This window comes from Streptomyces sp. NPDC020747 (genome assembly GCF_044334695.1).
Taxonomy (GTDB): domain Bacteria; phylum Actinomycetota; class Actinomycetes; order Streptomycetales; family Streptomycetaceae; genus Streptomyces.
In genome coordinates this window covers 56,189-103,583 of sequence record NZ_JBIRTJ010000022.1, presented here as the reverse complement: position 1 = coordinate 103,583, position 47,395 = coordinate 56,189, and the positions used below count along the sequence as shown (strand labels likewise).

Below are 47,395 nucleotides of genomic sequence, written 5' to 3'. Positions count from 1 at the left end.
CCCGCCAGCCCGCCAGCCCGCCAGCCCGCCAGCCCGCCAGCCCGCCAGCCCGCCAGCCCGCCAGCCCGCCAGCCCGCCAGCCCGCCAGCCCGCCAGCCCGCCACGGCAGTGAATGCGAGCCGCCGTGTAGATCATTCCCTATATTTCCTATCGATTTACTAGGGAAGTATTGACGGCGCCCGGCTGGGGTGCGCAGGATGATGCACATGTGCCCCACGCAGCAACGACTCGTTCGTCGTCGGCATGTCGACTTTGGTCACGTCGTCAGCGCCGCCTGCTGTCGCGTCTAGGGCACGCGACTCGCAGCATCCCGCGTGCCGCTCCTCCTTCAGGTGAACTCACCCACCGCTCCCGACATCCCAACACCCTTCTGAAGGACGACTGCCATGACCACGGCACTTCCGGCTCAGCCCGCTCCCCTGGATTCGCCGCTCTCCGACGTGCGCCATCTTCGCCTGGTGGGCGACACCCCACAGATCGGCAGCGGGGAACACGACGCGGCGCCGCTCGTCGGCTACCTCCTGCTCGTCCCCGAGGGCACCGACCCCGCCGAACTCTTCGCCAAGGACGGGGTACGGCCGGACCTCCGACCGGTCACCTACGACGACTCGCCTCCCGCGCCGCGGACGGGCGATGACGTCATCCGCGTCGACACCGCGCGGCATGTCGCGGAGGCGGACGGACAGGAACTCGACCTCACCTACCTGGAGTTCGAGCTGCTGGCCCATCTCGTTCTGCGCCCCCACCAGGTGCACTCGCGTGAGCAGTTGGTGGCCGGCGTATGGGGCTACGACCATGTCGGCGACGGCCGCACCGTGGACGTCCACATCGCGCGCCTGCGCCGCAAGCTGGGCAAGGCTCACCAGCACCGGATCGTCACCGTCCGACGCGTGGGCTACAAGTACGTGCCCGACAAGCAGACGAGCCCCGACGCCGCTCTCCGCGGCCGGCCTTGAGGAGACCAGTCCCATGGGCTTTGCCCCCGCGCCGTCCGGTCCCGCCCCGGAGTCCGACCGGACCGCGACGGGCCGTGCGCACTGGCTGCGCGTGGCCCGCGAGACGGCGGACGACCTGGCCACGGACGCGGTGGTCCGGGAGCAGGCGGGCAAGGTCCCGTTCGACGAGGTGTCCCGGCTGCGCGAGGCGGGACTGCTCGCCTTGCTGATACCGGCCGAGCTCGGGGGCGCAGGCGAGGACTGGCCCACGGCCTACGCCGTCGTCCGGGAGATCGCCGCAGCGGACGGCGCCATCGGCCAGCTCCTCGGCTGTCACTACTTCATGTCCTGGAGCGCCCGGTTCTTCACCGAGCCCGCCCTCGCAGCCCAGGTCGGGCGGCAGTCCGCGGCGGAGCAGTGGTGCTGGGGCGGTGGTTTCACCCGCCAGGAACCGCCCCTCGCGCTGAACAGGACAGCCGGTGGCTACCTGCTGGACGGTCGGCAGAGTTACGTCACCGGAGTCCTGGTCGCCGACCGGCTCGTCGTACGGGCCGTGCGGACCGACAGCGGGGAACCGCTCGCCGTGGTCGTCGATCCCGCCCGGTACGGCGTGGTGATCGACGGTGACGCCGACCCCTTCGGCCAACGGCTCGCGGCCGGTGGCAGCGTGGAGTTCGACGGCGTGCCGGTCAGCACCGACGACGTACTCGGCTTGTCCGCGGACGAGGACGCCCTGTCGCCCGCAGCCTCCCTGGCGTCGCCGGTCGGGCGGCTCGTGTCCGTCCAGATCCGTCTCGGCATCGCCGAGGGGGTGCTCGCCGAAGCCCGTGAGTACAGCCGGACCGGCCACTCCCCCTGGGACCCGGCGTGGCCGGCCGGCACGCCGCAGGACCCGCAGGTGCTGACCACCTACGGGGAACTCACCGTCCTCACCCGCTCCGCGTCCGCGCTCACCGGTCAAGCGCTGGAAGCCTTGCAATGCGGGCTGACGCGCGGCGAAGAGCTCACGTACGACGAGTACGCGGAGGTATCGGTCCTCGTGGCGATGGCCGAAGCCGCCGCCTCCAGGGCCGTGCAGGAATGTACCGCCCGCGCACTGGACGTCATCGGCGCCCGCTCCACGTCCTCACGGCTGGGCTTCGACCGCTTCTGGCGCAATGCCAGGACCCACACCTTGTACGAGCCCGTGGCCGACCGACTCCGCGATGTCGGGGACTACTTCCTCAACGGGGCGCACCCCCCGTTCGTCCTGCCCGCCTGACCTCGCAAGGCCCTGCCTTGGTCTCGGCCTTGGTCTCCGGCGGCCTCAACCCTTTGGCCGCCGGGCGGGAAAGGTGCCCGGCATCCCGCTCGCGGCGGACGCCGACCGAATTCGTACGGGATAATGAACGTATGCGGATCTCAGCCAGGGCGGACTACGCGGTACGTGCCGCACTGCAGCTCGCCGCGTCACGAGACGACGGGCCACTGAAGGCCGAGGCCATCGCCGACGCCCAGGACATCCCGCACAAATTCCTCGAAGGCATCCTGAACGACATGCGCCGGGGTGGGCTCGTCCTCAGCCAGCGCGGCGGGAACGGCGGCTATCGGCTGGCCAAGCCTCCCGAGTCGATCAGCATCGCCGATGTCATTCGTGTCGTGGACGGCCCGCTGGTCTCGGTCCGCGGGGTCCGCCCTCCCGACCTGTCGTACACCGGACCCGCTCAGTCGCTGCTTCCCCTGTGGATCGCGCTGCGCTCCAACGTGCGCGAGATCCTCGAGGGCGTGTCCCTCGCCGACGTCGCGTCGGCCGAGCTGCCCTCCGACGTCTCCGCGCTGACCGACGCTCCAGGCGCCTGGACAAACCCCTGACCGCAGGCCCACTCCCAGCCTGATCTCGCATCATGAGATCAGGCTGTCCACCATATGAACACCCTCTTGGGGTGAACGCCACCTTCTGTCACGATCCCCATCAACCAGGTGGGAAAACTAGGGAACTGCGGGGTGGCCATGAGAACGCTCAACCGCACAGACCGGTTGCTGCCCCTTCTGACCTCGCGTCGCCACATCGACCTCGGCCGCACGTCCAGCGCCATCTGTCGACCCGTCTGACGCCGTCCACGGAACCTGGTGGCTCACGCAGAACACCACTGGGTTCCCTGCCACCCCGCCCCTGAGGGCGGACCGGACGCTCTTCGACACTCCTGCTGACTGCGTCACCCGCACATCCCCATGACCGCATCCCTTCGGGCACGGCGTGGCTGTGACGGCGACGCGCCATTCGCTCCGGCACCACACGCCACGTTCCGCTCCTCAGCCCTCGTCGGCGTTCCTGCCGCCGAGGGCCGGCAGTGGAGTGCCGGCGCGTGCCAAGAGGCTCTACGCCTCGCATTTCCGAACCTCCTTTCAACCCATCCTCTGAGAGGACACCTCAGTGTCTGCCGCACGACCGCTCACCACCCTGCGCACCATCGCCGTCATAGCCACGCTTCCCCTGCTCACTCTCGCTGCGTGCGGGTACGGGTCCGAGTCGAAGGACGACGACACGTCGAAGGTGGCGGCCGAGGGCAAGAAGCTCTCCGCGGACACCGTACGGATCGGCTACTTCCCGAACCTGACGCACGCCACCGCCCTGGTCGGCGATCAGGAAGGCCTGCTGCAGAAGGAACTCGGTGGCACGAAGGCCACCTACTCGCAGTTCAACGCGGGGCCTGCGGAGATCGAGGCGTTGAACTCGGGTTCGATCGACATCGGCTGGATCGGTCCCTCGCCCGCGATCAACGGCTACAGCACCACCGACGGCAAGGGCCTGCGGATCATCGGCGGCTCCGCCTCCGGCGGCGTGAAGCTCGTCGTCAACCCGGACAAGGTCACGTCCCTCAAGGACGTCAAGGGCAAGAAGATCGCCACCCCGCAGCTGGGCAACACCCAGGACGTGGCGTTCCTCAACTGGATCGCCGAGCAGGGCTGGAAGGTCGACGCGCAGAGCGGCAAGGGCGACGTCTCCGTGGTCCGCACCGACAACAAGATCACCCCGGATGCCTACAAGTCCGGCTCCATCGACGGCGCCTGGGTGCCCGAGCCGACCGCCTCCAAGCTGGTCGCCGAGGGCGGCAAGGTCCTCCTGGACGAGGCCGACCTGTGGCCCGACAAGAAGTTCGTGATCACCAACATCATCGTCTCCCAGAAGTTCCTCGCCGAGCACCCCGACGTCGTCCAGGCGGTGCTGCGCGGCTCGGTGAAGACCAACACCTGGATCAACGCCAACCCCGACAAGGCCAAGGCCGCCGCGAACGAGAAGCTGCAGGAGCTGTCCGGCAAGCCGCTGCCCGCCGACGTGCTGGACCCGGCCTGGAAGTCGATCCAGTTCACCGACGACCCGCTGGCCTCCACCCTCAACACCGAAGCCGCGCACGCGGTCAAGGCCGGCCTCCTCAAGAAGCCGAAGCTGGACGGCATCTACGACCTCAAGCCGTTGAACAAGGTCCTCACCGCCGAGGGCAAGAGCACGGTCGACGACGCCGGACTCGGCATCAAGTAAGTCACGTAACCACCGGACCGCCCCCCCTTTATCGCCCGCATGAGTTCCCAGGAGGTGACGACCATGGCAACCGCCCTCGCCAAGGCCGCCGACGCCACTACGTCGGTGGAGTACGCCGCGCGGATCGAGCACGTCTCGAAGTCCTTCACCACCCCGGCCGGCCGCCAGCTCGTCCTGGACGACATCACCCTCGATGTCGCACCCGGCGAGTTCGTCACCCTCCTGGGAGCCTCCGGCTGCGGCAAATCCACCCTGCTCAACCTGGTCGCCGGACTCGACAAGCCGTCCGCGGGCACGATCGGCACCGACGGCCGCCCCGCTCTGATGTTCCAGGAACACGCCCTGTTCCCCTGGCTGACCGCCGGCAAGAACATCGAACTCGCCCTCAAACTGCGCGGCGTGCCGAAGGCCGAACGCCGCGACAAGGCGGAGGAACTGCTCGCCCTCGTCCGCCTGACCGGTGCGTACGGCAAGCGGGTGCACGAGCTGTCCGGCGGGATGCGCCAGCGGGTCGCACTGGCCCGCGCACTCGCCCAGGACAGCAAACTGCTCCTGATGGACGAGCCGTTCGCCGCCCTCGACGCCATCACCCGCGACGTGCTGCACGACGAACTCACCCGCATCTGGCGCGAGACCAGCGTCTCGGTGCTGTTCGTCACCCACAACGTCCGCGAGGCGGTCCGCCTCGCCGAACGCGTGGTGCTGCTGTCCTCGCGTCCGGGGCGTGTCGCCCACGAGTGGACGGTCGACATCCCGCAGCCACGCCGCATCGAGGACTCCGCCGTCGCGGAACTGTCCGTCGAGATCACCGAACAACTGCGTGGGGAGATCCGCCGCCATGGCCAGCACTGACACCGGGGTCGACGTCAACAAGGACGGTTCCCCAGCCGCCGGGGAGCCCCAGGACCCGCACGATCTGGCGGGACTGGAGGCCGGCCTCGACGCGCTGGATTCGGTGCGGGTCGACCGTACGCCTCTACGCGAGACCCTGATCGGCAAAGTGCTGCCGCCCGTCGTCGCCGTGGCGCTGGTGCTGGTGGTCTGGCAGGTCCTGGTCTGGGCGAAGGTCACCGACAGCTACAAACTGCCCGCACCGTCCGCGGTGTGGAACGAGCTGACCGACGCCTGGCGGCAGGGCACACTGCTGGAGTACATCTGGACCAGCGTCTCGCGCGGCCTGCTCGGCTTCCTCATGGCCCTGGCGATCGGCACGCCGCTGGGTCTGCTGGTCGCCCGCGTGAAGTTCGTCCGCGCGGCCATCGGCCCCATCCTGTCCGGACTCCAGTCACTGCCGTCCGTGGCCTGGGTGCCTCCCGCCGTGCTCTGGCTGGGCCTCAACAACTCGATGATGTACGCGGTGATCCTGCTCGGCGCGGTCCCCTCGATCGCCAACGGACTCGTCTCCGGCGTCGACCAGGTACCCCCGCTCTACCTGCGAGCCGGCCGCACACTCGGCGCCACCGGGCTCCGCGGCACCTGGCACATCATCATCCCCGCCGCACTGCCCGGCTACCTCGCCGGCCTCAAACAGGGCTGGGCCTTCTCCTGGCGCTCCCTGATGGCCGCCGAGATCATCGCCTCCTCACCCGACCTGGGCATCGGCCTCGGCCAACTCCTGGAGAACGGCCGCACCGCCAACAGCATGTCCATGGTCTTCCTCGCCATCCTCCTCATCCTGATCGTCGGCATCGCCATCGACCTGCTCATCTTCAGCCCACTGGAGCGGCGGGTACTGCGCAGCCGGGGCCTCCTGGTCGCTCACTGAGCGAACGGATGGCGACCGGTGTGCGTGTGCTCAGCCGGTCCAGGGCCGCCACCGGTCTTCCAGCGCGGAGTCGATCCTGCTGCCCCAGACCAGCGCCCCGCCGACCAGGCCGGGCTTGTCCCGCGTGGCCAGGGCCGGGGCTTCGAGCATGTCGGCAGCCTCTTCCAGGTAGCTGACCAGTGTGTCGAGCTCGTCGCCAGGGCCTTCGTTGTAGCGGGACCAGCGGCCCAGGTAACCGGTCGCTGCGTCCAGGTACAGGCCCGAGGTGCCGTCCGCGGCGCCGTGCGAAATCACCGGAATCCAGGTTGGCTTCCACACAGTGATCCGCTCCTCCTCGGGTCGGTCGGCGTTGAAGGTGTCCTCGTGGGCCTGGGCGTCCAATCGCTGTCGGTAGGCGGCTGCCACCGCGTCCAGGGCCATCAGAGCCTCACCACCGGGGAGGCACCCGCAGCCCCAGTCGTTGACCCCGTCGTCGCCCGCTGTCAGCAGCCACAGGACGTGCAGTTCGACGGGTATCCGGATGCCGAGGTCGCCCTCCAGGGCAGCGATGGCTGTAGGGCCGGCGCCGGCACGGAGCCCAGCGTAGGAATCGGGGGCGTTCTGCCGGAGCCAGCCGGTGATGCGCTGCCAGGCATCGGCGACTTCCCGTACGGTGACCGCGTCGGTGGCTGGGTCGGCAGGCCGCTCCTTCTGCTGCTCCTGGCCCTGGGCGTCTTCAACAGGCTCGGCGGGATCGACGGGCTCGGCGGGCTCGGCGAAGGAGATCGGGTTCACGTACCGGATCTCGATCCGGTCGGGCTCGCGGATGTAGCCGACGGCCAGGGCGGGGCAGTCCTCGAACAGGTCGCCGTCCACCGTCACGGTGAGGATGCCTGGCAGATTCGAGGGCCGGCCCATGTCCGGGTCGTCTGCCAACTGACCGGCCACGACCTTCAGCGCGTAGGGGACACCGGCCCCGAACTGGGTGGCGGTGTCGCGTACGAACGGGGGTATCTCGACGTCCACGGCCTGGTGTTCCTCGCTGGTCGGGTGGAGGGCGGGGTCCCTCGTCGTAGGACTCGGCAGTCCATCGTGAGCTGTACGAACGGTGCGCTGCCTTCATGCGCAGTCGGGTGATTTCCTTGGAGCCAGGCTCCATCTTTCCGTGTCCACCCATGCGACCTTGGCCGAATCAGGTTTCCGTTCCGAACGGGAGACGGCACCCCCGCCGGTCCGAATCCAACTCCTGCCGTCGGGGTCCTCGAACTCCAGGCGAAGGCCGCCGAGATCGGCCTCGGTCAACCGGGGCAGCTCAGGGACCTGCGAGGCCATGCTCCGGAACAGTGCGGTGCTGGGAATGGTGATCTGCGTGCACGGTCTGATGGAGTTGAGGTCCCACCAGACACCAACGCGTCCCCTGAGGACGAGGCGCATGCTCATCACACGGGCGCTGTTGCTCACCACGACCACGTTCGAGCCGGAGCGATACAAGTCCACACGCTCTGCGTACGCTCTTGCCTGGTCCTCTTCCTCTCGCTGCTCCGCATTGATTTCACGCTGTTCCGCTCGGGCGTCGCGCTGTTCGGCTCTACAGCCCAGGACCAGTCCCCCGAATGCGGCGGCGACCGTCACGAGGGCGGCCACGGTCCGGCCGATTCGCACGATCGGCCGCTCCGGCGCCCCGGAGTCCGCCGGGCCGCGGTCGTCGAGGCGAGAGTTCGGTTCGGCCTGGGCCGCGGGTCGCTGCGGAGACGAGGGTTCGGGCGAACTCGGCCCGTTCTCGGTGTGATTCGACAGAGCTTGGTCTTCCGGTGCGGCCATCACGAGGACGTATCCAGCCGACAGGGACTTCACGCCTGCTGACGTGGATCGCCTGAAAAGCTTCAGTGCTGCTCGTATCAGCGATTGATTCTGCCGCGGCTCTGGAGAGCCAGGACCGTCGGCCCGGCGTCGTTCCTCGCGCCGTCTCCCCTCGCCCTGGCAGTGCTCCCCCGCCCGGAGATTCTTCTTACCCAGTTTTCATAGGGTGCCTATGTAAATGCGTGATACTTGGTGAGTGTGGACGAGACGCATTCGGAGGACCGCCTCCAGGAAACCGCGCGGGCGCTGGCCGACCTGGCTTCTGTCGTGGTCAGGGCTGTGACCGACCGGCGGGGGATGAGCTTCACGGCTGCCTCCGCCCTGGCCCGGCTGGAGCGGGAGGGCCCGGCCCGGCTGACCGTGCTGGCGGCGGCGGAGGGCGTCACGCAGCCGTCGATGACCCAGTTGGTGCAGCGCTTGGAGCGGCAGGCGCTGGCTCTGCGGATCGACGACCCGGAGGACGGCAGGGTCACTTTGGTCGCCATCACGGACACCGGGCGGGCGGTTCTCGCCGAGCGCCGGCAAGAGCGCGACACCCGCCTGGCCGCCCAGCTGTCCTCCCTGCCCGACGAGGAGCAGCAAGCCCTGGCGACAGCGATGAGGACCGCGCTGCCGCTCGTGCAGCGGATGCTGCTCCAGGACGGCACACAGCAGCGTCCCCTCCTCGAACAGAACGACACCGGGAGCGAACGATGAGCGCCGAGCAGCCCCACATACCCCCAACCGCCGACGCGGGGCACGGCAAGCACAGAACGTGGATCGGCGCGGATCACCCCCGCTACAAGTGGATCGCGCTGACCAACACCACCGTGGGCATGCTGCTGGCCACGATCAACAGCTCGATCGTGCTGATCTCTCTGCCCGGGATCTTCACCGGAATCCGGCTCGATCCGCTGGAGCCAGCGAATGTGAGCTACCTGCTGTGGATGCTGATGGGCTACATGCTCGTCACCGCGGTGCTGGTGGTCGCTCTCGGCCGACTCGGCGACATGATGGGCCGGGTCCGCATCTACAACGCCGGCTTCCTGATCTTCACGCTCACCTCGGTGGTGCTGTCCCTCGACCCCTTCCACGGCGGGAGCGGGGCGCTGTGGCTGATCGGCTGGCGCATCGTGCAGGCTGTCGGCGGCTCGATGCTGATGGCCAACTCCGCGGCCATCCTCACCGACGCGTTTCCCGCCCGTCAGCGCGGCATGGCCCTGGGCGTCAACATGGTGGCGGGCATCGCCGGGTCGTTCCTCGGCCTGGTGCTGGGCGGGGCCCTGGTGACCTGGAACTGGCGCTCGGTCTTCTGGGTCAACGTGCCCATCGGCCTGATCGGCACGGTGTGGGCGTACAAGTCGTTGCGCGAGACCGGCGTGCGCAGGCCGGGGCGGATGGACTGGTGGGGCAACATCACCTTCGCCGTCGGGCTGAGCGCCCTCCTCGCCGGGATCACCTACGGCATCCAGCCCTACGGCGGCCACACCATGGGCTGGACCAACCCGTGGGTACTGGCCGGGCTGATCGGCGGTGTCGCCATGCTCGCGGCATTCTGCGTGGTCGAGACAAAGGTCGCCGAGCCGATGTTCCCGCTGCACCTGTTCCGAAACGCGGCGTTCGCGGGCGGCAACGCGGCCACCTTGCTGGGGTCGATCGCGCGCGGTGGCCTGCAGTTCATGCTCATCATCTGGCTGCAGGGCATCTGGCTCCCCCTGCACGGCTACGACTACGCCGACACCCCACTGTGGGCAGGCATCTACATGCTGCCGCTGACCGCCGGATTCCTGATAGCCGGGCCGATCTCCGGAGCGCTGTCCGACCGGTTCGGGGCGCGATTGTTCGCCGCATCCGGATTCGCGGTGATGGCGGCGTCGTTCGCGGGACTGCTCATGCTGCCCAGCGACTTCTCGTACGGGGTCTTCGCGGTACTGATCTTCCTCAACGGGGTCGGTGGTGGCCTCTTCGCGGCACCGAACACGTCGATCGTCATGTCGAACGTCCCGGCCGATGCCCGCGGTGCCGCTTCCGGCATGCGTGCCACGTTCCAGAACGCCGGCATGGTGCTGTCCATGGGCGTGTTCTTCTCGCTCATGGTGGCCGGCCTTTCCAGCACGCTGCCACACACCCTGAGTTCGGGTCTCGTCTCCCAGGGTGTCCCTGCGCACGCCGCCCACACCGTCGCCGAACTGCCCCCGGTGGGCGTCCTGTTCGCGGCCTTCCTCGGCTACAACCCGATCCAGCACCTGCTCGGCCCGGACGTCCTGGCCCATCTCTCGCCGACTGCCTCGGCACACCTCACGGGGCGTGAGTTCTTCCCGCACCTGATCTCGCAGCCGTTCCACGACGGTCTGGTCATCGTCTTCTCCCTCGCCATCGCCATGTCCCTGGCCGCCGCGGCCGCTTCACTGATCCGTGGCCGCGCCGAGGCGTTGCCCATCACGCCGACGCCCGCGCCGCCGGCTGCCGCGACGCCCGCACGGGCACCCGGTCAGGGCGGTTCGGCCACGCCACCCGCCCTGGAACTGCGCGGCAGAGTACGGGACAGCGCCGGCGAACCGCTGGTCCACGCCACCCTCACCCTCGTCGACCGCCACGGCCGCCAGAAGGCCATCGCCAGATCAGGCCAGGACGGGGCGTACGAGCTGGCATCGGCGGAACCCGGTTCGCACATGCTGGTCGTGTCGGCCAAAGGGCACGAGCCCCGCGCCGTGCAGGTCACCACTGGAGCGGAACCGGCCCTCTCGGACCTCGCCCTGACAGCGGTCTGCGGTGTGCACGGCACCGTGCGCCACGCACACACCGGCCGTCCCGTCCCCCACGCCCAGATCACCCTGCTCAACACCCATGGCAATGTCGTGACCACGTCCACAACCGGCGAGAACGGCACCTACACCCTGAGGGGCCTGCCCCCGGGCCCCTACACCGTCATCGCCTCCGGCCGCCCTCCCATCACCGCGGACATCACGCTCGGCAACGGAGAAACCCGCCAAGTGGATCTCCAGACCGACGACTGATTCGACCGCCCCCGCGGGCGGGTGCTTCGCCTCTGTGCTGCCGACCTGTCAGCGCAGGTCGAGGCGCATCAGGATGCGGGGATGACCGGCCAGCACCGAGGTGGTGTCGGCGACGTGGGTGAACCCGGCGCGTTCGAAGTTCTTCCGGAGCCCCGCGTACGCCATCGTCATGTCGACCCTGGCGTCACCGTTGTCGAGGGGATACGCCTCGATCGCCGGTGCGCCGCGGTCGCGGGCGTACTCGACCGCACCGGCGATGAGCGCGTGCGAGATCCCCTTCTTCCGATGGCCGGGACGTACGCGGATGCACCACAGCGACCAGACGGGGAGGTCGTCGACGTGCGGGATCTTGCGGTTACGTGCGAAGGAGGTGTCGGAGCGCGGCGCCACCGCGGCCCAGCCGACCGGCTCGCCACCGTCGTAGGCGAGCACTCCTGGAGGGGGTCCCGTGCGGCACAGTTCGGCGACGTATTCGCCACGGGCCGGTCCGCGAAGCTCGTTGTTGAGCTTGGACGGGATCCGGTAGCTCAGGCACCAGCAGACGTTCGCCCCGGGTGACTTCGGGCCGACCAGGGCGCGGACGTCCTCGAAGACCGCGGCCGGGCGCACTTCGATGGTCATGACATCACGATGGCACGGCGTGCGCGGTCATGCCGTGCGACCTTCCGGCGGCACGGACCCGGCCCGGATCCGCCGGGTCCCGTGGCCGGCTCGCCGAACCCGCGCGGTCAGCGGGCGTCCGAGTCCGGGTGCGCCGTGTCCCATGCCTGGTGGGAGGCGGCGATGGCCGGCCGATGGGCGATCGACCAGTCGGCGAGCGCCTTGACGAGATGGGTGAGGCTGTGTCCCATCTCCGTCAACTCGTACTCGACCTGAGGCGGCACGGTGGGATACACCGTGCGCTTCACCAGGCCGTCGCGCTCAAGGCGGCGGACGGTCAGTGTGAGCATGCGCTGCGATATGTCGCCGGGGATGGCGCGCTGCAACTCCTTGAAGCGGCGGATGCCAAAGGCGAGTTCGACCACCACGTAGACGGACCACTTGTCGCCGAGCCGGTCCAGCACGTCCCGGACACCGCACTCGTCCTGCGGCGTCTCGCAGATGATCACAGGTTCGGCGACGACCTGCGCGTTCGCCGGGCTGGTTACCGCGGTGTGCCCTGCTGACATGAATGTGCCTCCTTATGCGGTCGAGTTCCTCCGCTGAGGATGGAACCACACAGCTCAGGAGGGACTTCCCATGATTCTGGTCACCGGTGCGGCCGGGGCGCTAGGGCGGCTCGTCGCTCAGCGACTGGCAGTACGCGACGACGTGGTGCTCGGCACCCGTGCGCCCCGTTCCGCGGGCGAGCGCCGCGTCGACTTCGACGATCCGGCATCGCTCGACTTCGCGGGCGTGGACACGCTGCTGCTGATCTCCGCGGGGTTCGGCGAGGACGACGTGGTCGTCGCCCGTCACGACGCGGCCGTCACAGCGGCCGAGAGGGCGGATGTACGGCACATCGTCTATACCAGCCTGAGCGGCGACGGCGACCACCTCGCCTACGCGCTCCCCCATCGCTGGACCGAGCGCAGAATCCGGCGGAGCAGCTCGCAGTGGACCATCCTGCGCAACGGCCTGTACGCCGAGTTCCTCGCCGCCATCGCCGCTCCGGGTCCGGACGGGACGATCTCCGCGCCGCTGGGGGCGGGGCGCCTGGCCGCCGTCGCCCGCGAGGATCTCGCGGAGGTGGCCGCTCGCGTGGTGAGCGCCCCGCGGCAGCACGCGGGCCGCACGTACGAGCTTGTCGGCGAAGAGGCCCTCGGCGGTCGGGAGTTGGCGGCCGCGGTCGGCGGCTCCTACGAACCCGGCTCACTCGCCCGAGCCCGGGAGACCATCACGGCGGCCGGGGAGGCGCTGCCCTATCAGCTGCCGATGCTGGTGGGGACGTATTCGGCGATCGCGGCCTCCTTCCTGGACGGGACGGGCATCGAACTCAACGCGCTGGGCGGGCTGTTGGAGCGGGAGCCGCGGTCCGCGCTGGAGGCGTACGCGGCCTCGGTCGGCGCGGCCCGCTCGGGGACGTAGGCCGACGTCCGTCCCGTATCGACGGGCGCTCCCCCGCGGTGCCCTCGGGGAACCGTAGCGTCGACGTCAGACCGCGGTGTCCTCTGCGAAGTGGTCGGCGATGAGTTCGGCGACCATGATCACGGTCAGGTTGGTGGCCACGGAGGGGACGTCGGGCAGGATGGAGGCGTCGACCACTCTGAGACCGGACACGCCTCGCACACGTCCGCGGAAGTCGACGACGGCGTGAGCGTCCGCGTCGGGCCCCATGGGCGCGCTGGCACACAGGTGCGGGTACGGCTTGACATGGGCGCGCAGGTACGCGGCCGCATCGGTGTCCGATGTGACGGCGGGTCCGGGGGCGATTTCGCTCAGGCCCAGTGAGCGCATCGGGGCGGTGTGAGCGAGCTCCCGGCCGAGAGCGATCGCTTCGGTCATCTTGTGCAGGTCCTTGGGATCGTCGAGCAGGCCGAGGCGGAGCCGGGGCGGGACGGCCGGGTCCGTGCTTGCCAGTTGGAGCGTGCCGTGGGCGTCGGGTTCGGGGCGGGTGACGGAGAGCAGGAAGCCGAGTCCGCTGCCGTGCGGGTAGGCCTCGGACCGTACGAGGTGGCTGGGAGCGATCTGCAGGTCGAGTTCGTCGGCTCGGGCCAGGGAGCTGCGCGTGGTCAGCAGGACGGACACCGGGGGCGCGGTCGCGCCGAGTTGTTCGGTGGGCGCGCCGAACAGCAGGTAGGTGCAGGGGTGTTCGCGCAGGCGGCGGCCGACCGGCAGATCGGTGACTACCTCGACGCCGAGCCGTTCGAGTTCATCGGCCGGCCCGATGCCGGACCGCAGCAGGATGGCCGCACTGCCTGCCGCACCGGCGGACAGGACGGTTTCCCTGGCCCGCAGGAGGGTGCCGTCGGTGGTGCGGACGCCGGTGGTGTTGCCCCGCCTGTCGAAGGCGACGGTGTCGATCATGGTCGCGCCCATGATGTGCAGGTTGGGGCGGTCGCGCACCGCCTGGTGGAGGTACACCAGGCCTGTGCTCTGGCGGATGCCGTCGGCGAGGCTGAGCGGGAAGTGTCCGATGCCGCCGGTGTGGGGGGCGTTGAGGTCGTCGATGGAACGGAAGCCCAGGGCGACGCAGGCGTCGTAGAAGGCGTGATGGGCCGGGGTGAGGTCCTGTGGGGTCACGCGGCCGATGTGGACGGGACCGTCCTGCCCGTGCAGGGCCGGGTCGCTGTCAGGACTGCCGCCCTTGTCCGCTTCCAGTTTCCGGTAGTAGGGCAGGACGTCGTCGTAGCCCCAGCCGGTGAGCCCGTTCCGCTCCCAGCGGTGGAGATCGGCGGGGTGGGCGCGCATGGCCACTCCGGCGTTGACGGCCGACCCGCCGCCGAGAACCTTCGCGCGCACGAACGACGCGGCGTGGCCGGTGCGTTGGGCGTCTGTCGGAGGCACCTCCCACAGGAGAGAGGGGTCGCCTTCGTAGACCGTGCCGCTGAGGATGTGGCGGGGCAGTTCGTGGGGCGCGTAGGCGGGCCCGGCCTCGGTCAGGAGCACGCTGCGGCCGGGTGACTCGCTCAGCCGGGAGGCAAGGACCGCTCCGGCGGAGCCACCGCCGACGATCACGACGTCGTACTCAAACGGCTTGGGTGCCTGGGAAGTTACTGGCGGCGCCATGCTCTCCTCGATCTTGCCACGGGCTCCCCCGGGAGGGTTCTGAGCTGGGGACTCACTTGTCGAGTGACGGATTGTTGCACAGAGATCACCACATGTAACCTTCGTCGCGTCGGGGGCCGCAACGGGCTCAAGTGCTTCGGCCGGCCCCGATGTCCCCACATCCGAAGTGAAGAGGGTCCTGTCGTCATGCCCAAAACACATCAGCCCCCGCAGGACCGGGAGGTGCGGCCCTCGATCGCTCTCCCCCGGGCGCTCGTACCGTCCCGCACCGCTTGGGCGGTACGCGCCGAGCAAGCCGTCGAGTACGACGTCGTCCTCACTCGCGACCTGCTCGATCCAGCCGACGACTCCCTTGCCCGAGCGGGCGTCGGTCCTGCGCGAGCGGGTGTTGATCCGGCCCTCGCAGCACCGGCACGGCGCTGTGTCATCACCGAGCGAACCGTCGAACAGCTTTACGGGGAGCGCCTGTCGGCGTACTTCCGGGCCCACGGGATCGACGTGCGATGGCTGGTCCTGGACCTGGGCGAGGAGAACAAGACCATCGAATCCGTCCTGCGGGTCGTGGACACCCTCGACTCCCACGGGATCCTGCGACGGCAGGAGCCCGTCATCGCCGTGGGCGGCGGTGTCCTCACCGACATCGTGGGATTCGCCTGCAGCGCCTATCGGCGCGGACTGCCCCATGTCAGGGTCCCCACCACACTGATCGGCCTGGTCGACGCGGGCATCGGAGCCAAGACCGGTGTCAATCACGGCGGTAGCAAGAACCGGCTGGGCAGCTACTTCCCCGCACGGCGCACCCTGGTCGACCCCACCTTCCTGGCGACCTTGCCGAACCGTCACCTCTCCAACGGGCTGGCGGAGATCCTCAAGATCGCACTGGTCCTGGACCGACGCCTGTTCGACCTGTTGGAGGAGCACGGATCCCTCCTGCGCGACGAACGCTTCCAGGGCCTCTCCGCGCCCGGCGCACAGGCCGCGGACGAGACGCTGCGCCGCGCGATCGGCGGCATGCTCGCCGAACTCGAACCGAACCTGTGGGAGGACCAGCTCGAACGGGCCGTCGACTACGGCCACTCCTTCAGCCCGGCCCTGGAGATGCACGCGCTCCCCGGCCTCCTGCACGGCGAGGCAGTCGCCATCGACATGGCCCTGACCACCGTCATCTCCTGCGGCCGGGGACTGCTCACCACCGGCCAACGCGATCGCGTACTGGCCGTGACGACTGCTCTCGGACTTCCCCTCACCCACCCGGTGTGCCGTCCGGACCTGCTGGAACACGCCCTCGCCGACACCGTCCGCCACCGCGACGGCCGCCAACGGCTCCCACTGCCCGCCGACATCGGATCGGCGCTGTTCGTGAACGACCTGACCGCCGCCGAAGTCCGCTCCGCGGCGGCATTCCTGCACGAAAGAGGAAACGACAATGCCTGACGAACTACTGGTCGCCGACGTGCGCGGTTCGTCCGCCGTGCACGCCATGCACGGCGGCGCGGACATCGCCCGCTGGAAGTGCCTGGCCCGCCGGATGGGGCTGGCCGGGACCTGGGAAGCCATCGAATGGGCCTCCCTGCCGCCCGGCGCGGTCTGCGGGGAGCACCGTCACACCCGTACCGAGGAGCTCTACTTCGTCCTCCAGGGCGAGGGCGAGATCCTCCTCAATGACATGCCGCACCGCATCCGCCCCGGACACCTGGTCGTCAACGGACTCGGCACGCGCCACCAGTTCCGCAACCTCGGTGACCAGGACCTCAACTGGCTCGTCATCGAGGTCTTCGGACCCGCCACCACCCGGGCGCTGATCGGATCCGGCGCCGGCCCGATCGCCCAGCCCATGCCCGCCCTTGAGAGGACGTCATGACCACCGCCACCATCATCGATCTCGCCGCCTGCGGAGAGGTCGACCTGACCACCATGCTGACGGGGCCGCTGCGCCAGGCCCGCGTAGTCACCCTGGACGCCGCGCAGGCCGAAACCCTGTCGGCCGCCGACCGTGAGCACACGCTCTTCGTGCTGGAGGGCACCGGCTCCGCGCAGGCGGGCACCACGACGGTGGACCTGACGGCCGGCACCGCCGTCACCCTGCCGCTCGGCGGATCGATGACCATCAGCGCCGGCCCGGCACCGCTGCGCTACTTCCACGCGAGCCTGATGACCCCTTCGGCCCAGGCCGGTTCGGTCTCGCCCACTACCGAGGGAGCGGGCGCACAGTGATCGTCACCACCGTGGAGGAGACCACCCAGACCTTCAAGGACGGTGCCGCGCACACCGCGAGCCGTTCACTGGCCCGGCGCGGTTTCTTCTTCTCCGAGACCGAAGCCGTCGACCACCTCCAGCTGGCGCCCGGCGCCGAGATCGGAGTGCGCGGCCGCGAGGGAACCGAGGAGATCTGGTTCGTCGCCGGCGGCGACGGTCACCTCCTGCACGCGGACGGATCGACCGGTGTGCTGCACCAAGGCGCCCTCGCCGTCTGCTCGTTGAACAGCGGCGCACGCCTGCGCGCGGGCGACCACGGCACGCAGCTCGTCCTGGTCGCCGTGGCGCCCCGGCACCTCACCGCCGCCATGCCGCCCCGACTACCCGTCGCCTCGTGACGTCCACGGCCCCGACGACCACCGCGTCCCCCGGGCTGCGGCATCCCGGCATCCCGGGTGCGACCAACGTGGACCACATCGCGTATACGGTGCCTGACCTCGACCAGGCCGTGGCCTTCTTCACCGACGTGATCGGCGCCGAACTGATCTACCGCGAAGGCCCCGTCCAGGACCCGCACGGCGACATGATGCGCCGCCAACTCGGCGTCCGTCCGACAGCCGTCGCCCACATCGCTATGCTCCGCCTCGGCCCGGTGACCAACCTCGAGTTGTTCGAGTACGAAGCTCCGGACCAGAACCGGGTCCTGCCGGCCAACAGCGACTGGGGCGGCCATCACTTGGCCATCCATGTCACCGACCTCGACGCCGCCGTGCGGTATCTGCGAGGACAGGCCGGAGTCCAGCTGCTCGGCACGGCCCAGACCATCCCGGACGGGCCGATCGCGGGCAATCGCTGGATCTACTTCCGCACCCCCTGGGGCATGCAGATGGAACTCGTCCAGGCATCCACCGGCCTCCCCTACGAACACACCACCCATGCCCGCCGCTACGGCCCGGCGCCCGCATGGGACACCGACCACCCCCGCTCTCCCGATTCCTCGGACCCCCGACCCGCAAGGAACCCCAGTGCGTGATCAGATCGACATGACACCTGCTCTGCTGGACTACGTCCGGGACGTCTCGCTGCGTGAGGACAGCGTCCTGCGCGAATTGCGCGACGACACCGCCGCGATGCCCGACGGGATCATGCAGATCCTTCCCGAGGAGGCCCAGTTCCTGGCGTTGCTGATCCGTCTCACCGGCACGCGCGACGTCCTGGAGATCGGCACCTTCACCGGTTACAGCACTCTGGCGATGGCCCGTGCCCTGCCGCCGGGCGGGCAGGTCGTCACCTGTGACGTCAGCGAGGACTGGACCGCCATGGCCCGCCGCGCCTGGCAGCGGGCAGACGTGACCGACCGCGTCGACCTCCGTCTCGGCGACGCGACGGCGACCCTGGACACACTGCTGACCGAGCGCGGCCCCGCCTCGTTCGATCTCGTCTTCATCGACGCGGACAAGGCCCACTACCCCCACTACTACGAGCAGTCCCTCGCCCTCACCCGGCCCGGTGGCCTGATCGTCCTGGACAACACGCTGTGGTCGGGCCGGGTCGTCGACCCCACCGCGCAGGACGCGGACACCCAGGGCGTACGCGAGGTCAACGAGACCCTCCTCAAGGACGAGCGAGTCGATGTGTCCATGCTCCCGATGGCCGACGGCGTCACGCTCGCCCGCAAGCGGTAGCCCCTGAGACCACGGCCGACCGCGACTGGCGCGTGCGCGCGCCCACCTCCCGATCCGTCTGAGCGCGCCCGCCGGTGAGTCCCACCGGCGGGCGCGCTCCGCTCAACTGCCGTTCGCCTACCCAACGATGCGGGAGGGCGAGGCCGGGCTAGCGGTGTGCGAGGCCGTCGATCATCAGAGTGAGGGTGAAGTCGAACCGGTCGTGGCCCTCGCCGGCGGTGAGCTCGGCGGCGTGGCGGGTGGTGTGGGGGAAGCTCTCGGCAGGCAGGGCGGCGAGGCGGCGTAGCAGTTCGTCGCGGTCGTGGACCCAGACGGCGTCGTCATCCGCTGATCGCCGGCGCGCGATCGATACCTCGAGGCAGTAGGCGGCCACGTACAGCAAGAGGGCGTCGATGGCCCAGGCGGCGGTCTGCGGGGCGACGCCGCCGGCGAGCAGGATCGCCAGCATTCCTTCGCTGAGGCGCACGGTCTCAAGGTTGGTGGGGGCCATGGCGAGCGCGGCACGCGAGATTCCGGGGTACCTCAGGTACTGGTCGCGGATCTGGGCGCACACGCCGCGGATCTGCTCCGGCCACACCTCGGAGTCGGGCTCGGGCAGTACGAGCTTGGCGCACAGCCGTCCGATGAGCAGCTCGTCGAGGTCGGCCTTGTTGACGACATGGGCGTAGAGCGAGGCGGGTCCGGTGTCGAGCGCGCCGGCCAGCCGGCGCATGGTCAGTGCCTCGTACCCCTCTGTGGCGATGACGCCCAGCGAGGTGTCGATGACCTGCTCCACGGTGATCGGGGCCTTGCGGCGCCGTGGCCTGGGGCCGGCTTCGGCCTCGGGGATCGGCGGCTGGTGGCGTGCCGCGCGTCGCTCTCTCGGGTTCACCCGGCCATCATAGCTTGACGCGAACAGCGTTCGTAGATAGAACAGCGTTCGTGACAGTGAATACGAAGCAGGACATGGACGTGACCGTGGACGTGACCGTGGTGGGAGCCGGGCCGGTGGGCCTCGTGCTCGCCGCCGAGCTGGCGCTCTCCGGAGCGACGGTGCGGGTGATCGAGCGACTGGCCGAGCCGGCCGAGGCGATGAAGGCGGGGTCGATCAACGTGCCGACGGCCGAGGCGCTCGACCGCCGCGGCCTGCTGTCCGCCGCCGAACAGGTGCAGCGAGAGTTCCTCGGGCGGGTGGGGTCGTTCGCTCGCAAGGCCGACGACCGGCAGTCCGGCGGCAGCCACCAGCCCGGTGGTGGCCGACGAGCGCCCGAATCCCGGTTCACCGGGCATTTCGCGGGGATGGTCCTCGACGCCGACCTCGTGGACTGGTCCGATGCCGACCTCGCCGCGCACACCGCGGTCGCCGGAGCGAGGATCGTGCCGCAGCGTGAGCTGGAGGAGCTGCTGTCCCACCATGTCGCGCGGCTCGGCATACCGGTGCGTCGCGGGGTGGAGGTCACCGCGCTCGAAGACACCGGCGACGGCGTGCTCGTCGGCACCACCGCCGGCCCGGTGCGCACCCGGTGGCTGGTCGGCTGCGACGGCGGGCGGAGCACCGTGCGCCGCCTCGCGGGCATCGACTTCCCCGGCACCGACCCCGAACTCACCGGCCGCCTGGCACTCGTCGACATCGCCGACCCGGAGAAGCTCGCGAACGGATGGGCGTGGTCGACCCAGGGGGCGTACCGCTACGGTCCGCAGCCCGGGCGAGTGGTCACAGTGGAGTTCGACGACGCTCACGCCGGCCTCCCCCACGCTCGGCTTCGCCCGCGCGGAGGAGCCCCCATGGAGCCGGTCACCCTTGATGAGGTGCAGACCAGTCTGCGCCGGGTCTCGGGCACCGACGTCACGCTGACCGCGCTGCGCGGCACCGCGGCCCGCTGGACCGACAACGCCCGACAGGCCGCGGCCTACCGGTCGGGGCGCGTGCTTCTCGCGGGCGACGCCGCTCATGTGCACTCGCCGTTCGGCGGTCAGGGGCTCAATCTCGGGGTCGGCGACGCAACGAACCTCGGCTGGAAGCTCGGCGCCGTGGTCGCCGGGTGGGCGCCCGAAGGGCTGCTCGACACCTACGACGCCGAGCGTCGGCCGCTCGGTGCCTGGGTGTTGGACTGGACGCGGGCTCAGATCGGGGTGCTGCGCGGGGACGCCAAGTCGGCAGCGCTCCGGGAGGTCGTGGCCGATCTGCTGAGCACCCGGGACGGCACGACCTACGCGGTCAAGAAGATCTCCGGCGTCGATCAGCGCATCGACCTGCCCGGCGACCATCCACTGATCGGGGGGCTCGTCCCCGACCTGTGGCTCAGGGACGGCTCCCGTCTGGTCGACCACGGTCACGGCGGCGGGTTCCTGCTGCTCGACCGCACCCCGGACGGCGCGTTCGTCCGCCTCGCCACGGCCTGGACCGGGCGGGTGAGCAGCGTGACCGACGATCACGCGGGGCCGACCGGGGTGTTGGTACGCCCGGACGGGGTGGTCGCCTGGGCCTCCGACGCCACCGACCTCGCCGCCGTCACCGGCCTCGAATCCGCCCTGCACCGATGGGCCGGCGCACCGTCGTCCTCCCGCGAGCACATACCGGTGGGCTGAACCTCGGTCGTCCTCGACCTCGGCCGGTGCACTGCGCCGGTACGTCGCTCGCGGCGGACGAAACGGTCGGTCCCCACCAGCCGGTCCGATGGCCCGACTTCTATATGGAGCGGCGGTACGACGTGCATCCCGAACTGCACGCCCTCCAGGGCCAGGTCCTTCAGAACGTCGAGCTGCTCGAATGGACCGGCAGGGACTTGGCCCAGGGAACAGTCGCTGTCAGCTTTCGCTTCCCTCACGGTCAACTGAGCATCGCCAACGCCCTCGACGAGAACGAGCTGACGCTCGGGCCTCCTGAGTGGCACTACCGGCGTCGCTCACTGTGCTGGAGCACAGGCGCCGAACAGGGCCGGACGGTCCCCATGCGCTGGTTCATGCGATCCGATCGCTGCGGTGTTTCGGATCGCTGCTCAACTGATCCGCCAGGGACGGAGCTTCTCGGGATTTCGCACCGCCCAGATGTGCCTGATCCGGTCGTCCGCGATCTCGAACGCGAACACGGTCGCGACGTCGCCGTCCTGCTGCGCCACCAGGCCGGGCAGGCCGTTGACCGTGCACTCCAGGAACGTCGTGCGGTGGCCCGACACACGGGCGATCTCGGCATAGGCACGTGCGATCTGTTCACCACCCACGATCGGGAGCAGGTGAGTGACGGCCAGCCCGCCGCCGTCGGCGGTCGCGGTGGCGTCGGGGTCGAGCAGGCCGATCAGGGCATCGATGTCCTTGGCCTGCCATGCCGTTCTGAACTGCCTGACGATCCTGGCCTGTTCGGCGCTCGGGCCAGCCGGGGTCTGTGCGGTACGGACGCGCCGCCGGGCGGACGAGGCCAGCTGGCGGCACGCCGCCGGAGTACGGCCCACGATCTCGGCGACCTCGCCGAAGGGGTAGCGGAAGACGTCGTGCAGGACGAACGCGACGCGCTCGGCCGGGGTCATCGAATCGAGGACGACCAGGAAGGCCATCGTCACCGACTCATCGAGGGTGACCCGATCTGCCGGGTCGATGCCGCCGGCGCCGGAGCGCCCGGTGATCCACTCCGTGGGCTCCGGCAGCGGCTCCGGGATCCAGTCACCCACGTACGTCTCCCGCCTGGCCCGCGCCGAACCGAGCAGGTTCAGGCAGATGCGGCCGGCGACCTTCATCAGCCAGGCGCCGGGCGACTCGATGGCCTGCCGCTCCTGTGCGGACATGGCGTACCAGCGGGCGTACGTCTCCTGCACGACGTCCTCGGCGTCGGCGAGGGACCCGAGAAGCCGATAGCCGAGGTTGATCAACTGGCGCCGCTCGCTCATGATCGCGCTGAGGCCCGGATCGCTCTGGTCGTCGCCGGGCTCGGCTCTGCTCGTCATGGTCTGGCCGTCTCCCTCGCTCGCTTCTGTTCCTCTACCCGTTACGACAGGACAGCCCTGCGGAATGTGAGGTCGCCCCGCCACCTCACATTCCGCAGGGCTGCGTTGTCGTAACGGTGAGGACGACAACAGAACCGAGAGGTGATTCCGATGAACGACTTCCAGGCCACCGCGGACCGCGTCGAGATAGAGGCACTGCGCGGCGAGTTCACCGACGCGGCGATGATGCGCGACCGACCCCGCCTGGCGTCGCTGTTCACACCGGACGGCGCCCTGCGCATGCCCAACATTCCCGTCGAACTGGTCGGCCGCGAAGAGATCCGCGCCGGGGGCGAGCGGCTGCAGAGTCAGTGGGACTTCTTCGTACAGACCACACACCCCGGCACGATCCTGCTCGACGGCGACACCGCGACCGGCCGCGCCTACATCCAGGAACTCGCGCGCACCCTCGACGGACGCCAGGGTCTGAACTACGCCGTCTACCACGACCGCTACCAACGCACCGCGGAGGGCTGGAAGTTCACCGAGCGAGTGTACGAGGTCAGGTACCTCGACACCTCCCCGCTGGCGGGTACGGCGCCTCAGGCGGCGCACGGCTCCGGGACCAACCCGGCAGACGCGACGGACACCCCGGCTCCGGCCGCGTCCTTCGCCGACCCGGCATCGGCCGAAATACTGGAGCGGACAGCCACCGCGCTGCGTGCAGGTGGCTTCACCGCCGAGATCCTCGACGACGCCGCGGCCGCTCGCTCCAGCGTCAAGGACCTGATTCCCGAGGGCGCCAGCGTGCTCACCGGAGCCAGCGAGACCCTCCGGCTGTCGGGCATCGACGAGGACATCAACGCCGGCGGCCGGTACGACGCCATCAGGCCGCGTGTCCTGGCCATCGACCGTGCCACCGGCGCCGACGAGATCCGACGGCTGGTCGCCGGCCCCGACTACGTCGTCAACAGCGTCGCCGCGGTCACCGAGACCGGCTCGCTCGTTCTTGCCTCGGGCAGCGGCAGCCAACTCCCCGCCAACGCGGGCGGCGCCGCCAACGCGGTCTGGATCGTCGGCGCGCAGAAGGTGGTGCCCGACCTGGGCACAGCCCTGCGCCGCGTCGAGGAGCACGCTCTCCCCCTGGAGAACGCCCGCGCCCAGGCGGTGTACGGGATGCCCAGCGCCGTCAACCGCCTGCTCATCCTCAACGCGGAAACCCGCCCGGGGCGCGGCACAGTGCTGCTCCTCCGAGAGGCCATCGGCTACTGACCCCCGGACCGGTGCCGCCCTCGGACAGCGCGCCGCCGGGGATCGGCACGCAGGAGCGTCTTTGCTCCGCCCGGCCACCGGCAACGCGCTTCAGCCGCAATACGTGTTGCTCAACAGCATGTTGATCCGTTTGCCGTCGGCCGTGGTCACCTTGTGGTTCGCGGTACTCAAGCGCCGGGCGACGACCTGGTCCGGGTTGGCGACGTTTCGTTGGAGGTCGGCGCACTGGGCATCGGCCTTGTCGATGTCCTCGGGTGCGCCGAGTGCGGGGTCGATGTAGCGCAGGTTGCCTTGGAGCGCGACGACGCCTGCGGCGCGAAACGCCTCGTCGACCTGGGCGCTCGCGTCCGCAGGAGGGGCCGTTGGAAGACTGTCATCGGTGGGGCGAGACGAAGCGCTCGGACTCTCGTCGGGTGTGACGTCCGGATCCGGCGACTGCGTGGCTGCCGTCGCCGACGTCCGGGGCGCGCTCGATCGATCTCGGGCGGCCTTGTCCGTACCGTCGCTCCCGCACCCTGCCAGCAGCAGTGCCACACCAGGGGTGAGGAGTGCGACGAGGACGCCTGGGCGTCGAGTGGAAAGCAGCTGGCGCATGGGCTCTGCTCCGCGGTCAGGACCGATGGCTGTTCTGGGCGAGCCTCATGGTGACGTACTGCGCCCGGGACCGCTCCCGGGCGCGCGAACTCGCACCAGCGGCCGACCAGAACGCCGAGCGGCCGCATTGACCGCCCTGCCGACGACGCCGACCCAACTCGGCTCCCGCCAGGATCAGTTGGGACACAAGGCGTGACTCGCGGGCGGTCCGGCGGGCATCATCTGTGGGTGCACCGGCCGGTCCGGACACCGACAAGGGCGTACGTACTCGACCGCGGCACCGCGCCAGGTCTGCACGCACCGGCCAATGGAGGGTCCTCATGATCGAGTCCGAGCTGAAGCAAGCCCTGCACCCCCATCTGCGTAAGGAGACATTGAAGGTGGCTCTGTCCGGGTACCTCGGTGCCGGTTTCCGGCGTGCCGTCCTCGGGGTGACCGACCGTCGGGTGCTTCTGGTCAAGAGCGCCTACTGGTCGGTCCGCGACAAGGGGCTCCTGTGGGCGGATCCGCTCGACGAGGTGGCTCTGGGCAACAGACCCAACGAGCTGCACATGAACGGCGCCTACACCGGCAACACGTACGTTCGCATACGCCGCGCGGACGGCAGCACGTTCCGTCTGAACCCCCGTACGAGCTTCATCGGCGGGGGTGACGACACCCGGCGCAGCGTGGAAACCCTGTACTCGTCGGTCAATGGCCGCTTCTGATCCCATCTGTACTCAGAAGACCAACTCGCCAATGCCCAGCAGGTTTCCCTCACTGTCACGGAACCACGCGCCGCGTTCACCTCGTGCGCCCTTGCTCGGGTAGTTCCCCTCGATCTCGGCGATGCCGTTCCTGGTGCGGAGTCCAGGAACGTCGACGTCCTCGAACACCACGCCACGCCGCTTGAGTTCCGATACGACCGTCTCGATGTCGTCGACCTCCAACGCCATCTGCGTAAAGGTCCCGGGCGAGGCTCCCGTCGATTGGAACACGACGAAGTCCACACCCGCGCACCGATACAGCAGCCCACCCGGCCGCTCGTCGACGGGCTCAAGACCGAGTTGCTCGGAATAGAAGCGCCGTGCCCGGGCCAGGTCCTGGGCCGGAAGCCTCGTCGCCACACGTGCCCCGGCCAGAATGTTTCTGTCATCTGCGTTCATGTATCCACTGTGCCGTGAGCAGTGGCCCGCCGGACGGAGGCGACAACGGCGAGCCATGGCGGACCACATGTGGAGGCCAGCCCGTTCGTGGTGGAAGCAGTTCTGCGTCAGGGGCGTACCGCGCCGGCCGTACTCGCCATGTCGACCCTGTCGACCAGGTCGGCCAGCGCGTTCGCGAGGGTGTCGAGGCCGGGGCCCGCCGGGCCGCCCGGCTCGGACATGTAGACGTCCCGCCGGATCTCGATCATCAGGGCGCTGACCCGGGGGTCGATCCCGTAGTACTTCAGCGGGACGTACGCTCCCTCGAAGGGGGTGTTGATGCCCATGCCGCCGAAGCCCGCGAACGCCTTCTCGGCGTGGGACAGCAGGCCGGCCGGGGTGTGGAAGGCGTCCCGGCCGAGGCAGATGGGCGGCCGGGGGCCATCACCGTGCAGTTCGTAGGGCAGGCGCTCGGTCGGGTAGGAGTGCACGTCGATGATCACGGCCCGTCCGACTGCCTCCAGCCGCTGTGTCACGGCCGCCGTAACGGCGGCCGCGTACGGGTGGAAGTAGCGCTCGACGAGCCACTGTCCGTGGTGATCGGCCGGACGGAGCTCCTCCCGGTGCGTGGTCCGGGTGTAGACCGCGCCCATGCCGACGGCCAGCATCTCCTCACGCTCGTCCGGGAACCGTTCGGGGTCGACGACCAGCCGAGACAACTGGTTGACGAACTGCCAGGGCACTGTGGCGCAGCGCTCGGCTGCCGTCGACGCGATCCGGGCGGTGTGCGAGTCCGTGATGTGGTCCAACTCCCGTTCCAGAGCGGCGTCTTCGAGCACGATGCCGCTCCGTACGTCCGGCGGGATCACCCGCGAGGAGTGCGGGACGTGCAGGACCACAAGGGAGTCCGGGGCACCGGCCACGAGACGGTAGGAAGCCGACACGTCGTTCATTGGGGAGTCCTCGATGCGTGCGCGTGGGGGTGGGTGTGTGGGTACGAGTGAGGTGTCATTCGCCAGGGCATGTGCACCTCCTACTACACCAACCGGCCGAGCTGGAGGGGTGTGCGTGCCGCGCGACGATCCGGCGGGAGCGTCCGCGCCTCCAGCGGCAACTGGATTACAAGCCGTCGCGGACCATGGCGGCGACGAACTGTTTGACGAAGGCCGTGGCTTGCGCTCCGCGCCAGATACCACTGCCTCCGCGCCCTCGCCGACTTCGCCCGGTCTCTGGACACTCCACGAGCCACCGGCTGAGCACGTCACCAGTCCTTTGAACAGCTCCGTGCTCGGTTCCGCGATCATCGCGGGAGAACCTTTAGCTCCGGGCATGCAAGGCATGCGAGAGCGCGCTCATGCTGATGTCGATGACCGTGCGGAGCTGCTTCTGGCTCGCTCCGGTCCTGCTCATCACGGCCAGCGACTGGTTGACCGCCGTTATGTGAACCGCGAAGTCGTCGGCATCGCCTTCGGCCAACCGCGCGGCGTTCAAGGCGGTCCGCAGCCGCGCATGCTGAAAGCCCAGAGCTTCCATCGCGCGTGCGGCGATGGTGGGGCTGAGCACCGGTGCCGCCATCGCGGTCTGGGCGATCAGGCATCCATCAGGTACATCAGGGTCGGCGATGCGCTGCAGGGTGACCTCGAAGAACGCCCGTACCGCCTGGAGCGGTTCCTCGGACGCACGTGAAAGCGCCTCGTCGTACCTGTTTCCGTACCGCGCGGCGTAGCGGTCCAGGCAGCGCAGGTAGAGCGAGTCCTTGTCGCCGAACGAGGAGTAGATGGAACTGCGGTTCAATCCGGTCGTCCTGGAGAGGTCGTCGAGAGACGTGTCGGCGTATCCGGCCCGCCAGAACTGGACCATCGCCGCGTCGAGCGCGATATCCACGTCGAACTGCTTCTTCCCGGCCATCACGCATGCACCTCGTTCCTGGACCAGCCGTTGTGGCCCTGCCCATCCTATCTTGAACTAACTAGTTCAAGATATCGTAGGCTCAAGACATGACCGACGACGCCATAGCCCCGAACCGCTCCTGCGACCAGAACCCGGTCCCCGGGTTGCCGCTGTACGACCTTGCGGGTTTCACTCACCGCTGGGTCGACGCGAAGGGAATCCGACTTCACGCCGTGGAAGGCGGCCGGCCGGCCGGCCGGTCCCACCGTCGTCCTGCTCGCCGGCTTCCCGCAGACCTGGTGGGCTTGGCGAAAGGTGATGCCCGGCCTTACCGAGCGGTTCCACGTGATCGCGATCGACCTACCGGGGCAGGGCCACTCCGACCGCCCTCAAGGGGGCTACGACACGCACACCGTCGCTTCGCGTGTTCAGGCTGCGCTGACCGCGCTCAACGTGCCGAAGTGCTGGCTCGTCGCCCACGACATCGGGGCCTGGGTTGCCTTCTCGCTGGCCCTGAAGTACGAAGAGCGCCTGCATGGTGTCGCTCTGCTTGACGCCGGCATTCCCGGAATCACCCTCCCGGACTCCATCCCAACGGATCCCGACCGGGCCTGGAAGACCTGGCACTTCGCCTTCCACCTGGTGCCCGAACTGCCCGAGACTCTGCTCACCGGCCGCGAGCACGACTACGTCGACTGGTTCTTGAAGGTCAAGGCTCTGTCCCCGAACACCTTCGACGGCGCCGAGATCGACCACTACGCCGCCGCCATCGCGGCCGAGGGAGGTCTTTCAGCGTCTCTCGCCTACTACCGCGATGCCGCGGAATCAGCGCGCAAAAATGATGAAGCTCTCGAACGAGGGCACTTGACCGTCCCAGTCCTGGGAATCTCCAGCTCCCACGGCTCGATCCCCGACATGGCCGCCTCCATCAGCCCGTGGGCAGAGAACGCGACCGGCGCCTTCATCCCACAGGCCGGACACTTCATTCCCGACGAGCAGCCCGACGCAACTGTGGACGTGTTGACCGCGTTCATCGATCACGAGCGTGTCGAGTAATTCGCGACCCCTGGTCAGAAGTGATCTCTCAAGGCTGGCGGGCTGGTGGTGCCTCAGGGCCAGGTCCGGGAAGCCGTCGTGGACGGCGGGCCGAGACGTGCAGGCTCGGGTGGAGGTTCGTCACGACAGGAGGCGTCGCTCCTTGGCGACGACGACCGCGCCCGCCCGCGTCTCCACTCCGAGCTTGCCGTAGATCCGTCCAAGGTGGGTCTTTACGGTCGCCTCACTGATGAACAGCGCGCGGGCGATCTCCCGGTTGCCCAGGCCGCGGGCCAGCTGGGCCAGGATCTCGTGCTCGCGGTCGGAGAGGGCGGGGCGCGGGCTGCGCATCTGGGCCAGCAGCCGGTCGGCCACCGGGGCCGACAGTGCGGTGCGGCCGGCCGCGGCGTTGCGGATGGCTGCGAACAGCTCGTCCGGCGGTTCCAGGTCACCCAGGTTAAGGACGCCAGGCGCACGGCACGGTGGAACGCAGACCGTACTTCGGCCGGTACGACAACGACGTGAGCGCCGAGAAGAAGAAGAAGAAGTTCCTGCTCTCCTACGCCCGCCTCGGTGCGTACCTGCGGAGGACGGTTGGGTGATCTGGCCCTTCTGAAGGTCCGCGGGGAGGCCGGTGGGAAGGTCAGTCGGGAAGTTCGCCGGAAGCTCCGTCGGACGGAATACTCTGCCGGTATGAGTGAACGAGGAATGCAGGAGCTGGCCCTGCTGCTCCTGACGGCGCTGGCGGATGCGCCTCGGCACGGATATGCCGTCGCGCAGGAGGTCAAGACCATCACCGACGGCCGGGTGGTGCCGCGCACCGGGGCGCTGTACGGGGCGCTGGACCGGCTGCTGGCGGAAGGTTTCATCCAGGTGGAGCGTGAGGAGGTGGTGGGCGGTCGGGCACGCCGGATCTTCGCCCTCGCTCCCGCCGGGCGGGAGCGGCTGGCGGCCGAGGCGGAGCGGCTGGCCGCCACCGCCCGGGAGGTCAAGCGGCGTCTGGGCACCGGCGGGGCGGCGGCGCTGACATGACCGATCCCCTGCTCCGTCTGTATCCAGCCACGTACCGGGCCGCCTACGGGCAGGAAATCGTCGATGTGCACCGGGAGATGACGGCAGGCATGCCACGCACGGCTCGGCTGCGCGCGGACGCCGACCTGGCCGCGCACGCCGTGCGGGTTCGGCTGGGCCTGGACTCGGCCTCACCCGTGGGGCGCTTCTTCGCCTTGGCGGCCCCGTTCGCTCTGGCGGCCGGCGCGGTGGACAGCGGACTGCACCTGACGCGCTGGTACGCCGGGTTGGTTCGCTCGCCCGCCCCGGTGTGGGTCCAGCTCTCGACGATGGATGGCGCCCGGGCCCTGTACTTGCTGCTCTCACTGCTGGTGTGCCTCGGTGCGGTGATCGCCTTGAACGGCAGGTGGCTGCCGGGTGCGGGTCTGGCCGTGTGCGGGTTGCTGGGGACGGCCGTGCTGTGGGTGGTCGCCACGCCCTCGCCCGGCGAGGGGGCGGGCGCTCCTGTCACCGCGGCCCTGCTGACCGTCGCCGTCGTGCTCAGCTGCCCTCCTGATCGACGTGGTGACAGGCAACTGTCGGCGGCGGCCGCAGCGATGGCGGCCGCGGCATGGTTTCCCGTCGTGGTGGTGGACACCGGGGCGTTCGGCGTGACGACGGACTACGGCGCCTGGCCGATGCTGGTGCTCGCCCTCACGGGGGCCGTCCTCGCCGTGCGCGCCCGTTCCTCCGGCCTGCGTGAGCTCGGCGCGATGGCGGTGGCCTCTTCGCCTCTGGTCGCCCACGCGTACACCGATGCCTGGCTCGAACTCCGGCCCGTGCTGGGCCTGTTCCTCCTGCTGCCGGTCGCGGCGGCGCTCACCGCGTGCCTCCAGGTGGTTCGCCGCCGGCGCTGACACAGCCGGACCTCTCCGACCGACGGCCGCCGCCCGCCGCCCGCCGGCGATTCACGCTCAGTTGCGATAGTCCGTTGAAGTGAATACTCTCCTCGGTGTTCTATTCGTGAGTTCCTTTCGGGCCAGAGAAGACCATCAAGTTGCCGTTCACCTTGTCCCATCCCGCCGCCGTGCTGCCGCTGATGCGCCGGCCGTTCGTTCCGGCCGCTCTGGTCGCGGGCTCCGTGGCACCCGATGTCCCGTACTTCCTCGCCCGCCTCGGCGTGTCGGAGACCGGCCCCCAGGACTGGTACGGGCCGCTCCTCAACGCCACGGAGACCCACTCGTTCGATGCGGGTCTGTTGGTCGGCCTGCCCCTTGCCGTCGGCCTGGTCGCCGCCTACCGGATGCTGCGCGCCCCGGTCAACGCCCTGCTGCCGTCCGGCCTCCGTCTTCCGGAACCCGAGCGGATGACTGGCCTGCGCGCCAAGGCCCGGTACACGATGTGGCTGTTGGTCTCCGCGCTGATCGGCATCGCCTCCCACCTAGCGTGGGATGCCTTCACGCACGGCGACGGCTTCCTCGTCACCCACGTGGAGGTGCTACGAGCCTCGGCCCTGGGCGGCCTGACGGTCGCTCGGCTGTTGCAGTACGTGAGTACCGTCTTCGGCCTGACGGTCGTCGGCCGGCATCTTTGGCGGCGCCGCGACCGGCTGCGTACCCAGGTCAACACCGCAGTCCGCCTGGGCCCTGTCACGAGGTGGAGCGTGGTGGCTCTGCTGGTCCTGTCACCTGTGCTGGGCGGTGCTGTGCATGCCCGCGCCGACTTCAACGCATACCGCCATGTGACTGAGGTGGACTACAGCCGCCCCACCACCGTCGACCTGGGCGACGGAGCGAGCGAGACAACGTACCCCTCCAGGACTGTCCGGGCTCCCTGGGGCACCCTCGCCGAAGGTGTACTGACCGGGGTCGCCACGCGAGCGGGCGCCGCCTTCACGGTCGCTCTGCTGCTGTACGCCGCTGCCTGGCAGATCGGGACTGTCGCCCATCGCCCGACGAAGCGGACCAGCTCCGCGCTCTCGGTCCGGTCCCCCACGCCGCCGCCCTCTGGGTGACCCACTACCGGACCGCGGCCGTCGCGCGGGGGCGGGCACCTGAGTGCCGACCCGGACGATGTGTTCTGCCGGAGTCTCAACCGCTCGCTGGCCCAAGATCTGGGCGGCCTTCCAGGCGAGGTAGTTCCGCTCGGGCGCTTCGGCGAAGGAGGCGTGACGGAGGGCGCCGGCCGAGAGCGACGCCGTACTCACCGAGTCAGGGCTCCACGCCATGCAGGCGACGCAGCCCGCCCATCTGGCCAGCACCCGTCGACGCTTCTTGGGCCAGATCCCCGACGAACTCGTCCCCCGCTCGCGCCAGAACCTTCGCGCACCTCTCCGACTGCTCGTCCCAGCCCGGTCGAACGGCGCCGTCACTCCCCCGCCGGGCCTGGCAGACCTGAGGAATCCACAGAGGTCCCCAGCGAGGCGATCGGCAGCTGTCACATTCGGGCGGCGTGGAGGCCACTGAGCAAGGGAGTGGACGAAACGCGGCACGCGGCCGCTTCCGGCAGTCAGTGGTGCTGCGGCCGGTCGGCGGCGTGGGCGGCGGCGAAGTCCCAGAGGACCGGGAGGAGTTGCTCGGGTGTCTCGGTCTGGGGCATGTGGCCGGTGCCCTCCAGTAGGCGGAACTCCGCGTCGGGGATGGCCTGTGCGTAAGCGCGTCCGTAGTCGGCGTCCACGACCTGGTCGCTCGCACCCCAGGCGACCAGGATGGGGTGGGCGACCTTGGCCAGGCGGTCGGTCAGGGTGGGGTCGGCCATGGCGTGCGGGCCCGAGTAGACCTGCAGGGTGGCCCGGTTGGCGGCCATCACCGCGCGCTGCGCCTCGCTCAGCGCGCTGGGGTCGAAGCGGAACTTCGCGGGGTCGTGGAAGGAGAGGCGGGACAGTTCGACGGGCGTCAGGGAGAAGGTGTCGGCTATCGGATAGCCGGGGACCTGGATGCCGACGGCGTTGACGAGGGTGACGCTGCTGATCCGGTCGCTGCCCAGGGCCGCCAGTTCGGCGGCGATCCAGCCGCCGATCGAGTTGCCGACGACGGCGACGTCGCGCAGGTCGAGTACGTCGAGCAGCCGCGCGTAGACCTGGGCCAGGGTCGTGACGTCGGTCAGCCAGTCGGGGCGGTCGGTGCCGTCGAAGCCGGGGTGGACGGGGGTGAAGACCCTGGCCGGCCGCTGCTCGGCCAGGAGTCCGGCGAACGGGGTGACGGTCTGCGGGCCACCGCCTCCGTGCAGGAGCAGGAAGGGGTACCCCTGCTGTCCTTGGAGGTCGACGGTGACGTCGAGGGTGCCCTGGTCGAGCGTGATGGTGTGGGTGCTGCGGGTCATTCGGTGCTCCTCAAGTGGGCTGTGCCGGAGGGAAGATGGGGTGCCGTCACGCGAAGTCGGTTGCGGGGACGGTGGCGTAGCGGCTCATCGCCTCGATCGTCGACTCAGGGGTCAGTTCCTTGCCACTGGCGATCATGTTCCGCAGGTCGCGGAAGTACTGGACGTACAGGTCGGGTGTGAAGGTGTTGAGCATCACCGCGGGTGTGTCGCCGAGGTTGGCGAAGGTGTGCGGGGCGCCGGGCGGGATCATGGCGAGCGTGCCGGCCGGGGCGGCGTGGGTGGTTTTCCCGATGGTGAAGTGCACGGTGCCGGAGACGACGTAGAAGCCCTCGTCGTGCTGGGCGTGGCGGTGCTGCGGCGGGCCCTGGGTGTGCGGGGCGAGGGTGATCTCCCCGATGCCGAGGCGGTGCCCGGTGGTGGTGCCGTCCTCGAGGATGCGCATCTGTGTGGGGCCCAGCTGGATCGTCTCGCCGTCGTCCGGGCCGACCAAGGAAACGGTGCTCATGGTTCCTCCTGCGCAAACGCTTCGTGAGAGTTGACTCTCATGAGACTAGAGACGCCGAGGCTCGTTATGCAAGTGAACTCTCATAACGAGTGCCCACTGCTAAAATGCGTGTGAGTCAACAGGAGGAGTCCCACGATGACGGCGCAGGCGGGTACCGGCCGCACCAACCAGAAGCAGCGCACACGGATGGCGATCGTGGCGGCCGCCCGGGAACTCATCGGCACGGGCGCCGAGGTGACCATGCCCGCGATCGCCCGGGCGGCCCTGGTCTCCGAGGCAACCGCCTACCGGTACTTCCCCGATCTCCCCTCGCTGATCAGCGAGGCCCTCGCCGGTGTCTGGCCACCCCCCGCCGAGGCGCTCGCGCCGGTCGCGAACTCCTCGGACCCCGTCGAACGCGTCGCTTTCGCCTGCGAGTTCCTGCTGCGCGGCATTCACACCCGCCAGGGCTCGGTCCGCGCGATGATCGCCGCCACCATCACCCGGCCCGAGACGGTGACCACGCGCCCCGGCATCCGCTTCGGACTCATCGACCATGCGCTCCTCCCCCTGGAGGGCACGCTCGGCGCGACGGAGCCGGACGCCTTCGCCCAGCTCAAGCGTGACCTCGCGGTGGTCGTCAGCGCGGAGGCGTTCTTCACCCTCACCGATCTGTGCGGCCTCGATCCCGAGGAGGCCATCACCAGTGCCGTACGGACCGCGACCACCCTCACCGAGGCGGCAGTGCGCTCGATCGCGTAACGCGCGTTGCGGCCGACCCCCGGAGTGCCGCGGATCGCTATTCGAGGCCCTCGGCGAGACGGAAGTCGTCGTCGACCAGGCCCAGTCGGTGGGCCACGACCGCGGCCTGGACGCGGTTGCGCAGTCGCAGTTTGTCCGTGACGGAGGCGACGTGGGTCTTGACCGTGGTCACACCGAGGTGGAGGGTCTCGGCGATCTCGGCGTTGGACTGTCCGAGGCCGACGAGGGCGAGTACGTCTCGTTCGCGGGGTGTGAGGGTCGCCAGAATCGCCGGGTCAGCCGTGTCACCGGTGACATCCTGGTGGTGTGACTGGACGGCGCGCCGGACGACGCGCGCCATGACCGCGGGCGCGAGAAGCGATTCGCCCTGCGCGGCTCGCCGTACGGCGGAGAGCATCGCGTCGGGCTCGCCGTCCTTCAGCAGATAGCCGACGGCTCCGGCGCGCAGTGCACCGTAGACCTCGGCGTCGTCGTCGAAGGTCGTGAGCATCACGATGCGCGTTGCCGGGAGGGTCTTGAGGATGCGGCGGGTGGCCTCGATTCCGTCGACTCGTGGCATGCGCAGGTCCATGAGGACGACGTCCGGGCGCAGCCGCTCGGCCATGCGTACGGCTTCGAGCCCGTCGGTGGCCTCGCCGACCACGTCCTCCCCGGCCGTACGCAGCAGGAGGGTGACCCCGGCGCGTACAAGGGTCTGGTCGTCGACGACGAGTACGCGGATCATGAGCGGGCTCCCAGGGGCAGCGTGACGCGCAGTCGCCAGCCGCCGGTGCGGGTGGGGCCGGCGGCCAGAGTGCCGCCGAGGATCTCGACGCGTTCGCGCATGCCGACGAGGCCGTGCCCCGACGCGGGCAGAGTGGGATGCGGGCCGACCGGTCCGGAGTTGGCCACTTCCACCGACAGTTGGGTGTCGTCGACGTCCACGGTGGTTTCGACCTCGGCGCCGGGGCCGGCGTGCTTGAGCGCGTTGGTGAGTGCCTCCTGTACGACGCGGGCGGCCGTCACCCGGAGCGTGAGCGGTGCCTCGAGCGTGCCGTCGTCGAGGTGGGCGACCACGTGCAGTCCGGCGGTGCGGCTGCGCTGGACCGCGTCGGTGATCATCTGCTCGGGGTCGACCAGGGATGCCTGGTCGGATTGGTTGCGCAGCACGCGCAGCAGGCTGCGCAGGTCGACGAGGGCCTGGCCCGCGCTCGTGTGGATCGCGCCCAACGAGTCGACGGCCACGCTCAGGCGCTGTTCGGGGTCGGGTGCGTGGGTGGCGGCGTACTGCGCTGTGCCTGCCTGCAGCGCGATCGCGGACACGTGGTGTGCCACCAGGTCGTGCAGATCGCCTGCGATCCGGGCCCGCTCGGCCAGCCGGATGGCCTGCGTCTCGACGTCCCGCCGCTGCTCGGCGTCGCGAACTCGCTCCTCGGCGACGGCCGCGGCCAGGCGGACGCCGGCGAGGTAACACCCGAACACGACCGGCGCCGCCACCGACAGGGCCAGCGTGACGATCCGCACCAGCCCGTCGACGCCGGTCAGCAGCCCGCCGTCGTCACTGCCGAACGCCACGAGGATCGTCGCGTACCCGGCGATGTACGCGGCGACGGTGGCGGGCCAGCGGTGCCGGTACGCCACCGCTCCGAGCGCCACCACCCCCGCCAGCGGGGCGACATGGCTGCAGACGGGAAGGACGGCGTCACCGACGAGGGTCAAAGCCACCTCGGCCGCGAAAACGGTCAGAGGTACATGGCGTACGAGGCCGAGCGCCACCGCAGCCGTCCCGACCAGGAACCACTCCGTGGCCCCTCCCCCGGACGGTGGACCGAGGACGATGCTCACGGCCGCGAGCCCGCCCGCGACGGCCACGGTCGCGGCGTCGAGCCGGGACCATCGAGCACGGAATCTCTCCACCTGGCCAGACTACGGCGCGATCGCCGACGGCCCCCTCCTCCGACCGGTCGCCCCGTCTCCTCCTTCTGGCCGCGGCTGCGGCCCCTGGCACGAAGCCGGCCGGGGTGCTTCTCCCTAGCGTCGATGCCCTGACCACCGTCGTCGCGTGTCTCGCGGCGGCCGTTCACGAAGGGCACATGACGTGACGTTTTTCGGAGAGTTCCTGCGCAGTCCACTGACCGTGGGGGCGGTCGCGCCGAGCAGCGGCGCGCTCGCTCGGGTGGTCACGGCGCCGGTGCCGGGAAGCGGAGATCCGGTGGTGGTCGAGCTGGGCCCGGGAACGGGCGCGTTCACCGGTGCCATTCAGCATCGTCTCGGCGGCCGGGGCCGGCACATCGCCGTGGAGATCAACGAGCGGTTCGCCGCGCGGCTGGCGGCCCGGCATCCGGGGGTGGACGTGGCGCGGGCCGACGCCGGGGGCCTCGCCGGAGTGCTCGGCGAGCGTGGCATCGAGCGGGCCGATGTGATCGTCAGCGGCCTGCCGTGGGGTGCGTTCGGTGAGAACGAGCGCCGTGCCGTTCTCGCAGCGGTGATGGGCGGGCTGTCGGAGTCCGGGGCCTTCACGACGTTCGCGTACGTGCATGCCCGCTGGGCGAGTCCTGCGCGGCGGCTGCTGCGGTCGTTGGAGTCGCGCTTCGACGAGGTCGTGGTGGGCCGGACGGTGTGGGGCAACCTGCCGCCGGCGTTGGTCTACCACTGCCGTCGTCCGGCGTGGTGACCCGCCTTCGAGATGCGGTCCGCTGATCGGCCCGCGCGGTCCGCCCCGGTGACTTGGCTCGGCTTTGGTTCGGTGCTTGAGCCCGGTGATCCGGGCGGGCGATGAGAAGTCCTGATGGCACGTGAAGGCGAGGCATTGTGATGGCAGACATCGACGACCGGAGCCCGGTGGTGGGTCCGTTGGGCCGGTTGGGCCGGTTCGCGTACCGGCGTCGTGGCCGGGTGTTGCTGTTGTGGCTGGCCGGGCTGGTGGCGGCCGTGGCGCTGTCGGCGACGTTCGCGGGCGAGTTCACCGCGGACTACTCGGCACCCGGATCGGACTCGAAGAAGGCCCAGATGGTGCTGGAGCAGCGGTTCCCGAGCCAGTCCAACGCGGTCGTCACGGTCGTGGTGCAGGCGGACGCCGGCGTGCGGGACGCGGGTGTCCGGCAGCAAGTGGCCGAGCTGCTGGACGAGTTGACCTCGGTGCCGCACGTGGCGGGCGTCAACGATCCGTACGCGACCTTGGGCGCGGTGTCCGCCGACGGGCGCACGCTGCTGGCGAACCTGCGCCTGGACGTGGTGAACGCGACGGACATGCCGGTCGAGGACAGTACCCGGCTGATCGACGTCGCCGAGGAGAGCAGTACGGCCGGGATGCGGGTGGCGCTCGGCGGGCAGGCGATCTTCCTGGCCGAGGGCGGCTCGATCGGCTCGGAAGCGATCGGGCTGGCGGTCGCCGCCCTGATCCTGCTGCTGACTTTCGGCAGCGTGGTCGCGGCCGGGCTGCCGTTGCTCGTGGCGGTGGCGGGGCTGGCGGTCAGCGGCGCGTTGACCGGTGTGGTGATCCGGTTCGTCGACGCGCCCGAGTGGTCGACGTCGCTCGCGGCCATGCTGGGCATAGGCATCGGTATCGACTACGTCCTGTTGATGGTGACCCGGTTCCGTGAGTGGCGGGCGGCCGGGCTCGATCCGGAGGCGGCCACGGTGGCCACGCTCGACACGGCCGGACGCTCGGTCGTGGTCGCCGGCGTCACGGTCGTCGTCAGCCTGCTCGGCCTGTTCGCCATGGGTCTGTCGTACATGCGTGGTGCCGCGCTGGTGGCGATCGTCGGGGTCCTGGTCGTACTGGCCGCGAGTGTGACGCTGTTCCCGGCGCTGCTCGGCCTTCTGGGTCGTCACGTCGACCGGTTGAGGCTGCCTGGTCGCCGCCGCACGGCCGTGGTGAGCGCCGACGGGCACGTCAAGCCGAGCCGGGCCTGGCTGCGGTGGAGCGGGCTCGTCCAGCGCCACCGGTACGCGGCAGGGGCGGTGGGCCTGGCCGCGATGCTGGCGCTGGCCGTGCCGTTCCTGAACGTTCAGTTCGGCTTCCCCGACGCGGGCAACAACCGGGCCGAGACGACGACCCGGCAGTCGTACGACCTCATCTCCAACGGGTTCGGGATCGGCGCCAACGGGCCCGTCCGCCTGGCCGTCCAGCTCCCCGACGGCGACGACTCGGTCCTGACCCGGCTGAGCGCCGCCGCCACCGACACCCCCGGCGTCGCGTCGGTCTCGCCACCACTGCTCAACCAGGCCGGTGACACCGCCGTCCTGACCCTCACGCCGACCACCGGTCCGCAGGACGAGGCAACGCAGGATCTGGTGCACCGCCTGCGGGACACCACCGTCCCGGCGGCGATCGACGGTACGGACGCGACGGTCCTGGTCGGCGGGACCGCGGCGACGTCGATCGACAGCACCACCGATCTGGCCGGCCGCATCCCGTACCTGATCATCGGGGTCGTCCTGCTGTCGATGCTGTTGCTGCTCGTCGCGTTCCGCAGCATCGCGGTGGCGGTCAAGGCCGCCGTGATGAACCTGCTGTCCGTCGCAGCCTCGTACGGGGTGGTCGCCCTGGTCCTACAGGGCGGCTGGGCAGGGCAGTTGATCGGTATCGACACCCCGACACCGTTGCCGCCGTTCGTCACCGTCCTCATGTTCGCGGTGCTGTTCGGGCTGTCCATGGACTATGAGGTCTTCCTCCTCAGCCGGGTGCGCGAATCGTGGATCCGGACCGGTGACAACGCCCGGGCGGTGACGGAGGGTCTCGCCGGTACGGGTCGGGTCATCACCGCCGCTGCCGCAATCATGATCGCGGTGTTCGTGGCGTTCGTGCCGAGCCCGGACGTGGTCCTGAAGCTGATCGGCGTCGGTATGGCGGCAGCCATCCTCCTCGACGCGACCGTCGTACGGCTCCTGCTGGTCCCGGCGGCGATGCACATGCTCGGCCGATTCAACTGGTGGATCCCGCGCCGACTCGACCGCGGGTTGCCGCAGTTGCACGTCGAGGGCCACCCGGAGCACCACGCCCCGGCCCCGCCCAGCCCAGCGCCTGTGCGCGCCTGACGCGCCACTGCGGCAACGAGACATCCGGTCGGCCATCACACGTCTGGTGGCCGACCGCCGGCAAGAGCGGGAGAGGACCGAAATCATGAGAGTGCAGAGGGCCGGAGAGGTCGCCATGCCACTGGCTGCGGCGGGATCCACGTTCGGCCGCTTCGGCCGGCTGAGGGAGGAAGAGCAGTGACGGAGAAAGTGCTGGTCACGGGCGGCACGGGATACGTCGCCGGCTGGGTCATCGTCGCGCTGCTCGAGCGCGGCTACGAGGTCCGCACGACGGTGCGCAGCCCAGCCAAGGAGAAGGCGGTCCGCGACGCGGTGTCGACCGTGACGGCTCCCGGCGACCGGCTGAGCTTCGCCGTCGCCGACCTCACCGCCGACGAGTGGTGGGATGCCGCGGTGGCGGGCGTCGACCATGTGCTGCACGTGGCCTCCCCGCTCGGGGACGAGGACTCGCGCGATGCCGAGGCGCTCATCGTCCCGGCCCGGGAGGGCGCTCTGCGCGTGTTGCGGGCGGCGTCGGCGGCCGGTGTGAAGCGGGTGGTGATGACGTCCGCGGCGAACGCCGCGAGCCCGTCCTCCTATACGGAGGAGGGCGTGACCGACGAGACGTTGTGGACCGATCCGGACGATCCGACGTTGATCCCCTACCGCAGGTCCAAGACGGTTGCCGAGAAGGCGGCCTGGGACTTCGTCGCCGACGACGAGGGCTCGACCACGCTGACGACGATTCTGCCCGGCGCCGTGTTCGGCCCGATCCTCACCACCCGCAACCTCGGCTCGGTCCGCATCATCGAGCGGATGGTGGCGGGCAGGATGCCGGGTACTCCACGGATCGGGCTGGAGATCGTCGACGTCCGCGACCTCGCGGACATCCACATCCGTGCGATGACGTCGCCGGAAGCCGCGGGCCAGCGGTTTCTGGCCACGGGAGAGTTCACCTGGATGCGGGAGGTGGCTCAGGCGCTTCGGGCCGGGCTCGGTCCGGCCGGGGCCAAGGTGCCCACGCGTCAACTGCCCGACTTCGTGGTCCGTTTCGCGTCGTTGTTCGACCGCCCGCTTCGGGCGATCACCGTCTCCCTCGGGCGCCGCAACCGCCACAGCACCGAGAAGGCGAGGCGTGTCCTGGGCTGGCAGCCCCGGCCGGCGGCCGAGACCGTTGTCGACTGTGCGAGGAGCCTGATCGACTGGGGGGTCGTCCAGGTCGACAAAGGGCAGCGGGAGGGCTGACCTTCAGGACGGGCGGACCACAGGAAGCCCGGCCTTCAAGGGAACGCCTGGCCACGGTCCGCTCGCTCTGTCTCGGCGTCGGTGGGTCAAGAGTCGACGTTCTGCTGCACCGCGCCCATCGTCAACTCGGTGAGCCGGTCGAGGTACCGGTCGTCCACCGGCCGGTCGTGGGTGAGGCGCCAGAACACCGGTGCGATGGTCATGTCCAGGACCAGGTCGACGTCGTCGGCGGCCAGTTCGCCCCGGTCGCGCGCCCGGTGCAGCGCTGCGTAGGCCCACGTCACACGCGGACCCGTGACGTGCTTGGCCACCGCCTCGGCGAGCACGGGGTTGCGGTCGGACTCGGCGATCAGGTCGGGCAGCACCGCCCGGATGCGCGGGTCGCTGAGCCAGTCGAAGGCGGCCTGCATCACCGCTCGCACGTCACCGCGCAGGGACCCGGTGTCCGGGGCCGGGCCTATCGGAGTGCTGAGCCGAACGAGCCCGGCGACGATCATCTCCAGCTTGGACGGCCAGCGCCGGTAGATCGCGCTCTTGCCGACATCCGCGCGCTTCGCCACGCCGTCCATCGTCACGCGCGCATAGCCCGACTCCACCAGCAGGTCGATGGCCGCCTCGGTGATGACATCGGTGACCGCCTGATTGAACACTGCGGCCCCTGTAGGGCTGCGTCGGGGCTTCGTCATGCACTCATCCTAGCTCAGGACGGGACGGTATCGTCCCGGCCGTGTGCTACGGTCCAGTGGAACGGACGGGACGGTACCGTCCCGTCCAGATAAATGGGGAGGACCAACTCATGCCTACTGTTCTTGTCACAGGCGGAACCGGGACCACCGGCCGGCGGGTCGCCGCGTTCCTGCGTACTCGGGGCGTGGCGGTGCGAACGGCCAGCCGGAACCCGGTGGCCGGCGACGACCAGCACGTGATTTTCGACTGGGCGGACCCGGGCACCTTCGCCGCAGCCGTGGACGGCGTGGACCGGGTGTTCCTGGTGGCGCCGCTCAGTGACTCCGACCCCGCCTCGGTCGTCGGTGACTTCCTCGACAGGGCCGTCGCGGCCGGCACCCGGCGGGTGGCACTGCTCAGCTCGTCCGCGGTCACCGACTCGGCGTCGGGACTGGGTGCCCTGCCGCCGCTGGTACGGGCCCGCGTCCCGGAGGCGGCGGTGCTGCGGCCCTCCTGGTTCATGCAGAACTTCGTCGGGAGCCACCCCGTCGCGGTCGGTATCCGGGAGCACGGGCGGATCACCACCGCCACCGGTCGCGGGCGGGTTGCCTTCATCGACCCCGACGACATCGCCGCCGTCGCCGGTCAGCTGCTGCTCGGGGAGCCGATCCCCGACGGTGAGCTGATCCTGACCGGCCCGCAGGCCCTGAGCTACGACGAGGCCGCCGCCGTGGTCGGCGAGGTCACCGGCACGGCGGTGCACCACACCTCGATCACGGTCGAGGAGCTGACCGCGGCGATCGAGGCGAGCGGAGTGCCCCATGACTACGCCCGCGTGCTCGCCGCGATGGACCAGGAGATCGCCGGAGGCAGCGAGGAGCGCGTCACCACGACCGTGCGGGACGTGACGGGCCGAGCGCCTCGTTCGTTCCGCGACTTCCTGATCGACGCCCACCGGACCAACTCGGCCCACCCGTCGCCGGCGGTGGCCTGATGCGCCCCGTGCTGTTCGCCGACGACCGGCAGTTCTGGTTCGAGACGCTGCGAATCCTCGGACACGCCGCCTACGGCGGATCCGACATCGGCGAGGTGCTGACCACCGCCGAGGCGATCACCTCCGGCGACTACGACAGCTGGCACGACGCGTGGCGAACTACCGCCGACCGGGTCGCCGAACAGGCCGAGACCAGCTTGAACGCCGGACACCGGGTGAGCGCCCGCGACGGCATGCTCCGCGCGGCGACGTACTACAGCACCGCCGAGTTCTTCCTCCACGGCGACCCCGACGACCCTCGGATCAACGACGCCTACGAGCGCGGTGCCGCCTGCTTCGCGACGGCGGCGGGTCTGTATCAGCCCGTGATCGAGCCGGTGCGGATCCCGTACGAGGGGACCGTGCTGGAGGGCTGGTTCTACCGGCCCTCCCTCGACGGGGCCCCGCGTCCGACGCTGGTGATGCACAACGGCTTCGACGGCAGCGCCGAGGAACTGCACTACCTGGGCGGGCTGGCCGCCCTCGACCGCGGGTACAACGCGCTGTCCTTCGACGGGCCCGGGCAGCCCAGCGCGATCCACCGCCGCGGCCTGGTCCTGCGCCCCGACTGGGAGCACGTGGTCGGCCCGGTCCTCGACCACCTGGGAACCCTGCCCGGCATCGACCACGACCGGGTCGCGCTGATGGGCGTCAGCCTGGGCGGGATGCTCGCACCACGGGCCGCCGCGCATGAACCGCGCCTCGCCGCCGTGGTCGTCGTGGACGGTGTGTACGACGCCGCCGAGGCGCTGACCGGACTGCTGCCCATGCCCCGCGCGGAGGTCGAACGACGCACCCGCGCCGATCACGACCCGGCCTTCGACGACCTGCTCGAACAGGCCGCGGCGGACAGCCCCACCCTGCGGTGGGCGCTCGGCCACGGCCGCTACGCCACCGGCAGCGCCACCTCTCGGGAGTTCCTGGCCCGCTATCTGGACTACCACCTGCGCGACGGGGTGGCCGAGCGCGTCAACTGCCCGGTGCTGGTCTGCTCGGCGGGCGACGACCTGTTCTTCGCCGGGGACGGGACGACGAAGCCCCAGCCCCAGGAGCTCTACGACCGCCTCACCGCCCCCGCGCACCTGCAGCACTTCACCGCCGCCGAAGGCGCCGACGCCCACGGCCACGCCGGCGCCGAACGCCTGGCCATGGCCCGCGTCTTCGACTGGCTCGACACCACCCTGGGCCACGCCGACGACAGCCGGCACGACCACACCACCAGCACCAGCACCAGCACCAGCACCAGCACTCAACACCTTGTGGAGACCTCATGAACCTGCGGGAAATCAGCGACCGGTTCGAGATTCAGGACGCCGTCCACCAGCTTGTCCGGGGTTTCGACCGCCGCGACTGGCACACCGTCGAGCACCTGCTCGCGGAAACCGTCGTATCGGACTACACCGCGATGCTGGGCGGTGAACCGGAGTCACGCACCGCCGCGGAGCAGACCAAGCACTACCGGGAGCAGCTCGACCCCTTGGACTCGACGATGCACGCGGCGACGACGATGCTGGTCGACCTGGACGGCGACCGCGCCACGGCGAGCGTCAACATCCTCACGTGGCTGCGCCGCGAAGCCGCCCAGGACGGCCCGTTGTGGTCCAACGGCGCCGCCGGGGAGATCGGACTGATACGCACCGAGGGCCGCTGGCTCATCGCCCGGATCACCGTGCGACCGGCCTGGGCCGAGGGCAACCGAGGCGTCCTCGACCCCGCCCACTGAGCCGGCACCGTCCGGCCCCGCACGTCCGTCCGGCACGTCCGTCCAAGGCGTTCGTCCTGCGCTCAGGATGTCGCGTGGCCGGCAGCCCTGGCCAACCCGGCACCACCGACCCGAGCCAAAAGACACCGTCGTTGCCTCCGGAGGACTGAAGTCGTCGTCCGGGCCGGTCCTCCGGACCCCGGTCCCCGGATAGGTCCTCAACTGCATTGACCCTGGGGCCCGTGCGAAGCAGGCACGGGCCCCAGTCGGCTGCCCCTCGTCACCCGAACTGGCCGGGCTGGTAGTCGCCGGCGGGCTGCTGGACCATGACGTTCAGGCGGTTGAAGGCGTTGATGATGGCAATGACCGACACCAGGGAGGCGAGCTGCTCCTCGTCGTAGTACTTGGCGGCGTTCGCCCAGGCCTCGTCCGTGACTCCACCTGCCGCGTCGGCGATGCGGGTGCCCTGTTCCGTCAGTTCCAGGGCCGCGCGCTCGGCGTCGGTGAACACCGTGGCCTCACGCCAGGCCGCGACCAGGTTGAGGCGCACCGAGGACTCCCCCGCGTGGGCGGCGTCCTTGGTGTGCATGTCGGTGCAGAAGCCACAGCCGTTGATCTGGCTGGCCCGCAGCCTGACCAGCTCCTGGGTCGCGGCCGGCAGCGTCGACTCCCCCATCACCTTGCCCGCCGAGACGATGTGCTTCAGCGACTTGACCGCGAGCGGGATCTCGAAAAGGTTCAGACGGGCTTCCATGGTGCACTCCCTTGCCGTTGTTGGCGGATACACCTCTATGACGGGCCGGCCCGGCGAGATGTGACATCGCCGAATGTGACGCGCGTCTCGGTAGGGGAGAATCGGGGGCACGTCCGCTCTCGCCCGTCAGCAGGAGTCGCCCATGTCCATCCGCCGAGTCATGCCCGACATCCGATCGGAGGCCATGGAGGAGAGCCGGGACTTCTACGGCCTCCTTGGGTTCGAAGAGGTCATGAACCTGGGCTGGGTCATGACGCTCGCCTCCCCTTCCAATCCCACGGCGCAAGTCACCTTCATGAGCCAGGACAAGACCGCACCGGTCATGCCCGACATGAGTGTCGAGGTGGACGACGTGGACGCGGTCCATGCGGCGATGCGAGAGAGCGGCGCGCAGATCGTGCACCCCTTGCGGGACGAGGAGTGGGGAGTACGCCGGTTCTTCGTCCGTGACCCCAACGGCAAGGTGGTCAATGTACTGAGCCACCAATGACACCGCGCAATGCCCCACCTGATCCACGGCGGCACGTTGGTGGCACGTAGCGGCCTGAGGGCGGCAGCGGATCGCACGCTCGTGGAGAGGTGCCGTTGCGCGGCGTCAGGACCGAGGCGCCGTTTCGAGCTCCCGCTTCAGGTTGCGCAGAGTCCTGTCGATGTTGCGAACCTGGAAGTCCGCGAACGTGTGGCCTCCGGTGGCCACGCGGTCGAACACGTTGGTCACGAAGGTCGGCCAGGAACGTCGGTCGTCGGTCCAGGTCTCGGTGACCCGCGTCGCGTCGCCATCCTGCTCGAAGCGGTACTCCCAGGTGGCGATCGAGCCTCTCAGGCGGGGGCGGTTGAGCCCGATCGCGTGGACCCGGAAGGCGAAACGGCTGCCCGGCTCCGCCGCCGTCACCGTGCATCGAGTCACCCAGCGGAAGGCGCCACGCTTGTTGCGCCCTTCGAAAGTCAACCCGAGCGTGGCCGGCTCCTCGGGCTCCGGCACGGTCGCGCCGAGGTTCTCCGGGCTCCAGCGCCCCATGTCGGCAGGGCGGCTGACCGCCTCGTACGCGACAGCCGGTGGCACCTCGATGAGGACGCTGCGGGACACGGTGAACGTACGGGCCACGATGGACTCCTTCTCCCGGCACACTGATTACTCGCCGGTAACTATCATGGCACAGAGGTCTACAGCGGAGGGTGACACCTATGAACTGGGCTTTCAGGGACGGCCGTCGGCCTCTGTCTCCCACTCGCGTGCCGGGAGGCCGAGGAGTCGTTCGATCCCGGCAGCGTCCGGCAGTGGGCCATGATCACCCGTCACTTTGAGTGCCGACGCGGCCGCGATGTGTCCTAGCCGCAGCGCGCGCTCCATTTCCCCGCCGCGCAACAGGCCGGTCAGGAATCCGGCGGCGAAGGCGTCACCCGCGCCGACGGGCTCGACCACGTCCGTCCGCAGAGCGGGCACGGTCCACGCACCTTCGTCCCCGAAGGCAGTGGCTGCATGGCCGCCGTCCTTGACGACGAGGAGGCGCGGGTGCGGCAACAGCTGCCGTACGTCGGCCGGTTCGAGGTCGGCATCCCACAATTCCTGTGCCTCGTCGAGACCGACGAAGGTGATGTCGGCGCGGTCGGCCAGGTCACGCAGCGCGGGGGCGGCCGTCCCGGGCGGCCACAGGGCCGGGCGGTGATTCACGTCGAAGCTGATGGCGTACGGGCGCTCGGCGGGCGCAGTGGCGAGTGCCTCCACGACCAGGCTCCGGCAGGACGGGGACAGTGCGGGGGTCACGCCCGTCAGATGGACGACGGACGCCGACCGGAGTCTGTCGTCGGCCAGTACGTCGGGTCCCAGCGCCGAGGCCGCCGAGTTGCCGCGGTAGTAGTGGACGCGGGTTCGGGCGCCTGTCGGCTCCTTCACGAGCAGGCCCGTGGGCCGTTCCGGGTCGGATCGTACGCCGCTGACATCGACGCCCGCCGCCCCGACCGCGGCGCGCACACGTCGCCCCAACGCGTCGTCGCCCAGGGCCGACAGCCAGGAGACGGGGATCCCCAGGTCTGCCAGGTACATCGCCACGTTCGACTCGGCCCCTGCCACCGACACACGCAGATCGTCGGCGGTCTCCAGCGATTGGGAGGGGGCGGGAGCCAGGGCAGCCATGGTCTCCCCGATGCAGACCACCGGCCCTTCGGCAGGCCTCCAGCCGTCCTTCATGACCTCTCCTCCGGGACGAAGCGGACCCGTCGTGGCGGTAGGCAGTCGGCGCGGAGAGCTCCGGCTCCGGCTCCGGCTCCGGCTCCGGCTCCGGCTCCGGCTGAGTCTGCGGCGTCCCGTACGCCTTCGCTGTGCGCTGCGGCTTCCGTCACGACGTGTCTTTCCGTACGACAGTCAAGAAGGCGCGAGCTCGGTCGCGCAGCGCGGTCAGGCTCCCGCCGTCGGCGGCGTCTCCGATCAGCGGCGAGCCGACTCCGACCGCGGTCGCTCCGGCGGCCAGATACGCACGGGCGGCAGCCTCGTCGACACCGCCCACGGGCACGAACAGTTCGTGCGGGAACGGGCCGCGCAGGGCCTTGAGGTAGGCGGGGCCGCCCGCCTGGGCTGCCGGGAAGATCTTCAGCGCGGCGGCGCCGAGCGGGCGTGCGGCCAGGATTTCGGTGGGGGTCATCACGCCGGCCAGGACCGGCAGGCCGAGTTCGTGTGCCGCGACGACGCCTTCACCGAGTGCGGGGGTGACGGCGAAGTTCGCGCCGGCCTGCTGGGCGGCGCGAGCGTCGGCGGCGGTCAGGACCGTGCCGGCGCCGAGGGGCCGGTCGGGGCCAAGCGCCTTGCGCGCCTGCTCGATGACGGACAGGGCGTCCGCGCCGGTCAGGGAGACCTCGATCAGCTCGACGCCTTCCTCGGCGAGGGTCAGCACGGTGCGTACCGAGGCTTCGGGGTCGGCGCCGCGGATGATCGCGACCAGGCGATGGGCGGCCAGGGCCGCTCGCAGATCCATGGACGAGCTCTCCTTT

General features: G+C 69.9%; 51 protein-coding genes and 2 pseudogenes. 32 read left to right on the top strand and 21 right to left on the bottom strand.

Going from position 1 to position 47,395, the window contains the following annotated elements:
* Window positions 1–386 precede the first annotated feature (386 nt).
* The 7 genes from ACH4YP_RS42560 to ACH4YP_RS42530 all read left to right on the top strand — a co-directional run bounded on the left by ACH4YP_RS42560 (window position 387) and on the right by ACH4YP_RS42530 (window position 6,220).
* Window positions 387–956 (top strand): winged helix-turn-helix domain-containing protein, encoded by a 570-nt coding sequence (locus ACH4YP_RS42560; RefSeq protein WP_398496569.1) that lies wholly within the window; start codon window positions 387–389, stop codon window positions 954–956.
* 13 nt (window positions 957–969) lie between these two features.
* Complete coding sequence (locus tag ACH4YP_RS42555; RefSeq protein WP_398496567.1) at window positions 970–2,196, top strand: acyl-CoA dehydrogenase family protein; 1,227 nt, start codon at window positions 970–972, stop codon at window positions 2,194–2,196.
* A gap of 131 nt (window positions 2,197–2,327) precedes the next feature.
* The gene (locus ACH4YP_RS42550; RefSeq protein ID WP_361066726.1) at window positions 2,328–2,786 is read left to right on the top strand and encodes an Rrf2 family transcriptional regulator; all 459 of its coding nucleotides are present in this window, start codon (window positions 2,328–2,330) and stop codon (window positions 2,784–2,786) included.
* Between the two features lie 138 nt (window positions 2,787–2,924).
* Window positions 2,925–3,026 carry a putative leader peptide gene (locus tag ACH4YP_RS42545; RefSeq protein WP_327394225.1) on the top strand — a complete coding sequence of 34 codons (102 nt, stop codon included), beginning with the start codon at window positions 2,925–2,927 and terminating at the stop codon, window positions 3,024–3,026.
* A 322-nt stretch (window positions 3,027–3,348) separates the two neighbouring features.
* On the top strand, window positions 3,349–4,455 hold the full coding sequence (locus tag ACH4YP_RS42540) for an aliphatic sulfonate ABC transporter substrate-binding protein (RefSeq protein WP_398496565.1): 1,107 nt from the start codon (window positions 3,349–3,351) through the stop codon (window positions 4,453–4,455).
* 63 nt (window positions 4,456–4,518) lie between these two features.
* A complete protein-coding gene (locus tag ACH4YP_RS42535) occupies window positions 4,519–5,307 on the top strand; it encodes an ABC transporter ATP-binding protein (protein ID WP_398496563.1) in 789 nt (262 codons plus the stop codon).
* A complete protein-coding gene (locus ACH4YP_RS42530) occupies window positions 5,294–6,220 on the top strand; it encodes an ABC transporter permease (protein ID WP_398496561.1) in 927 nt (308 codons plus the stop codon). The genes ACH4YP_RS42535 and ACH4YP_RS42530 overlap by 14 nt, the downstream gene beginning before the upstream one ends.
* Window positions 6,221–6,250: 30 nt before the next feature.
* On the opposite strand, the gene ACH4YP_RS42525 is transcribed toward ACH4YP_RS42530, so the two are convergent.
* Both ACH4YP_RS42525 and ACH4YP_RS42520 read right to left on the bottom strand, forming a co-directional pair.
* Window positions 6,251–7,225, bottom strand: a complete 975-nt coding sequence (locus tag ACH4YP_RS42525) for a hypothetical protein (RefSeq protein WP_398496559.1) — start codon at window positions 7,223–7,225, stop codon at window positions 6,251–6,253.
* Window positions 7,226–7,318: 93 nt separating this feature from the next.
* The gene (locus tag ACH4YP_RS42520) at window positions 7,319–8,020 is read right to left on the bottom strand and encodes a hypothetical protein (RefSeq protein ID WP_398496558.1); all 702 of its coding nucleotides are present in this window, start codon (window positions 8,018–8,020) and stop codon (window positions 7,319–7,321) included.
* Window positions 8,021–8,257: 237 nt separating this feature from the next.
* On the opposite strand from ACH4YP_RS42520, the gene ACH4YP_RS42515 reads away from it, so the two are divergent.
* Together ACH4YP_RS42515 and ACH4YP_RS42510 are read left to right on the top strand one after the other, a co-directional pair.
* Window positions 8,258–8,755 (top strand): MarR family transcriptional regulator, encoded by a 498-nt coding sequence (locus ACH4YP_RS42515; RefSeq protein WP_361061308.1) that lies wholly within the window; start codon window positions 8,258–8,260, stop codon window positions 8,753–8,755.
* A gap of 119 nt (window positions 8,756–8,874) precedes the next feature.
* A complete protein-coding gene (locus ACH4YP_RS42510) occupies window positions 8,875–11,055 on the top strand; it encodes an MFS transporter (RefSeq protein ID WP_398496641.1) in 2,181 nt (726 codons plus the stop codon).
* Window positions 11,056–11,103: 48 nt separating this feature from the next.
* Here the strand turns inward: ACH4YP_RS42510 and ACH4YP_RS42505 are convergent, their stop codons facing one another.
* Together ACH4YP_RS42505 and ACH4YP_RS42500 are read right to left on the bottom strand one after the other, a co-directional pair.
* A complete protein-coding gene (locus ACH4YP_RS42505) occupies window positions 11,104–11,676 on the bottom strand; it encodes a GNAT family N-acetyltransferase (RefSeq protein ID WP_361061306.1) in 573 nt (190 codons plus the stop codon).
* 107 nt (window positions 11,677–11,783) lie between these two features.
* Complete coding sequence (locus tag ACH4YP_RS42500) at window positions 11,784–12,224, bottom strand: winged helix-turn-helix transcriptional regulator (protein ID WP_398496556.1); 441 nt, start codon at window positions 12,222–12,224, stop codon at window positions 11,784–11,786.
* A 70-nt stretch (window positions 12,225–12,294) separates the two neighbouring features.
* Between ACH4YP_RS42500 and ACH4YP_RS42495 the strand changes: the two genes are divergently transcribed.
* Window positions 12,295–13,122 carry an NAD(P)H-binding protein gene (locus tag ACH4YP_RS42495; RefSeq protein ID WP_398496554.1) on the top strand — a complete coding sequence of 276 codons (828 nt, stop codon included), beginning with the start codon at window positions 12,295–12,297 and terminating at the stop codon, window positions 13,120–13,122.
* 66 nt (window positions 13,123–13,188) lie between these two features.
* On the opposite strand, the gene ACH4YP_RS42490 is transcribed toward ACH4YP_RS42495, so the two are convergent.
* Complete coding sequence (locus ACH4YP_RS42490; RefSeq protein WP_398496552.1) at window positions 13,189–14,763, bottom strand: GMC family oxidoreductase; 1,575 nt, start codon at window positions 14,761–14,763, stop codon at window positions 13,189–13,191.
* Between the two features lie 186 nt (window positions 14,764–14,949).
* Between ACH4YP_RS42490 and ACH4YP_RS42485 the strand changes: the two genes are divergently transcribed.
* Genes ACH4YP_RS42485 through ACH4YP_RS42460 form a run of 6 tightly spaced genes read left to right on the top strand, consistent with a single transcriptional unit; the run spans window position 14,950 to window position 18,644 of the window.
* Complete coding sequence (locus ACH4YP_RS42485; RefSeq protein ID WP_398496551.1) at window positions 14,950–16,197, top strand: sedoheptulose 7-phosphate cyclase; 1,248 nt, start codon at window positions 14,950–14,952, stop codon at window positions 16,195–16,197.
* Complete coding sequence (locus tag ACH4YP_RS42480; protein ID WP_398496549.1) at window positions 16,190–16,624, top strand: cupin domain-containing protein; 435 nt, start codon at window positions 16,190–16,192, stop codon at window positions 16,622–16,624. The genes ACH4YP_RS42485 and ACH4YP_RS42480 overlap by 8 nt, the downstream gene beginning before the upstream one ends.
* Window positions 16,621–16,977 carry a hypothetical protein gene (locus ACH4YP_RS42475; protein WP_398496547.1) on the top strand — a complete coding sequence of 119 codons (357 nt, stop codon included), beginning with the start codon at window positions 16,621–16,623 and terminating at the stop codon, window positions 16,975–16,977. Before ACH4YP_RS42480 ends, ACH4YP_RS42475 begins: the two co-directional genes overlap by 4 nt.
* Window positions 16,974–17,357, top strand: a complete 384-nt coding sequence (locus ACH4YP_RS42470) for a hypothetical protein (RefSeq protein ID WP_361061293.1) — start codon at window positions 16,974–16,976, stop codon at window positions 17,355–17,357. Before ACH4YP_RS42475 ends, ACH4YP_RS42470 begins: the two co-directional genes overlap by 4 nt.
* Window positions 17,354–17,992: a VOC family protein gene (locus ACH4YP_RS42465; protein WP_398496545.1), complete on the top strand. Its 639-nt coding sequence runs from the start codon at window positions 17,354–17,356 to the stop codon at window positions 17,990–17,992. Before ACH4YP_RS42470 ends, ACH4YP_RS42465 begins: the two co-directional genes overlap by 4 nt.
* Window positions 17,985–18,644: an O-methyltransferase gene (locus tag ACH4YP_RS42460; protein ID WP_398496543.1), complete on the top strand. Its 660-nt coding sequence runs from the start codon at window positions 17,985–17,987 to the stop codon at window positions 18,642–18,644. The genes ACH4YP_RS42465 and ACH4YP_RS42460 overlap by 8 nt, the downstream gene beginning before the upstream one ends.
* 148 nt (window positions 18,645–18,792) lie before the next feature.
* On the opposite strand, the gene ACH4YP_RS42455 is transcribed toward ACH4YP_RS42460, so the two are convergent.
* On the bottom strand, window positions 18,793–19,515 hold the full coding sequence (locus ACH4YP_RS42455; protein ID WP_398496542.1) for a TetR/AcrR family transcriptional regulator: 723 nt from the start codon (window positions 19,513–19,515) through the stop codon (window positions 18,793–18,795).
* Between the two features lie 74 nt (window positions 19,516–19,589).
* On the opposite strand from ACH4YP_RS42455, the gene ACH4YP_RS42450 reads away from it, so the two are divergent.
* Window positions 19,590–21,212 (top strand): FAD-dependent monooxygenase, encoded by a 1,623-nt coding sequence (locus ACH4YP_RS42450; protein WP_398496639.1) that lies wholly within the window; start codon window positions 19,590–19,592, stop codon window positions 21,210–21,212.
* Window positions 21,213–21,622: 410 nt separating this feature from the next.
* Here ACH4YP_RS42450 and sigJ read toward each other — a convergent pair whose 3' ends face one another.
* On the bottom strand, window positions 21,623–22,561 hold the full coding sequence (gene sigJ / locus ACH4YP_RS42445) for an RNA polymerase sigma factor SigJ (RefSeq protein WP_398496540.1): 939 nt from the start codon (window positions 22,559–22,561) through the stop codon (window positions 21,623–21,625).
* 150 nt (window positions 22,562–22,711) lie between these two features.
* Here sigJ and ACH4YP_RS42440 point away from each other — a divergent pair, with 150 nt between their 5' ends.
* Entirely contained in the window at window positions 22,712–23,812 is a 1,101-nt protein-coding gene (locus ACH4YP_RS42440; RefSeq protein WP_398496539.1) for a nuclear transport factor 2 family protein, read from the top strand.
* Between the two features lie 90 nt (window positions 23,813–23,902).
* Here ACH4YP_RS42440 and ACH4YP_RS42435 read toward each other — a convergent pair whose 3' ends face one another.
* Complete coding sequence (locus ACH4YP_RS42435) at window positions 23,903–24,346, bottom strand: hypothetical protein (RefSeq protein ID WP_398496537.1); 444 nt, start codon at window positions 24,344–24,346, stop codon at window positions 23,903–23,905.
* A 14-nt stretch (window positions 24,347–24,360) separates the two neighbouring features.
* Here ACH4YP_RS42435 and ACH4YP_RS42430 point away from each other — a divergent pair, with 14 nt between their 5' ends.
* Both ACH4YP_RS42430 and ACH4YP_RS42425 read left to right on the top strand, forming a co-directional pair.
* Complete coding sequence (locus ACH4YP_RS42430) at window positions 24,361–24,537, top strand: hypothetical protein (protein ID WP_398496535.1); 177 nt, start codon at window positions 24,361–24,363, stop codon at window positions 24,535–24,537.
* Window positions 24,538–24,726: 189 nt separating this feature from the next.
* On the top strand, window positions 24,727–25,113 hold the full coding sequence (locus ACH4YP_RS42425; RefSeq protein WP_398496533.1) for a hypothetical protein: 387 nt from the start codon (window positions 24,727–24,729) through the stop codon (window positions 25,111–25,113).
* Window positions 25,114–25,125: 12 nt separating this feature from the next.
* On the opposite strand, the gene ACH4YP_RS42420 is transcribed toward ACH4YP_RS42425, so the two are convergent.
* The 3 genes from ACH4YP_RS42420 to ACH4YP_RS42410 form a co-directional block, all read right to left on the bottom strand.
* On the bottom strand, window positions 25,126–25,551 hold the full coding sequence (locus ACH4YP_RS42420) for a VOC family protein (protein ID WP_398496532.1): 426 nt from the start codon (window positions 25,549–25,551) through the stop codon (window positions 25,126–25,128).
* Between the two features lie 107 nt (window positions 25,552–25,658).
* Window positions 25,659–26,483, bottom strand: coding sequence for an N-formylglutamate amidohydrolase (locus tag ACH4YP_RS42415; RefSeq protein ID WP_398496530.1), 825 nt, complete (start codon window positions 26,481–26,483; stop codon window positions 25,659–25,661).
* 364 nt (window positions 26,484–26,847) lie between these two features.
* Window positions 26,848–27,438, bottom strand: coding sequence for a TetR/AcrR family transcriptional regulator (locus ACH4YP_RS42410; RefSeq protein WP_398496529.1), 591 nt, complete (start codon window positions 27,436–27,438; stop codon window positions 26,848–26,850).
* An 89-nt stretch (window positions 27,439–27,527) separates the two neighbouring features.
* Between ACH4YP_RS42410 and ACH4YP_RS42405 the strand changes: the two are divergent.
* Window positions 27,528–28,476: pseudogene (locus ACH4YP_RS42405) on the top strand (alpha/beta fold hydrolase).
* 120 nt (window positions 28,477–28,596) lie between these two features.
* On the opposite strand, the pseudogene ACH4YP_RS42400 reads toward ACH4YP_RS42405, so the two are convergent.
* Window positions 28,597–28,899: pseudogene (locus ACH4YP_RS42400) on the bottom strand (response regulator transcription factor); the annotation flags it as partial.
* 249 nt (window positions 28,900–29,148) lie between these two features.
* Between ACH4YP_RS42400 and ACH4YP_RS42395 the strand changes: the two are divergent.
* The 3 genes from ACH4YP_RS42395 to ACH4YP_RS42385 all read left to right on the top strand — a co-directional run bounded on the left by ACH4YP_RS42395 (window position 29,149) and on the right by ACH4YP_RS42385 (window position 31,459).
* Entirely contained in the window at window positions 29,149–29,487 is a 339-nt protein-coding gene (locus tag ACH4YP_RS42395; protein ID WP_398496527.1) for a PadR family transcriptional regulator, read from the top strand.
* A complete protein-coding gene (locus ACH4YP_RS42390) occupies window positions 29,484–30,362 on the top strand; it encodes a hypothetical protein (protein ID WP_398496525.1) in 879 nt (292 codons plus the stop codon). The genes ACH4YP_RS42395 and ACH4YP_RS42390 overlap by 4 nt, the downstream gene beginning before the upstream one ends.
* Window positions 30,363–30,502: 140 nt before the next feature.
* On the top strand, window positions 30,503–31,459 hold the full coding sequence (locus ACH4YP_RS42385) for a DUF4184 family protein (RefSeq protein ID WP_398496523.1): 957 nt from the start codon (window positions 30,503–30,505) through the stop codon (window positions 31,457–31,459).
* A gap of 494 nt (window positions 31,460–31,953) precedes the next feature.
* Here ACH4YP_RS42385 and ACH4YP_RS42380 read toward each other — a convergent pair whose 3' ends face one another.
* Complete coding sequence (locus ACH4YP_RS42380) at window positions 31,954–32,766, bottom strand: alpha/beta fold hydrolase (RefSeq protein WP_398496522.1); 813 nt, start codon at window positions 32,764–32,766, stop codon at window positions 31,954–31,956.
* Window positions 32,767–32,812: 46 nt separating this feature from the next.
* On the bottom strand, window positions 32,813–33,271 hold the full coding sequence (locus tag ACH4YP_RS42375; protein ID WP_398496520.1) for a cupin domain-containing protein: 459 nt from the start codon (window positions 33,269–33,271) through the stop codon (window positions 32,813–32,815).
* Between the two features lie 135 nt (window positions 33,272–33,406).
* Here ACH4YP_RS42375 and ACH4YP_RS42370 point away from each other — a divergent pair, with 135 nt between their 5' ends.
* A complete protein-coding gene (locus ACH4YP_RS42370; protein ID WP_398496518.1) occupies window positions 33,407–34,012 on the top strand; it encodes a TetR/AcrR family transcriptional regulator in 606 nt (201 codons plus the stop codon).
* A 37-nt stretch (window positions 34,013–34,049) separates the two neighbouring features.
* Here ACH4YP_RS42370 and ACH4YP_RS42365 read toward each other — a convergent pair whose 3' ends face one another.
* On the bottom strand, window positions 34,050–34,736 hold the full coding sequence (locus ACH4YP_RS42365; RefSeq protein WP_398496516.1) for a response regulator: 687 nt from the start codon (window positions 34,734–34,736) through the stop codon (window positions 34,050–34,052).
* Window positions 34,733–35,908, bottom strand: a complete 1,176-nt coding sequence (locus tag ACH4YP_RS42360; RefSeq protein ID WP_361061260.1) for a histidine kinase — start codon at window positions 35,906–35,908, stop codon at window positions 34,733–34,735. Before ACH4YP_RS42360 ends, ACH4YP_RS42365 begins: the two co-directional genes overlap by 4 nt.
* 181 nt (window positions 35,909–36,089) lie before the next feature.
* Here ACH4YP_RS42360 and ACH4YP_RS42355 point away from each other — a divergent pair, with 181 nt between their 5' ends.
* The 3 genes from ACH4YP_RS42355 (at window position 36,090) to ACH4YP_RS42345 (ending at window position 40,255) form a co-directional block, all read left to right on the top strand.
* Window positions 36,090–36,665, top strand: coding sequence for a class I SAM-dependent methyltransferase (locus ACH4YP_RS42355; RefSeq protein ID WP_398496514.1), 576 nt, complete (start codon window positions 36,090–36,092; stop codon window positions 36,663–36,665).
* Between the two features lie 140 nt (window positions 36,666–36,805).
* Entirely contained in the window at window positions 36,806–39,031 is a 2,226-nt protein-coding gene (locus ACH4YP_RS42350; RefSeq protein ID WP_398496513.1) for an MMPL family transporter, read from the top strand.
* 177 nt (window positions 39,032–39,208) lie between these two features.
* Entirely contained in the window at window positions 39,209–40,255 is a 1,047-nt protein-coding gene (locus ACH4YP_RS42345; protein WP_361061254.1) for an NAD-dependent epimerase/dehydratase family protein, read from the top strand.
* A gap of 86 nt (window positions 40,256–40,341) precedes the next feature.
* Here ACH4YP_RS42345 and ACH4YP_RS42340 read toward each other — a convergent pair whose 3' ends face one another.
* Window positions 40,342–40,941, bottom strand: coding sequence for a TetR/AcrR family transcriptional regulator (locus tag ACH4YP_RS42340; protein ID WP_361061252.1), 600 nt, complete (start codon window positions 40,939–40,941; stop codon window positions 40,342–40,344).
* 110 nt (window positions 40,942–41,051) lie between these two features.
* On the opposite strand from ACH4YP_RS42340, the gene ACH4YP_RS42335 reads away from it, so the two are divergent.
* Genes ACH4YP_RS42335 through ACH4YP_RS42325 form a run of 3 tightly spaced genes read left to right on the top strand, consistent with a single transcriptional unit; the run spans window position 41,052 to window position 43,677 of the window.
* Window positions 41,052–41,915 (top strand): NAD(P)H-binding protein, encoded by an 864-nt coding sequence (locus ACH4YP_RS42335; RefSeq protein WP_398496510.1) that lies wholly within the window; start codon window positions 41,052–41,054, stop codon window positions 41,913–41,915.
* Window positions 41,915–43,228: an alpha/beta hydrolase gene (locus ACH4YP_RS42330; protein ID WP_398496508.1), complete on the top strand. Its 1,314-nt coding sequence runs from the start codon at window positions 41,915–41,917 to the stop codon at window positions 43,226–43,228. The genes ACH4YP_RS42335 and ACH4YP_RS42330 overlap by 1 nt, the downstream gene beginning before the upstream one ends.
* Window positions 43,225–43,677, top strand: a complete 453-nt coding sequence (locus ACH4YP_RS42325) for a nuclear transport factor 2 family protein (protein ID WP_398496506.1) — start codon at window positions 43,225–43,227, stop codon at window positions 43,675–43,677. The genes ACH4YP_RS42330 and ACH4YP_RS42325 overlap by 4 nt, the downstream gene beginning before the upstream one ends.
* Window positions 43,678–43,936: 259 nt before the next feature.
* Here ACH4YP_RS42325 and ACH4YP_RS42320 read toward each other — a convergent pair whose 3' ends face one another.
* The gene (locus ACH4YP_RS42320; protein ID WP_361061245.1) at window positions 43,937–44,410 is read right to left on the bottom strand and encodes a carboxymuconolactone decarboxylase family protein; all 474 of its coding nucleotides are present in this window, start codon (window positions 44,408–44,410) and stop codon (window positions 43,937–43,939) included.
* A 142-nt stretch (window positions 44,411–44,552) separates the two neighbouring features.
* On the opposite strand from ACH4YP_RS42320, the gene ACH4YP_RS42315 reads away from it, so the two are divergent.
* Entirely contained in the window at window positions 44,553–44,900 is a 348-nt protein-coding gene (locus ACH4YP_RS42315) for a VOC family protein (RefSeq protein ID WP_361061243.1), read from the top strand.
* Between the two features lie 105 nt (window positions 44,901–45,005).
* Here ACH4YP_RS42315 and ACH4YP_RS42310 read toward each other — a convergent pair whose 3' ends face one another.
* The 3 genes from ACH4YP_RS42310 to ACH4YP_RS42300 all read right to left on the bottom strand — a co-directional run bounded on the left by ACH4YP_RS42310 (window position 45,006) and on the right by ACH4YP_RS42300 (window position 47,379).
* Window positions 45,006–45,515 carry an SRPBCC family protein gene (locus tag ACH4YP_RS42310; RefSeq protein WP_398496504.1) on the bottom strand — a complete coding sequence of 170 codons (510 nt, stop codon included), beginning with the start codon at window positions 45,513–45,515 and terminating at the stop codon, window positions 45,006–45,008.
* 93 nt (window positions 45,516–45,608) lie between these two features.
* Complete coding sequence (locus ACH4YP_RS42305) at window positions 45,609–46,598, bottom strand: sugar kinase (RefSeq protein WP_361061239.1); 990 nt, start codon at window positions 46,596–46,598, stop codon at window positions 45,609–45,611.
* Between the two features lie 148 nt (window positions 46,599–46,746).
* The gene (locus tag ACH4YP_RS42300) at window positions 46,747–47,379 is read right to left on the bottom strand and encodes a bifunctional 4-hydroxy-2-oxoglutarate aldolase/2-dehydro-3-deoxy-phosphogluconate aldolase (protein ID WP_361061237.1); all 633 of its coding nucleotides are present in this window, start codon (window positions 47,377–47,379) and stop codon (window positions 46,747–46,749) included.
* Window positions 47,380–47,395: the final 16 nt, after the last annotated feature.

Excerpts from the sequence above, each read along its gene's own strand:
- ACH4YP_RS42560 (WP_398496569.1), top strand. The coding sequence starts at position 387 with ATGACCACGGCACTTCCGGCTCAGCCCGCTCCCCTGGATTCGCCGCTC.
- ACH4YP_RS42555 (WP_398496567.1), top strand. The coding sequence starts at position 970 with ATGGGCTTTGCCCCCGCGCCGTCCGGTCCCGCCCCGGAGTCCGACCGG.
- ACH4YP_RS42550 (WP_361066726.1), top strand. The coding sequence starts at position 2,328 with ATGCGGATCTCAGCCAGGGCGGACTACGCGGTACGTGCCGCACTGCAG.
- ACH4YP_RS42545 (WP_327394225.1), top strand. The coding sequence starts at position 2,925 with ATGAGAACGCTCAACCGCACAGACCGGTTGCTGCCCCTTCTGACCTCG.
- ACH4YP_RS42535 (WP_398496563.1), top strand. The coding sequence starts at position 4,519 with ATGGCAACCGCCCTCGCCAAGGCCGCCGACGCCACTACGTCGGTGGAG.
- ACH4YP_RS42530 (WP_398496561.1), top strand. The coding sequence starts at position 5,294 with ATGGCCAGCACTGACACCGGGGTCGACGTCAACAAGGACGGTTCCCCA.
- ACH4YP_RS42520 (WP_398496558.1), bottom strand. The coding sequence starts at position 8,020 with ATGGCCGCACCGGAAGACCAAGCTCTGTCGAATCACACCGAGAACGGG.
- ACH4YP_RS42510 (WP_398496641.1), top strand. The coding sequence starts at position 8,875 with ATGCTGCTGGCCACGATCAACAGCTCGATCGTGCTGATCTCTCTGCCC.
- ACH4YP_RS42505 (WP_361061306.1), bottom strand. The coding sequence starts at position 11,676 with ATGACCATCGAAGTGCGCCCGGCCGCGGTCTTCGAGGACGTCCGCGCC.
- ACH4YP_RS42500 (WP_398496556.1), bottom strand. The coding sequence starts at position 12,224 with ATGTCAGCAGGGCACACCGCGGTAACCAGCCCGGCGAACGCGCAGGTC.
- ACH4YP_RS42495 (WP_398496554.1), top strand. The coding sequence starts at position 12,295 with ATGATTCTGGTCACCGGTGCGGCCGGGGCGCTAGGGCGGCTCGTCGCT.
- ACH4YP_RS42490 (WP_398496552.1), bottom strand. The coding sequence starts at position 14,763 with ATGGCGCCGCCAGTAACTTCCCAGGCACCCAAGCCGTTTGAGTACGAC.
- ACH4YP_RS42485 (WP_398496551.1), top strand. The coding sequence starts at position 14,950 with ATGCCCAAAACACATCAGCCCCCGCAGGACCGGGAGGTGCGGCCCTCG.
- ACH4YP_RS42480 (WP_398496549.1), top strand. The coding sequence starts at position 16,190 with ATGCCTGACGAACTACTGGTCGCCGACGTGCGCGGTTCGTCCGCCGTG.
- ACH4YP_RS42475 (WP_398496547.1), top strand. The coding sequence starts at position 16,621 with ATGACCACCGCCACCATCATCGATCTCGCCGCCTGCGGAGAGGTCGAC.
- ACH4YP_RS42450 (WP_398496639.1), top strand. The coding sequence starts at position 19,590 with ATGGACGTGACCGTGGACGTGACCGTGGTGGGAGCCGGGCCGGTGGGC.
- sigJ (WP_398496540.1), bottom strand. The coding sequence starts at position 22,561 with ATGACGAGCAGAGCCGAGCCCGGCGACGACCAGAGCGATCCGGGCCTC.
- ACH4YP_RS42440 (WP_398496539.1), top strand. The coding sequence starts at position 22,712 with ATGAACGACTTCCAGGCCACCGCGGACCGCGTCGAGATAGAGGCACTG.
- ACH4YP_RS42425 (WP_398496533.1), top strand. The coding sequence starts at position 24,727 with ATGATCGAGTCCGAGCTGAAGCAAGCCCTGCACCCCCATCTGCGTAAG.
- ACH4YP_RS42420 (WP_398496532.1), bottom strand. The coding sequence starts at position 25,551 with ATGAACGCAGATGACAGAAACATTCTGGCCGGGGCACGTGTGGCGACG.
- ACH4YP_RS42415 (WP_398496530.1), bottom strand. The coding sequence starts at position 26,483 with ATGAACGACGTGTCGGCTTCCTACCGTCTCGTGGCCGGTGCCCCGGAC.
- ACH4YP_RS42410 (WP_398496529.1), bottom strand. The coding sequence starts at position 27,438 with ATGGCCGGGAAGAAGCAGTTCGACGTGGATATCGCGCTCGACGCGGCG.
- ACH4YP_RS42395 (WP_398496527.1), top strand. The coding sequence starts at position 29,149 with ATGAGTGAACGAGGAATGCAGGAGCTGGCCCTGCTGCTCCTGACGGCG.
- ACH4YP_RS42390 (WP_398496525.1), top strand. The coding sequence starts at position 29,484 with ATGACCGATCCCCTGCTCCGTCTGTATCCAGCCACGTACCGGGCCGCC.
- ACH4YP_RS42380 (WP_398496522.1), bottom strand. The coding sequence starts at position 32,766 with ATGACCCGCAGCACCCACACCATCACGCTCGACCAGGGCACCCTCGAC.
- ACH4YP_RS42375 (WP_398496520.1), bottom strand. The coding sequence starts at position 33,271 with ATGAGCACCGTTTCCTTGGTCGGCCCGGACGACGGCGAGACGATCCAG.
- ACH4YP_RS42370 (WP_398496518.1), top strand. The coding sequence starts at position 33,407 with ATGACGGCGCAGGCGGGTACCGGCCGCACCAACCAGAAGCAGCGCACA.
- ACH4YP_RS42365 (WP_398496516.1), bottom strand. The coding sequence starts at position 34,736 with ATGATCCGCGTACTCGTCGTCGACGACCAGACCCTTGTACGCGCCGGG.
- ACH4YP_RS42350 (WP_398496513.1), top strand. The coding sequence starts at position 36,806 with ATGGCAGACATCGACGACCGGAGCCCGGTGGTGGGTCCGTTGGGCCGG.
- ACH4YP_RS42340 (WP_361061252.1), bottom strand. The coding sequence starts at position 40,941 with ATGACGAAGCCCCGACGCAGCCCTACAGGGGCCGCAGTGTTCAATCAG.
- ACH4YP_RS42335 (WP_398496510.1), top strand. The coding sequence starts at position 41,052 with ATGCCTACTGTTCTTGTCACAGGCGGAACCGGGACCACCGGCCGGCGG.
- ACH4YP_RS42330 (WP_398496508.1), top strand. The coding sequence starts at position 41,915 with ATGCGCCCCGTGCTGTTCGCCGACGACCGGCAGTTCTGGTTCGAGACG.
- ACH4YP_RS42325 (WP_398496506.1), top strand. The coding sequence starts at position 43,225 with ATGAACCTGCGGGAAATCAGCGACCGGTTCGAGATTCAGGACGCCGTC.
- ACH4YP_RS42320 (WP_361061245.1), bottom strand. The coding sequence starts at position 44,410 with ATGGAAGCCCGTCTGAACCTTTTCGAGATCCCGCTCGCGGTCAAGTCG.
- ACH4YP_RS42315 (WP_361061243.1), top strand. The coding sequence starts at position 44,553 with ATGTCCATCCGCCGAGTCATGCCCGACATCCGATCGGAGGCCATGGAG.
- ACH4YP_RS42305 (WP_361061239.1), bottom strand. The coding sequence starts at position 46,598 with ATGAAGGACGGCTGGAGGCCTGCCGAAGGGCCGGTGGTCTGCATCGGG.
- ACH4YP_RS42300 (WP_361061237.1), bottom strand. The coding sequence starts at position 47,379 with ATGGATCTGCGAGCGGCCCTGGCCGCCCATCGCCTGGTCGCGATCATC.